General features: G+C 71.8%; 50 protein-coding genes and 1 pseudogene (1 of these 51 running past the window's edge). 40 read left to right on the top strand and 11 right to left on the bottom strand.

The features are described from left to right. From ACFVHO_RS35125 to ACFVHO_RS35065, 13 genes and pseudogenes are all read left to right on the top strand, one after another. Positions 1-80: the end of a type II secretion system F family protein gene (locus tag ACFVHO_RS35125; protein WP_385723876.1), read on the top strand. It extends 937 nt beyond the left edge of the window; only the last 80 of its 1,017 coding nucleotides appear in the window; the start codon falls outside the window, past its left edge; its stop codon occupies positions 78-80. Beyond that, positions 77-1,006: a type II secretion system F family protein gene (locus tag ACFVHO_RS35120; protein ID WP_385723873.1), complete on the top strand. Its 930-nt coding sequence runs from the start codon at positions 77-79 to the stop codon at positions 1,004-1,006. Before ACFVHO_RS35125 ends, ACFVHO_RS35120 begins: the two co-directional genes overlap by 4 nt. An 86-nt stretch (positions 1,007-1,092) precedes the next feature. Beyond that, the gene (locus ACFVHO_RS35115; RefSeq protein ID WP_030363318.1) at positions 1,093-1,344 is read left to right on the top strand and encodes a hypothetical protein; all 252 of its coding nucleotides are present in this window, start codon (positions 1,093-1,095) and stop codon (positions 1,342-1,344) included. Between the two features lie 67 nt (positions 1,345-1,411). After that, positions 1,412-1,846, top strand: coding sequence for a TadE family protein (locus tag ACFVHO_RS35110; RefSeq protein ID WP_385723894.1), 435 nt, complete (start codon positions 1,412-1,414; stop codon positions 1,844-1,846). Next, entirely contained in the window at positions 1,846-2,358 is a 513-nt protein-coding gene (locus ACFVHO_RS35105) for a TadE/TadG family type IV pilus assembly protein (protein WP_385723870.1), read from the top strand. The genes ACFVHO_RS35110 and ACFVHO_RS35105 overlap by 1 nt, the downstream gene beginning before the upstream one ends. Beyond that, complete coding sequence (locus ACFVHO_RS35100; protein ID WP_385723868.1) at positions 2,355-2,822, top strand: TadE/TadG family type IV pilus assembly protein; 468 nt, start codon at positions 2,355-2,357, stop codon at positions 2,820-2,822. Before ACFVHO_RS35105 ends, ACFVHO_RS35100 begins: the two co-directional genes overlap by 4 nt. Positions 2,823-2,985: 163 nt before the next feature. Beyond that, positions 2,986-6,000 carry a BTAD domain-containing putative transcriptional regulator gene (locus ACFVHO_RS35095; RefSeq protein ID WP_385723865.1) on the top strand — a complete coding sequence of 1,005 codons (3,015 nt, stop codon included), beginning with the start codon at positions 2,986-2,988 and terminating at the stop codon, positions 5,998-6,000. Positions 6,001-6,707: 707 nt separating this feature from the next. Continuing rightward, the gene (locus tag ACFVHO_RS35090; protein ID WP_385723862.1) at positions 6,708-7,439 is read left to right on the top strand and encodes a prepilin peptidase; all 732 of its coding nucleotides are present in this window, start codon (positions 6,708-6,710) and stop codon (positions 7,437-7,439) included. A 155-nt stretch (positions 7,440-7,594) separates the two neighbouring features. Next, complete coding sequence (mqnC, locus tag ACFVHO_RS35085) at positions 7,595-8,794, top strand: cyclic dehypoxanthinyl futalosine synthase (protein WP_385723860.1); 1,200 nt, start codon at positions 7,595-7,597, stop codon at positions 8,792-8,794. 7 nt (positions 8,795-8,801) lie between these two features. Continuing rightward, positions 8,802-9,344, top strand: coding sequence for a hypothetical protein (locus ACFVHO_RS35080; protein WP_385723857.1), 543 nt, complete (start codon positions 8,802-8,804; stop codon positions 9,342-9,344). A gap of 43 nt (positions 9,345-9,387) precedes the next feature. Continuing rightward, the gene (locus ACFVHO_RS35075) at positions 9,388-10,083 is read left to right on the top strand and encodes a demethylmenaquinone methyltransferase (protein WP_385723855.1); all 696 of its coding nucleotides are present in this window, start codon (positions 9,388-9,390) and stop codon (positions 10,081-10,083) included. Positions 10,084-10,229: 146 nt separating this feature from the next. Then, positions 10,230-10,298: pseudogene (locus ACFVHO_RS35070) on the top strand (zinc-ribbon domain-containing protein); the annotation flags it as partial. Between the two features lie 408 nt (positions 10,299-10,706). Next, positions 10,707-13,151, top strand: a complete 2,445-nt coding sequence (locus ACFVHO_RS35065; RefSeq protein WP_385723897.1) for a hypothetical protein — start codon at positions 10,707-10,709, stop codon at positions 13,149-13,151. 154 nt (positions 13,152-13,305) lie between these two features. Here the strand turns inward: ACFVHO_RS35065 and ACFVHO_RS35060 are convergent, their stop codons facing one another. Then, positions 13,306-13,686: a PASTA domain-containing protein gene (locus tag ACFVHO_RS35060; RefSeq protein WP_385723852.1), complete on the bottom strand. Its 381-nt coding sequence runs from the start codon at positions 13,684-13,686 to the stop codon at positions 13,306-13,308. 157 nt (positions 13,687-13,843) lie between these two features. Beyond that, the gene (locus tag ACFVHO_RS35055; protein ID WP_385723849.1) at positions 13,844-14,386 is read right to left on the bottom strand and encodes a GNAT family N-acetyltransferase; all 543 of its coding nucleotides are present in this window, start codon (positions 14,384-14,386) and stop codon (positions 13,844-13,846) included. Between the two features lie 115 nt (positions 14,387-14,501). Here ACFVHO_RS35055 and ACFVHO_RS35050 point away from each other — a divergent pair, with 115 nt between their 5' ends. Beyond that, positions 14,502-15,785 carry a geranylgeranyl reductase family protein gene (locus ACFVHO_RS35050; protein ID WP_385723847.1) on the top strand — a complete coding sequence of 428 codons (1,284 nt, stop codon included), beginning with the start codon at positions 14,502-14,504 and terminating at the stop codon, positions 15,783-15,785. Positions 15,786-15,923: 138 nt separating this feature from the next. On the opposite strand, the gene ACFVHO_RS35045 is transcribed toward ACFVHO_RS35050, so the two are convergent. Continuing rightward, positions 15,924-16,763: a C40 family peptidase gene (locus ACFVHO_RS35045; RefSeq protein WP_385723844.1), complete on the bottom strand. Its 840-nt coding sequence runs from the start codon at positions 16,761-16,763 to the stop codon at positions 15,924-15,926. A gap of 904 nt (positions 16,764-17,667) precedes the next feature. On the opposite strand from ACFVHO_RS35045, the gene ACFVHO_RS35040 reads away from it, so the two are divergent. The 15 genes from ACFVHO_RS35040 (at position 17,668) to recQ (ending at position 36,077) form a co-directional block, all read left to right on the top strand. Continuing rightward, a complete protein-coding gene (locus ACFVHO_RS35040; RefSeq protein ID WP_003992243.1) occupies positions 17,668-18,027 on the top strand; it encodes an NADH-quinone oxidoreductase subunit A in 360 nt (119 codons plus the stop codon). Between the two features lie 13 nt (positions 18,028-18,040). Beyond that, on the top strand, positions 18,041-18,595 hold the full coding sequence (locus tag ACFVHO_RS35035) for an NADH-quinone oxidoreductase subunit B family protein (RefSeq protein WP_016640165.1): 555 nt from the start codon (positions 18,041-18,043) through the stop codon (positions 18,593-18,595). Continuing rightward, positions 18,592-19,323 (top strand): NADH-quinone oxidoreductase subunit C, encoded by a 732-nt coding sequence (locus ACFVHO_RS35030; protein WP_385723841.1) that lies wholly within the window; start codon positions 18,592-18,594, stop codon positions 19,321-19,323. Before ACFVHO_RS35035 ends, ACFVHO_RS35030 begins: the two co-directional genes overlap by 4 nt. Then, positions 19,320-20,654: an NADH-quinone oxidoreductase subunit D gene (locus ACFVHO_RS35025; RefSeq protein WP_385723839.1), complete on the top strand. Its 1,335-nt coding sequence runs from the start codon at positions 19,320-19,322 to the stop codon at positions 20,652-20,654. Before ACFVHO_RS35030 ends, ACFVHO_RS35025 begins: the two co-directional genes overlap by 4 nt. Next, positions 20,651-21,508 (top strand): NADH-quinone oxidoreductase subunit NuoE, encoded by an 858-nt coding sequence (gene nuoE, locus ACFVHO_RS35020; protein WP_385723836.1) that lies wholly within the window; start codon positions 20,651-20,653, stop codon positions 21,506-21,508. Before ACFVHO_RS35025 ends, nuoE begins: the two co-directional genes overlap by 4 nt. Next, entirely contained in the window at positions 21,508-22,878 is a 1,371-nt protein-coding gene (gene nuoF / locus ACFVHO_RS35015; RefSeq protein WP_385723834.1) for an NADH-quinone oxidoreductase subunit NuoF, read from the top strand. Before nuoE ends, nuoF begins: the two co-directional genes overlap by 1 nt. Further along, positions 22,875-25,388: an NADH-quinone oxidoreductase subunit G gene (locus tag ACFVHO_RS35010; RefSeq protein ID WP_385723831.1), complete on the top strand. Its 2,514-nt coding sequence runs from the start codon at positions 22,875-22,877 to the stop codon at positions 25,386-25,388. Before nuoF ends, ACFVHO_RS35010 begins: the two co-directional genes overlap by 4 nt. After that, on the top strand, positions 25,388-26,776 hold the full coding sequence (nuoH, locus tag ACFVHO_RS35005; protein ID WP_385723891.1) for an NADH-quinone oxidoreductase subunit NuoH: 1,389 nt from the start codon (positions 25,388-25,390) through the stop codon (positions 26,774-26,776). The genes ACFVHO_RS35010 and nuoH overlap by 1 nt, the downstream gene beginning before the upstream one ends. Beyond that, entirely contained in the window at positions 26,769-27,494 is a 726-nt protein-coding gene (gene nuoI / locus ACFVHO_RS35000; RefSeq protein ID WP_385723828.1) for an NADH-quinone oxidoreductase subunit NuoI, read from the top strand. The genes nuoH and nuoI overlap by 8 nt, the downstream gene beginning before the upstream one ends. Then, a complete protein-coding gene (locus ACFVHO_RS34995; protein WP_385723826.1) occupies positions 27,491-28,378 on the top strand; it encodes an NADH-quinone oxidoreductase subunit J in 888 nt (295 codons plus the stop codon). The genes nuoI and ACFVHO_RS34995 overlap by 4 nt, the downstream gene beginning before the upstream one ends. Beyond that, positions 28,375-28,674 carry an NADH-quinone oxidoreductase subunit NuoK gene (gene nuoK / locus ACFVHO_RS34990; RefSeq protein ID WP_030359114.1) on the top strand — a complete coding sequence of 100 codons (300 nt, stop codon included), beginning with the start codon at positions 28,375-28,377 and terminating at the stop codon, positions 28,672-28,674. Before ACFVHO_RS34995 ends, nuoK begins: the two co-directional genes overlap by 4 nt. 15 nt (positions 28,675-28,689) lie before the next feature. Beyond that, positions 28,690-30,591 carry an NADH-quinone oxidoreductase subunit L gene (gene nuoL, locus ACFVHO_RS34985; RefSeq protein ID WP_385723823.1) on the top strand — a complete coding sequence of 634 codons (1,902 nt, stop codon included), beginning with the start codon at positions 28,690-28,692 and terminating at the stop codon, positions 30,589-30,591. A gap of 5 nt (positions 30,592-30,596) precedes the next feature. Then, positions 30,597-32,168 carry an NADH-quinone oxidoreductase subunit M gene (locus tag ACFVHO_RS34980; RefSeq protein WP_385723821.1) on the top strand — a complete coding sequence of 524 codons (1,572 nt, stop codon included), beginning with the start codon at positions 30,597-30,599 and terminating at the stop codon, positions 32,166-32,168. After that, a complete protein-coding gene (gene nuoN / locus ACFVHO_RS34975; RefSeq protein WP_385723819.1) occupies positions 32,165-33,814 on the top strand; it encodes an NADH-quinone oxidoreductase subunit NuoN in 1,650 nt (549 codons plus the stop codon). The genes ACFVHO_RS34980 and nuoN overlap by 4 nt, the downstream gene beginning before the upstream one ends. Positions 33,815-34,061: 247 nt before the next feature. Then, entirely contained in the window at positions 34,062-36,077 is a 2,016-nt protein-coding gene (gene recQ, locus ACFVHO_RS34970; protein WP_385723816.1) for a DNA helicase RecQ, read from the top strand. 235 nt (positions 36,078-36,312) lie between these two features. Here recQ and fahA read toward each other — a convergent pair whose 3' ends face one another. Beyond that, a complete protein-coding gene (gene fahA, locus ACFVHO_RS34965; RefSeq protein WP_385723814.1) occupies positions 36,313-37,620 on the bottom strand; it encodes a fumarylacetoacetase in 1,308 nt (435 codons plus the stop codon). A 212-nt stretch (positions 37,621-37,832) separates the two neighbouring features. On the opposite strand from fahA, the gene ACFVHO_RS34960 reads away from it, so the two are divergent. Then, entirely contained in the window at positions 37,833-39,086 is a 1,254-nt protein-coding gene (locus ACFVHO_RS34960; RefSeq protein WP_385723888.1) for an ATP-grasp domain-containing protein, read from the top strand. Positions 39,087-39,137: 51 nt separating this feature from the next. After that, a complete protein-coding gene (locus ACFVHO_RS34955; protein ID WP_385723812.1) occupies positions 39,138-40,355 on the top strand; it encodes an FAD-dependent oxidoreductase in 1,218 nt (405 codons plus the stop codon). Between the two features lie 194 nt (positions 40,356-40,549). On the opposite strand, the gene ACFVHO_RS34950 is transcribed toward ACFVHO_RS34955, so the two are convergent. Both ACFVHO_RS34950 and ACFVHO_RS34945 read right to left on the bottom strand, forming a co-directional pair. Next, a complete protein-coding gene (locus ACFVHO_RS34950; protein WP_385723809.1) occupies positions 40,550-40,879 on the bottom strand; it encodes a hypothetical protein in 330 nt (109 codons plus the stop codon). Between the two features lie 100 nt (positions 40,880-40,979). Beyond that, entirely contained in the window at positions 40,980-41,402 is a 423-nt protein-coding gene (locus ACFVHO_RS34945) for a MarR family winged helix-turn-helix transcriptional regulator (protein WP_385723806.1), read from the bottom strand. Positions 41,403-41,673: 271 nt separating this feature from the next. On the opposite strand from ACFVHO_RS34945, the gene ACFVHO_RS34940 reads away from it, so the two are divergent. The 7 genes from ACFVHO_RS34940 (at position 41,674) to ACFVHO_RS34910 (ending at position 50,825) form a co-directional block, all read left to right on the top strand. After that, positions 41,674-42,819: a hypothetical protein gene (locus ACFVHO_RS34940; RefSeq protein WP_385723804.1), complete on the top strand. Its 1,146-nt coding sequence runs from the start codon at positions 41,674-41,676 to the stop codon at positions 42,817-42,819. A gap of 644 nt (positions 42,820-43,463) precedes the next feature. Then, positions 43,464-44,270 carry an HAD family hydrolase gene (locus ACFVHO_RS34935; RefSeq protein ID WP_385723801.1) on the top strand — a complete coding sequence of 269 codons (807 nt, stop codon included), beginning with the start codon at positions 43,464-43,466 and terminating at the stop codon, positions 44,268-44,270. Positions 44,271-44,828: 558 nt separating this feature from the next. Further along, a complete protein-coding gene (locus ACFVHO_RS34930; RefSeq protein WP_289947119.1) occupies positions 44,829-45,839 on the top strand; it encodes a polyprenyl synthetase family protein in 1,011 nt (336 codons plus the stop codon). Positions 45,840-46,049: 210 nt separating this feature from the next. Beyond that, positions 46,050-47,114 (top strand): CHRD domain-containing protein, encoded by a 1,065-nt coding sequence (locus ACFVHO_RS34925; RefSeq protein ID WP_385723798.1) that lies wholly within the window; start codon positions 46,050-46,052, stop codon positions 47,112-47,114. 408 nt (positions 47,115-47,522) lie between these two features. Next, on the top strand, positions 47,523-48,788 hold the full coding sequence (locus ACFVHO_RS34920) for an outer membrane lipoprotein carrier protein LolA (RefSeq protein ID WP_385723796.1): 1,266 nt from the start codon (positions 47,523-47,525) through the stop codon (positions 48,786-48,788). A gap of 86 nt (positions 48,789-48,874) precedes the next feature. Then, positions 48,875-49,828, top strand: coding sequence for an ABC transporter ATP-binding protein (locus ACFVHO_RS34915; protein WP_385723793.1), 954 nt, complete (start codon positions 48,875-48,877; stop codon positions 49,826-49,828). Beyond that, a complete protein-coding gene (locus tag ACFVHO_RS34910) occupies positions 49,815-50,825 on the top strand; it encodes an ABC transporter permease (protein WP_385723790.1) in 1,011 nt (336 codons plus the stop codon). Before ACFVHO_RS34915 ends, ACFVHO_RS34910 begins: the two co-directional genes overlap by 14 nt. 44 nt (positions 50,826-50,869) lie before the next feature. On the opposite strand, the gene ACFVHO_RS34905 is transcribed toward ACFVHO_RS34910, so the two are convergent. From ACFVHO_RS34905 to ACFVHO_RS34895, 3 genes are all read right to left on the bottom strand, one after another. Beyond that, positions 50,870-51,484 (bottom strand): flavodoxin family protein, encoded by a 615-nt coding sequence (locus ACFVHO_RS34905; protein WP_385723787.1) that lies wholly within the window; start codon positions 51,482-51,484, stop codon positions 50,870-50,872. Positions 51,485-51,603: 119 nt separating this feature from the next. Further along, the gene (locus ACFVHO_RS34900) at positions 51,604-52,566 is read right to left on the bottom strand and encodes a M28 family metallopeptidase (RefSeq protein WP_385723784.1); all 963 of its coding nucleotides are present in this window, start codon (positions 52,564-52,566) and stop codon (positions 51,604-51,606) included. A gap of 168 nt (positions 52,567-52,734) precedes the next feature. Next, positions 52,735-54,207, bottom strand: coding sequence for a hypothetical protein (locus tag ACFVHO_RS34895; protein ID WP_385723781.1), 1,473 nt, complete (start codon positions 54,205-54,207; stop codon positions 52,735-52,737). 174 nt (positions 54,208-54,381) lie between these two features. On the opposite strand from ACFVHO_RS34895, the gene ACFVHO_RS34890 reads away from it, so the two are divergent. Continuing rightward, complete coding sequence (locus ACFVHO_RS34890; RefSeq protein ID WP_385723779.1) at positions 54,382-55,269, top strand: TIGR03619 family F420-dependent LLM class oxidoreductase; 888 nt, start codon at positions 54,382-54,384, stop codon at positions 55,267-55,269. Positions 55,270-55,331: 62 nt separating this feature from the next. Here the strand turns inward: ACFVHO_RS34890 and ACFVHO_RS34885 are convergent, their stop codons facing one another. After that, a complete protein-coding gene (locus ACFVHO_RS34885) occupies positions 55,332-55,964 on the bottom strand; it encodes a GNAT family N-acetyltransferase (protein ID WP_385723776.1) in 633 nt (210 codons plus the stop codon). 57 nt (positions 55,965-56,021) lie between these two features. Beyond that, entirely contained in the window at positions 56,022-57,104 is a 1,083-nt protein-coding gene (locus ACFVHO_RS34880; RefSeq protein WP_385723773.1) for a helix-turn-helix domain-containing protein, read from the bottom strand. Between the two features lie 51 nt (positions 57,105-57,155). Between ACFVHO_RS34880 and ACFVHO_RS34875 the strand changes: the two genes are divergently transcribed. After that, positions 57,156-57,569: a cupin domain-containing protein gene (locus ACFVHO_RS34875; protein WP_385723770.1), complete on the top strand. Its 414-nt coding sequence runs from the start codon at positions 57,156-57,158 to the stop codon at positions 57,567-57,569. Positions 57,570-57,671: the final 102 nt, after the last annotated feature.

Genomic DNA, 57,671 nt, shown 5'->3' with positions numbered 1-57,671 from the left:
GCGCCGTGGGCCCCGAGGGCGCGCCGGGCCAGCAGCCGCTGCCGCCGCACGCCAACTCCACCGAGGGGGTACGCCGGTGAACCTGACCATGCCGATCGTCATCGGCGCGACGCTGGGCCTCGGCATCTTCGCCCTGGTCCGCGCGCTGATGCCGACCAAGCGCAGCGCGGTCGCCACGGTCGCCCGGATCGACGCGATGCGGGCACGCGGCGCGGCGTACGAGTCCTCGCACCGCACCGCGGACGCCGAGGACACCGGGCGGCTCGGCACGCTGCGGGCCCGGGTGGGCGCGCGGGCCGCCGAGTTCTACGTCCAGCAGGGCTGGGAGCTCAGGTCGCTGCGAGCCGACCTGGCGGTGCTCGACCGGAGCTGGGAGAAGTTCCTGGCGACGAAGGTGCTGCTCGCGGCCACGGGCGTCTTCTTCGGTCCGTTCCTGTTCGCGATCATCTGGACCCTCGGCTTCGGCCGCAGCCCCATCATCCCGGTGTGGCTGGCGCTGATGTTCGGGGTGCTCTTCTTCTTCCTGCCGGACCTCGAAGTCCGGCGGGACGCCCAGGAGAAGCGGCGTGACCTGCGGCGCGTCATCGGCGCCTATCTGGACCTGGTCTCCATGAGCCTCGCGGGCGGCCGCGGTCTGCCCGAGGCGCTGATGGCGGCCGCCGAGGTGTCCGACGGCTGGGCGACACAACGCATCCGCAACGCCCTGTCGGACGCCCGGATCACCGGCATCAGCCAGTGGCAGGCGCTCGGCTCGCTCGGCGAACAGCTGGGCGTCGAAGAGCTCAAGGACCTCTCCGCGTCGCTCGCCCTGGTCGCGGACGACGGCGCGAAGGTACGCGAATCGCTCGCCTCCCGCGCCGAGACGATGCGCCACCGCGAGCTCGCCGAGATCGAGGGCAGCGCGGGCGAGAAGTCACAGTCGATGCTGGTGGCACAGCTGTTGCTGTGTGCGGGATTCCTGGTCTTCCTCATCTTTCCGGCGGCGATGCGCGTGTTCCAGGCCTGAACCCCTGAGCCCCCGCGACGGGGGAACGTCCATCCACAGACCCGTACATCCCCCCACACACTCTGCTTTCGAGAGGACAACTCACCATGAACGGACGGAACTTCAGCACCGGCATCCCGGCGGTCGACTTCCTCGTGACCTTCCTCCAGGGCCGCGTGCAGCGCGCCCGCTCCGGCGAGCTCGACCGGGGCGCGTCCGCGGTCGAGTGGGTGATCATCTCGGCGGTCGTCGTGGCGATCGTCGGCGTGGTCGCCGCGATCATCAACAACGCGCTCAAGGGCGGCGCCGACAAGGTCAGCGACTGCATCGAGGGCGCCGACGCCAGCAAGACCTGCTGAGCGGACGGCTGCAGCGGACATGAAGGACGACGGGGGCGGGAGCGGGCGAGGGGTGAACCGCGACCGGATGCCGGGATTCGTGCGCCGAAGAGTGGAGGCCGCCTCCACCCGCGGCGAATCCGGCATGACCGCGATCGAGTTCGTGCTGCTCACCCCGGTCCTCTTCTTCCTGATCTTCGCGACGGTGCAGTTCGCGCTGTACTTCTTCGCGGACCACGTGGCCCAGGCCGCGGCCCAGGCGGGCGCGCGCAAGGCCCGCGCCACGGCCGACGAGAACCCGGGCGGCTGGCGGGGCGAGGCGACCGACGTCGTCGACGCCTACATCCGCCAGCTCGGCCCGAAGCTCGTCCTCGGACCCGACGTGAAGACGCTCCAGCCGGAGCAGAACACGGTCGGCGTGGAGATCACGGCCGATGTGCCGTCGGTGTTCCCCGGGCTCGACCTGAAGGTGCACGCGCGGTCTTCGGGGCCGGTGGAACGGTTCGTCGAGGAGGAGGGGTGATGCGGGGGGTGCGGGTGCGACGCGTGGGGCTCGGGAGACGGGGCCCGGCCGCGGGCCGGGGACTCCCGGGTGACCGGGGGCTGTCGACCGACCGAGGGCTTTCGGCCGACCGAGAGCTGTCGAGCGACCGGGGGCTTTCGACCGTCGAAGTCGTCATCCTGGCGCCGGTGATGATCCTCTTCATCCTGGTCCTGGTGGCCTTCGGACAGCTCGTCGACGGCCGGGGGGCCATCGACGGGGCGGCCCGCGACGCCGCCCGCGCGGGCTCCATCCAGAAGGACCAGGGCACGGCGATGGCCGAGGCGCGCAAGGCGGCCAAGGCGGACCTGGAGGACGTCTGCTCGGGGCCCGTCCACGTCGTCCAGAAGAGCGCGGGCTTCAAGCCGGACACGCTCTTCACGGTCGAGGTGAGCTGCGAGGTGCGGGGCCTCGAGATGCTCGGCCTCGACATCCCGACGACGCTGGAGGCGAGCTTCAGCTCTCCGCTGGATCCGTACCGGAGGTCGGCGTGAACGCGGCATGCGCGCGGGTACACCGCTGGCTCGACGCCCGCCGGGCCCGCCTGGACGACCGGGGCTCGGGAGCGGGCGCCGTCATCGTCTTCGCGCTCGTCTTCCTCACCCTGTCCGCGTTCGTGATCGACGGCGGCCTGTCCATCTCCAAGCGCGAACGCGCCGCCGACATCGCCGAACAGGCCGCCCGGTACGCCGCGCAGGACCTCGACACCGAGGGCCTGTACGAGGGCGCGAAGGGCGCCCCCATCAACTACGAGAACTGCGACGCCCGGGTCAAGAAGTTCGCCCGGGAAATGGGCCTCACCGGCCCCGACGTGGCCGCCACCCACTGCGTCACCGCCACCGCCGAACAGGTCGAGGTCGAGGTCGAGATGACCTACAGCCCGGTCTTCACCGGGATGTTCTTCGGCGGCGACGTGACGGTGCACGGACGGGCGGCGGCGGAGAACGAGATCGGATAGACGGGCGCCGCCGCCCGGGCGGGACTGTCCGGGCGGGACGGCCCGGAGTTATCCACAGCCCCTGCCGGGGCACCGGCACCTTCCGTAACATCGCCGAGTACGAACCCATACAGCCCATCCAGCCCACCCGGCCGACACAAGGATCAGGACCAGGACACCCGCCATGGCGCGACGAACCACCCCAAGCTCGACGGGTCCGCGGAACCGGACGCCTCAGCCCCTGCCGGGGCGTCGGCGTTCGGCAGGGGACTTCGTCAAGGCGTTCCTCGCCTTCGTGGCCCTCGCCGCGCTGGTCGTCGGCGTGCCCGGTGCGCTCGCCTACTTCGTGGGGTGGCCGCTGCCCGGTGGGACGCCGTCCATGGACTGGCTCCAGCAGGAGATCACGGTCACCACGTTCATCAACGTGCTGACCGTGGTGGTCTGGCTGGCCTGGGCCCAGTTCACGGCGTGCGTCCTGGTGGAGGTGAAGGCGGCGCTGTCCGGCGTGGGGATGCCGGGGCGGGTGCCGGGGGCCGGGGCGAGCCAGGTGCTCGCGCGCCAACTCGTCGCGGCGCTGCTGCTCGTGGGCGCCACGGCGGCGAGCTTCGCGCCGGGGCTCTCGCAGTTCGGGCAGTCCCTCGAAGGCAACCAGAAGCCGGCCGCGGCCACCGCGCAGCAGACGCCGGGCGTCCTCGGGCAGGACCAGCAGGCCGCCGCGGCGGGCGCCGCGGGCGCCCTCGCCGAACAGGCGGGCCAGGCCGCGGCCCAGGCGGGCACGGGCCAGGACGGGGACACGAAGTTCTACCGGATCCAGCCGCCCGAGGGACGCCACCACGACTCGCTCTGGGAGATAGCCGAGCGCCACCTCGGAGACGGGCGGCGGTACAAGGAGATCTACCAGCTCAACAAGGACCGCGAGCAGCCCGACGGTTCGCGGCTCTCCGAGGCCAGCCTGATCCGGCCCGGCTGGATCATGGAAATGCCCGCCGACGCGCACGGCGGCGAACTGGTGCAGATGCCCGACGAGGCCCCCAAGGTGTCCGAGGAGGTCCGCGAGCAGATCTCGGACTACGCGAAGACGGGGGACCAGCGCCAGGGCGGCGGCGCGCAGGAGAGCGGCGGTGACCGGCAGGGCGGCGGTGGCTCCGTCGACCAGGACACGGCGCACATCACGATCCCCGAGCAGCGGCCGGACGGCGGCGCGCGCGAGGACGGACGGGACGGGCAGGGCGGCCAGGGCGGCGACAAGGAGACCGGCCGGGAGAGCGGTACGTCCGCCGCGGCCGACGACTCCGGCTTCGGGCTGCCCGAAGCACTCATCGGGGCACCGCTGCTCGCCGCCGGACTGCTCGGCGCCCTCGGCCGCCGCCGTCGGCACGCGCTGTGGCAGTCCGCGATGGGCGCCGTCGGCCTGCGCCGCGGAATGGAGCCGCCGACGCCCACCGGCAGCGCCGCCGACGCCCAGGACGCGCTGCTCGTCGGCGCCGACCCCGAGGGCGTACGCCTGCTCGACCGCTCGCTGCGCGGGCTCGCCGCCGCGCTCACGGAGGAGTCCCGCCCGCTGCCGACGGTGTACGCGGCCTGGCTCAGCAACGGCGACCTGCACCTCCAGCTCGCCCAGGCCTCCGGACGGCCGCCCGCGCCCTGGCAGCCCGGCCAGGACGAGACGTTCTGGACACTCGCCCGCACCGACGCCGAGCGGTACGGGGACGTGGACGCCGCCGCGCCCTACCCGGGCCTGGTCTGCCTCGGCACCATGGACGACTCGCGCCTGCTGCTCAACCTGGAGGCCGTGCCCGGCATCGTGTCCCTCGGCGGCACCCCGGCCGACCGGGCCGCCGTGTTCGCGTCCGTCGCCGCCGAACTGGCCACCAACGGCTGGTCGGACCGCATGACCATCACCCTCGTCGGCTTCGGCGAGGACCTCACCGCGCTCGCGCCGAACCGGCTGCGGCACCTCGAGGACGTCGAGGCGCTCATCGAGACGATGGACGCCGAGACCCGGCAGCGGCGCGGCGCGCTCGGCGCCGCCGGGCACGACTCCGTCCTCACCGGCCGTACGGGGCCCGCCCAGCACACCCGCTGGGCCCCGCACCTGGTGCTGCTCGCGGACGGGCCGAGCCCCGAGGACGCCGTCAAGCTCGCCGAGCTGGCCGCCGACGCCAGCCGTCTCGGCATCGGCTACCTGGTCGGCTCCGACACCGGTGAACTGCCCGGCGCCGCCTGGGAGATGAAGGTCACCGGCGAGGGCAAGCTCCTCGCCCCGCTGCTCGGCCTCGAACTCGACGCCCAGCTGCTTCCGGACGCGCTGCGGCGCGCCGTCGTCGAGCTGTTCGTCGCGGCCGACCCGCGGCCCGAGGGCGGCGGCGACGGCTCCGACGGCGGGGCCGCGGCCGCGCCGCCGTTCCTCGTCGACGTCAGCGAGCAGGGGCGGCCCGCGGTGTACGCGCGGCTTGTCGGCAGCTACGAGATCATCGGCCTGGAGACGCCCGACGGCGAGCGCAGCCCGCTCCTGCACGAGGCGCTCGCGCTCCTGCTGCTCCACCGGGAAGGGGTGCACCCGCGTGTGCTCGCCTCCGCGTTGTGGCCGCGCGGCGTCACCGACGACGTGCGGGACGCCCTCGTCGACCGGCTGCGGGACTGGCTCGGCAGCGAGCCTGACGGTTCGCCGCGGCTGCGCGTCGACGCGACCGGGCGTCTCACCCTCGCCAAGTCGGTCGTGTCCGACCTGGACGTCCTGCGGTCGCTCTACCACGAGGCGACGCAGGGCCGGGGGTCCGGCAACCGTGCCGTGCGCGGGCGGATGCTGACCGACGCGCTCGTCCTCGTCCGGGGGCCGTTGCTCGCCGACCGGGCCGAGGGGCGGTACGGGTGGCTCACCCACGAGATCATCGACGCCCAGCTGCCGTTGCTCGTCGCGGACATCGGGCTCGCCCTGTCCGAGTTCCACCTGGAGAAGGACCGGGCCGAGAAGGCCATCGAGGCGCTGAACGCGGCGCTCGGCTCCGCGCCGGGCGACGAGCGGCTCTGGAACGAGCTGCTGCGCGCCACCCATGCCGTGGGTGAGCCCGCGCGGCTCCAGGCGCTCGCCGTGGACCTGGTCGCCCGGAGCGGGGCCCGCGGGGTTCCTCCCCGGACGGAGGCGCTCCTCGACGAACTGCTTCCGGGGTGGCGGGCGGGGCTCGCCTCGGCCGGATGAGGCTGCTCGCGGGGGCGCGTCAACCGTCGGCCCCCGCCCCGGTGGCCCCCGGCAACCCCAGCCACCGCTACCGCGGCGGCCCTCCCACCCGCCCGCCCGTTTCTGTGGGGCCCGGGTTCGCCGCCGGCGGCCGTGCTGCGTTGGCGTCGCCCGGCGGTCCCCGTCGCCCGGCGTCCCGGCAACCGATGCCGCCGCTCCGCGGCGGCTCTCCCGCCCACCCGCCCGTTTCTGTGGGGCCCGGGTTCACCGCCGGGGGCCGTGCTGCGCTGGCCTCGCCCGGCGGTCCCCGGTCGCCTGGCGTCCCGGCCACCCCTGCCGCCGCTACCGCGTCGGCTCTCCCACCCGCCCGCCCGTTTCTGTGGGGCCCGGGTTCGCCGCCGGGGGCCGTGCTGCGCTGGCCTCGCCCGCCAGTCCCCCTCGCCCGGCCCCCGGCAACCCCAGCCACCCGCCCGAAGCTGTGGGACCCAGCTTCCCTCAGCCATCCGTCCCTCCCCCCCCCAACCCCCGGGGGCACCCCGCCCCCAACCCCACCCCAGGCGCCCCGCCCACCCCAGCGAAACTGTCACCCGGGTCCGACCCCGGCTGCCCCCGGTTCACCTGACGGACCAGGGTGAACGGGTGGGCGGGTGGGAGGATCCGCCGCGGTAGCGGTGGTGCCGCCCACCGGCCCGCACAGATCACGTCCCCGACCCGAAGCGGAGCGCACCGTGCAGCAGACCCTGATCGTCGTGGGGGCCGTCCTCTGGGGCGCCGCCACGGGCCTGCTGCTGCCGCGCGCCGCGTACCGGTTCTCCGTCCCGCCGGGCGAGCCGTGGCAGACCCGCTGCCCGAGCGCCGAGCACGAGGTCAAGGGCTGGCTCGGCCCCTGGCCGGACGGCTGCGGGAACGAGGGTCACCGCCGCGCCCGCGCCCTGCTGCTCACCCTCGTCACCGCAGCGGCCTGCGCGGCCCTCGCCACGGCCACGGGCCCTCGGCCGGAACTGGCGGTGTGGCTGCTCCTCACCCCGCCCGCCGTCGTCCTCGCGGCGGTCGACTTCGCCGTGATGCGCCTGCCGGACGTCCTGACCCTGCCGATGGGCGCGGCCTCCCTCGCCCTGCTCGGCGTCGCCGCCGCCCTGCCGAACCAGGGGGGCTCCTGGACGACGGCGGCGCTCGGCGCGCTCGTCCTGAGCGGCGGTTACTTCGTGCTGTTCCTGATCAATCCGAACGGCATGGCGTTCGGCGACGTGAAGCTCGCGGTGGCGCTGGGCGCCGTACTCGGCTGGTACGGCTGGGGCGTCCTGCTGCTGGGTACGTTCGCGGGCTTCGTCTTCGCGGGCGGGTACGGCGGCTGGCTCGTCGCGGTGCGGAAGGCGGGCCGCAGGACGGCGATCGCGTTCGGCCCGTTCCTGCTCGGCGGCACCTTCGCCGGGCTGCTGCTCGGGGCGTACACGGCGTAGCCGCGGCACCGCACCCCACGCGGCGCCCGACGCGGGCCGTCCACCCGCACCCCGCCCGGGGGCGCCCCGCTCCCCACCGCAAGGGCCCCAGGGGCCTGGCGTACGCTGAAGAGGATCTGTCCGCCCCATTTGGACCTTACGAAAGGGACGCCCCGGTGACCGAGAAGGCCGACCTTCAGTCCGTTCTCGACCGCGCCGCCGCCGGCGGACGGATCAGCGCCGAAGAGGCGCTCGACCTGTACCGCGACGCCCCGCTGCACGCGCTCGGCGCCGCCGCCGACGCCGTACGCCGCCGTCGCTACGCGGGCACCGAGCACATCGCGACGTACATCATCGAGCGGAACATCAACTACACGAACGTCTGTGTGACGGCGTGCAAGTTCTGCGCCTTCTACGCCGCCCCGAAGGACACCAAGAAGGGCTGGACCCGCGACCTCGACGACATCCTGCGCCGCTGCGCGGAGACCGTCGAGCTGGGTGGCACGCAGATCATGTTCCAGGGCGGCCACCACCCGGACTTCGGCGTCGAGTACTACGAGCACCACTTCAGCGCCATCAAGAAGGACTTCCCGCAGCTGGTCATCCACTCCCTCGGCGCGTCCGAGGTCGAGCACATGGCCCGCATCTCCAAGGTCTCCGTCGAGGAGGCGATCCAGCGGATCAACGCCGCCGGGCTTGACTCCTTCGCGGGCGCCGGCGCCGAACTGCTGCCCGAGCGCCCCCGCAAGGCCATCGCCCCGCTCAAGGAGTCCGGCGAGCGCTGGCTGGAGATCATGGAGACGGCGCACGGCCTCGGCGTCGAGTCGACGTCCACGATGCTCATGGGCACCGGCGAGACCAACGCCGAGCGCATCGAGCACCTGCGCATGATCCGCGACGTACAGGACCGGACCGGCGGCTTCCGCGCCTTCATCCCGTACACGTACCAGCCCGAGAACAACCACCTCAAGGGCCGCACGCAGGCCTCGATCTTCGAGTACCTGCGCATGATCGCCATCGCCCGGATCTTCCTCGACAACATCGCGCACATCCAGGGCTCCTGGCTCACCACCGGCAAGGAGGCCGGCCAGCTGACCCTGCACTACGGGGCGGACGACCTCGGCTCGGTCATGCTGGAGGAGAACGTGGTCTCCTCGGCCGGTGCCAAGCACCGCTCCAACCTGCGCGAGATGATCGACATGATCCGGACGGCGGACCGCGTCCCCGCCCAGCGCGCCACGACGTACGAGCACCTCGTCGTCCACGACGACCCGGCGGACGACCCCGTCGACGACCGCGTCGCCTCGCACATCTCCTCCACGGCCATCGAGGGCGGCACGGCCCACCCGGAGCTCAAGCTCCTGGCCGCGAACTGACGCCGTCTTGCTGACGGTTCACCGGGTACGCGGGGTCGCGGCGGCCGCGGGCGACATCGTCCTCGGCCACGCCGTCGCCGTCGACGGCGCCCGCTTCGCCGCCGTCGGGCCGTACGAGGACTTGTTCGCCTCGTACGGCGAGCGGGCCCGCGTCCGTGACTGGGGCGACGCCCTCCTGACCCCGGGCCGCTTCGAGCCCGACGCCGGCGCCCTCCTGGAGTCCGCCTACTGGCCCGACCCCCGCGAGGCCGACGACCTCGGCACCGACCCCCTGACCGGCCCCGCCCTCGCCGCCTTGGAGCTGACGGACAGCCGCTGGGGCGCGAGCGCGAGACGGGGCGTACAGCGCCTGTTGGCGACGGGCACGACCGCACTGGCGGGTCCGTTCACCCGCCCCCCGGTCCGCACAGCCGTCGCGCGCTCGGGGCTCCGCGACCGTCCGGTAGTCGCGCCCGAGACCGGGGGAGACGCGGACTTCGCCGTGCTGACCCCGGACGGCACCTGCCTGGCCACGGCCATCGGCGGCCGCCTGGTCTACCGGCGCCGCTGAGGCACCGTCCTGGACCAGGGCAAGCCCTGACACAATGGTCCCCGTGACCCGAGCCTCCTTGGACAAGCAGCCGCACGAAGTCGCCTCGATGTTCGACGACGTGGCGGAACGGTACGACCTGACCAACGACGTGATCTCGCTCGGCCAGGCCCGGCTCTGGCGCAAGGCGGTCGCGCAGGCGGTCGACGCGCGGCCCGCGCAGAAGATCCTCGACCTCGCCGCGGGCACCGCCACCTCCTCGCAGCCCTTCGCGCAGGCGGGCGCGTACGTCGTGCCCTGCGACTTCTCGCTCGGCATGCTGAGCGTCGGCAAGCAGCGCCACCCGTGGATGCCGTTCACCGCGGGCGACGCGATGAAGCTGCCCTTCAAGGACGACACCTTCGACGCCGTCACGATCTCCTTCGGCCTGCGCAACGTCCAGGACACCGGCGCCGCGCTGCGCGAGATGTACCGCGTGACCCGACCCGGCGGACGCGTCGTCATCTGCGAGTTCTCCGAGCCCACGTGGGGCCCGTTCCGCACGGTCTACATCGAGTACTTGATGCGCGCGCTGCCGCCCGTCGCACGCACGGTCTGCACCAACCCGGACGCGTACGTCTACCTCGCCGAGTCCATCCGCTCCTGGCCCAACCAGCCCGAACTCGCCGCCCTGTTGCAGGACGCGGGCTGGTCGAAGGTGGCCTACCGCAACCTCACGGGCGGAGTGGTCGCGCTGCACCGGGGGTTCAAGCCCAACTAGCTTCCTCGCCGGAGAGTTGACGGGAACCGTTCGCCGGAGAAGATGTGTCAGTTGATATGTCCCGGCCACTTGCCGTGGCCGGGATGTCACGGTCGGCACACGCCGATCACGTCCCCTGATGCATCTCCCCATAACGGAGCATTCCGATGGCGTCGAACTGCCCCGACTGCGGGGCTCCAGCTCCCGACGAGGCCCGCTTCTGCATGAGATGCGGGCGCGAACGCACACCCGTTCCCCCGGAGCCGGAGGACGCGGTGCCGTCCGAGACTCCTCCCTCCGGCGAAGCCGTCAGCACCGACAAGGCCGACAAGGCCGTCAGCACCGACAAGGCCGACAAGGCGCCCCCGGCTGACGAACCCGAGGACGCATCCGAAGTCCCAACTCACCCCGCGACCCTGGTGGTTCCCCCAGACCCCGAGTCGTCCGAGTCGCCCGAGCCGCCCGAGCCGTCCGAATCGCCCGCGGCCCCCGCTCCCGCCGCCCCGGCACCCCCGGCCGCACCTCCGCCCCCGGCCGCCACCCCCGCTCCCGCGGCCCCGCCGTCCGCTCCGCCCCCGTCCAACCCGCCTCCGGCCGCACCCCCGCTGGCCCCGCCTCCGCTCGCCCCACCGGCAGGTCCCCCCGTGCCCTCGCCCGTGGGTGCCTTCATCGGGCGGGCCGCGCGCGGCGACTGGGCCGGGGCCGCGCAGGCCGCGCTGTGGCCGCTCGCGCTGTTGCTGATCACCGCCGCGGGGCTCGCCATCCCCACGTACGGCCAGGACAGCGACGACATCGTCGTCGGCTTCGGCGACCGGATGCGCCTCTCGCTCGCGGCGGCGCTCCAGGCCGTGGGCGGCGACGTGACCCTGAGCGGCCGCGAGGAGCGGAGCTTCGACGGCTCGTCCTCGTACCAGTCGTCGGAGTCGGCGATCGACGGCACCATGTCGATGCATCTGGTCCCGCTGACGGTCACCGCGCTGTTCGTCGTCGCGCTGCTCATCGGCGTACGCATCCTCCACAACCGGCTGCGGCAGCGCGCCGCCGCGTACGGCACGGGCGGTCCCGGTACGACGGCCGGGCTCGAAGCGGCCGTCCGCGTGGGCGTGTTGACGGCTCTGGGCGTCCTGGTGCTCGGTCTCTTCGCGCAGCCGGAGATCCAGGACGTGGAGGTGTCGGCGGCCCCGTTCCTGGCCATGCTCGGCGCGCTCGGGCTCGCCCTCGTCGTGTCCGCCGCGGTCCTGCACCGCGACGACCTCACGCACTGGCTGGCCGTGCGCCCCGGCGCGCAGTCGTTCGTACGCGCCGCCGGTGTGGCGCTGCGCGCGCTCGCCGTCGTGCTCGTGCTCGCCTCCGCTGCCGGCTACTTCGCCTTCACCCAGATCCCCGATCTGACCGACGCGTCCGACGCGCGCGACTCCGGCGTCTCGCCGTACCTCGTCGCGCTGCTCGTGCTGCCGAACCTCGGCATCGCGGCCCTCGGCGTCGGCTGGGGGGCGCCGCTCGAGGCGGAGGCCGACGGGCGGCGCTCGACGTACGGAGACAAGTCCGAGAGCCATTCGTTCGCGCTCTCCGAGCTCGGTGACCTGTTCAACTCCGGCGCGGTCGTGGGCGCGTTGGCCCTCGGTCTGGCGTGCGCGCTGACGATCGGCGTGCTGGCCGCCCGCCGGTGCGCGGGCCGGGGCGAGCAGATCCTGGCCGGAGGGCTCTTCTTCGGCCTGTACCTGCTGCTCGCCGCGATCGGCGGCTTCGGTGTGGAGACGTCCGCGAAGGAGGTCGGGTACGGCGGCGACTCCGCCACGGCCGGTCTCGAAGGCGGCGTGAGCTTGCCGGACGTGCTCCTCTTCGGGCTGTTGTGGGTGGCCGGCGGGCTGGTCGTCGGGCCGCTGCTCGTGCGGATGGCCGGGCAGGGGGGTGGGGTGGGCGGGCCGCCCGCTCCGCCCGGACCGCCTGGTTCCGGTGGGCAGTTCGGCTCCGGCGGGCAGGCCGGGGCCGGGGGACAAGTCGAGGGCGGTGGACAGGTCGGCTCCGGCGGGTACGTCGGCGCCGGTGGTCCTGCCGGTGGTCCTGCCGGTGGTCCCGCCGGTGGTCCCGCCGGTGGTTCTGCCGCTGGTCCCGCCGGTGGTCCGGGGCCGGTTCCCGACCCGCACGCCGCGCCGACCCAGAGCGGCATCCCGGCCCCGGCGCCCCCGGCCCCCGCGCCCCCGGCCCCGGGCACCCCGCCCCACGGCACCCCGCCCCACGGCGCCGCCCCCCTCGCGTACGACCCGCACGCCTTCCAGATCGGTCACCCGGGGGCACCCCGGCCCGGTTCCGGCAGGCCGCGCGGGCGGACCGGGGTCTGGGTGGCCACGCTCGTCGGCGCCCTCGTCATCGGCGGCGGCACCGCGGCCGGGCTGCTCATCTGGCAGGACGACGACGGCGGCAAGGACGACGCCAAGGGCAAGAACGACAGCCCGGCCGTCAGCCGCACCGACGAGTCCGTGACGCCGCCCGGCTCGGAGGAGCCCACCGGCGACCCCGTCGGGCCCTCGACGCCCGATCCGACGACGGACACCGACACCGGCGGCACGACGGGGACCACGGAGGGGAACACGGACGGCGGGTCGGACGACAGCGCCGACGACGCCCCCGTGCCCGCCGGTTCGGCGCGGGTGACCGACACGAAGGGCTTCTCGTTCGCCGTCCCCGACGGCTGGAGCCGCGAGCGCGGCGACAACCCGACCCAGGTCACGTACGCAGGCCTGACCGGCCCGGAGAACTTCCAGATCGGTGTCATCGAGGACGCCGGCTACACCTCGTACGGGAACATGAAGAACATGGAGGTCCACGCCAAGAAGGACCCGGACAAGTCGGACTACCGGCGCCTCCGCCTGGCCCACACCACCTTCCAGGGGCACACGGCCGCGGTCTGGGAGTACACGTACACGGACCGGGCGGACCGCACGATCCACGCGATCAACCACAGCTACATCGCGGACAACGGCACCGAGTACGCCCTCCAGCTCTCCTGGCGCGAGGACTTCTGGCCCGCCGGGCACGGCGCGAAGACGCACCAGACGGCGCTGGACACCTGGCACCTCACCGGATAGGGCTCCGGTGCACGGAGCCACCGGATAGGGCTCCGGTGCACGGAGCGGATGTGGCTCCGGCATACGGAGCGGATGCGGCTCCGGCGTACGGAGATTGAGGCGGCGCACGCCCCCGGGCGCGCGCCGCCTCAGTCGCTTCCCTGCCTCTGACGCGTCAGGGGCTCCCCACGCTGCCGACCCCCACCTCCGGCTGCCCCGGCACCTCCGGCCGGCCCGGCTCGTCCAGCTCCCGTCGCAGTCCGCCGCCCGGCGGTCCGGGGCGCCGCGGCTCGCGCACGCCCGCGCCGCCCCCGCCTTCGTGCGGCCCGAGGTCGAACCACACCGTCACGACGGCTCCGCGCGGCACTTCGGCGTCGGGCGGCGGGTACTGGCGTACGACGTAGTCGAGGACCAGGTCGTGGAAGCCGGGCCGGTCAGGGGCCGCGAGCAGCACACCGTGCTCGGCGGCCCTCGCCCGCGCGTCCATCGCCATCAGCCCCACGAGGCGCGGTACGCGCACTTCCGGCGGCCCGGCGGACCCGGGTGTATTCGGCACAGGCGTCACCCCCAGCGGTATGGGCAGGGTAGCTCCGGCACGCGCGAGGGCAACCCCGGCCGGAGCGCCTCCGGCTGGGGTTGCCTCTGCCGGAGCGCCTCCGGCCGGGGTGCCTCTGCTGGGGTGCCTCCGGCTGGGGCGCCTCCGGCCTGGCGCCCTACAGCGAGAGCCGGTAGCAGTACGCGGTCACGCCCGTGCTGGGCGACGTGAACGTCTCCGCCCGCTCCATGCCGAGGCGGTGCGCGACCGCCATGGACCGCTCGTTGCGTATGTCGATCATCGCGACCACCGACCGCACGCCCGCCGCCCGCACCCGCTCCAGGGTCGCGCGGGCCGCCGCGGTCGCGTAGCCGTGCCCCCACGCCGCGCGCGCGAGCCGCCAGCCGATCTCGATCTCGCCCGTCGGCCCCCACTCCCTGGGCCACGGCATGGCACCGGCGAAGCCCACCGGGTCGCCCTCGGGGTCGAGCAACGTCCACAGGCAGAAGCCGAGTTCCGCGTCGTGTCTGCGCTGGCGCGCGGTCAGCTCCTCGTACGTGGACCGCTCCGAGCTCCAGCCGCCGACGAACTCCATGACCTCGGGGTCGTCGAAGAGGCGGTGCCAGACGAAGGCGTCCTCGTCGGTCGGGACGCGCAGCCGGACCGCCGGCGGCGCGACGTCCACGGTGCCCGTGTCGCTCACGGGGCTTACGTCGCTCACGTCGCTCACATCGCTCACAAGTGGCCCTTCGCCTGGTTGATCGGTACCGCCTCATAGACTGCCCATATCCCGTGCCGGTCGGCACACAGATTTCGAGCCTTGGGGAGAACCCGCCGTGACCGAGCCCCTCTCCGAACACACCGCTGACGTCATCGTCGTCGGGGCCGGGCCAGCCGGTTCGACCACGGCGTACTACCTGGCGAAGGCCGGCCTCGACGTACTCCTCCTCGAAAAGACCGCGTTCCCGCGGGAGAAGGTCTGCGGTGACGGGCTCACGCCCCGCGCCACCAAGCAGCTCGTGTCGATGGGCATCGACATCTCCGAAGAGGCGGGCTGGCTGCGGAACAAAGGGCTCCGCATCATCGGGGGCGGCGTACGGCTGCAACTGGATTGGCCGGATCTCGCCTCTTACCCGGACTACGGCCTGGTCCGTAAACGCGACGACTTCGACGAGCAGCTCGCCCGGCAGGCGCAGAAGGCGGGCGCGCGGCTGCACGAGCGCTGCAACGTGGGCGCCCCGATCATCGACGACCGCACCGGCCGCATCACCGGCGTGCACGCCAAGCTCGGCGAGGACAAGACGCCGGTGACCTTCCACGCGCCGCTGGTCGTGGCCGCGGACGGCAACTCCACGCGGCTCTCCCTCGCGATGGGCCTGCACCGCCGCGAGGACCGCCCGATGGGTGTCGCCGTGCGGACGTACTTCACCTCGCCGCGCCACGACGACGACTACCTGGAGTCCTGGCTGGAGCTGTGGGACCGCCGCGGCGCCCAGGACCGGCTCCTGCCCGGCTACGGCTGGATCTTCGGCATGGGCGACGGTACGTCGAATGTCGGCCTCGGCGTCCTGAACACCTCGGCCGCCTTCAAGGAGCTCGACTGGCGCGAGATCCTCAAGGCCTGGTGCGCCTCGATGCCCGAGGACTGGGGCTACACCCCCGAGAACATGACGATGCCCATCCGTGGCGCCGCCCTGCCGATGGCGTTCAACCGCCAGCCGCACTACACCAAGGGCCTGCTCCTCGTCGGCGACGCGGGCGGCCTCGTCAACCCGTTCAACGGCGAGGGCATCGCGTACGCCATGGAGTCCGGCCAGATCGCGGCCGACGTCATCGTGCAGGCCCAGGCCCGCGCCACGCCCGCCCAGCGCGAACTGGCCCTCCAGGACTACCCGAAGACGCTCAAGGAGGTCTACGGCGGCTACTACACGCTCGGCCGCGCCTTCGTGAAGCTCATCGGCAACCCGAAGGTCATGAAGATCGCCACCCAGCGGGGCCTCACCCACCCGATGCTGATGAAGTTCACCCTGAAGATGCTGGCGAACCTCACGGACCCGCGGGGCGGCGACGCGATGGACCGCATCATCAACGGCCTCAGCAAGGTGGCTCCCAAGGCCTGACCTGGCCCCTGGGCCTCGCGTGGACGCACGTGGGGCCCGGGGAGGCCCGCGACCCTCTCGGGGCCGCACGTCGAAGGGCCGGAACCCCGCTGGGGGTTCCGGCCCTTCGTGCGTGCGCCGTGGACGTACGCGAAAGCGTCAGAGGACGCGCACCGCTCCGGAGGCCGGGTAGCCCGACAGGTCCTGGATGACGACGCCCTTGCCGGGGTTCGCGGCGTCCAGGTACTGGCCGTCACCGATGTAGACACCGACGTGGTACGCCGAGCCCGCGCTGCCCCAGTAAAGGATGTCGCCCACCTGGAGGTTGGAGAGCGAGACGGGGGTGCCGGACGTCGACTGCGCCTGGGAGACGCGCGGCAGGTCGACACCGACCTGCTTGAAGGCGGCCTGGACGAGGCTGGAGCAGTCCCACGCGTTGGGGCCGGAGGCACCCATGACGTACGCGTCGCCGAGCTGCGCCTTCAGGAAGCTGATGACCGTCCCGACGCTGCCGCTGGGGGCGGAGTTGTTGGAGGACGGGGTGGAGGCGGAGGAGCCGCCACCGGAGGGCGCGGAGGACGTGCTGAGCTGGGTGCGCTCGGAGTCCCGCGCGGCGCGCTCCTGCGCGGCCTTGCGCTCGGCCTTGGCCTTGGCCTCGGCCTTCTTCCTGGCCTCCGCCTTCTTCTCGGCCTCCGCCTGGTCCTTGGCGGCCTGCTTGGCGGCCTTCACGGCGGCGGCGTCCTGCTGCGCGCGGGCCTCGTAGCTGTCGGCGGTCTGGGCCGTCGCGTCAGCCGACTGGGCGATCTGTGCGGACAGATCGGCGGTCAGGGTGGGCAGCTCGATGGTCTCGGTCACCGGCTCGGCGGCGTTCGCCGTACCAGCGGCGGCGGCCACTGCCAGGGTGCTGAGGACGCCACCGGCAACTCCGGCGCGCAGAGCCATCTTCGACGCGCTGCGGCGGGGCTTCCGGTGGCTGGGTATGTGAGCGGTGTGGGACATGAGAACAACCGCTATCAGGGACACCCGGTTCCCTTCAAGAAACGTGTGCTGCGCCACAGTTGCCCGGCGCGCGGCTGAATCCCGGGCGTGTCGCATCTTATTGACGCCGTAACGGGCAATGCGGACAGTCGTGATCACGCCTGTGATCATGGGTTTTCCGCGTTACGTCCGAATTGCCCGTGGACTACCACCCCCTATGCCGGTTGGCCAAGCCCGGTTGTTTGGCCGGTAGTTCGCGTGTGGCGCAGGTCACGTCGGGTGGCGCGATGGACCTCCCCGAGACCTCGCCGAGACCGGGCCGAGATCTTCCGCTCGCGCGCGTGGGGGACGTGTCGCCCTCGCGCGCGCGTACGTGCACGCGTATGCGCGGAGTGGCGGAGTGAACGTGCAAGCGCACGCGCGTGGTGAAGCTGAGGTCGGCGTGGAGCGCGGGGACGCCCTCACGCGCGTGGGTGACGCGGTGCCCGACTCGTGGGACGCGGCTCTCGACTCGTGAATCGATGCACACGTCCACACCCGTCCACATCTCTGCCGCCAAAGTGTGAACGCGCTCCTCTATCAAGCGTTCGCGTCCAGCACCAATTTGCCTGTAGCGGCCATCTCTTGATAGTGCAACCCCGTCTCGACCAGGCCTTACGCGTCAGGATGTCACCTCTGGTGATCACTCAGGCGCTTCGCGTACGAAGATCACCGCTCATCCGACTTCATGATCCTTCGTCAGGTGGTGGAGATCACAAAGCCGTTGTCGTACCCCGTGTCGCAGATCACAGACCGGCAGGCATAGGATGCGGGGCAGTTGGGCTTGTGACCTGCTTCACATGTAAGCGATCTTCGCGTGCGAGTGATCTTCGCGAGTCCGATGCAACCGCCAGCAGTCAGTGCCGACTGAGAGGAGCGAGGAGCGGTGAACGCCTATGCGCCCATCCTCGTACTGGGAGCCCTCGGGGCAGGCTTTGCGATCTTCTCCGTGGTCATGGCCACGCTTATCGGTCCAAAGCGGTACAACCGCGCGAAGCTCGAGGCCTACGAATGCGGGATCGAGCCGACCCCCACGCCGGCCGGCGGCGGGCGCTTCCCCATCAAGTACTACCTGACGGCGATGCTCTTCATCGTCTTCGACATCGAGATCGTCTTTCTCTACCCCTGGGCGGTCACCTTCGACGCCCTGGGGATCTTCGGGCTCGTGGAGATGCTGCTCTTCGTGCTCACCGTCTTCGTCGCCTACGCGTACGTCTGGCGGCGCGGCGGCCTGGAATGGGACTGAGGAGCCACTGAGCATGGGACTCGAAGAGAAACTCCCGAGCGGATTCCTGCTGACCACCGTCGAGCAGGCCGCCGGGTGGGTGCGCAAGTCATCCGTCTTCCCCGCCACGTTCGGCCTCGCGTGCTGCGCCATCGAGATGATGACGACCGGCGCCGGGCGCTACGACCTGGCGCGCTTCGGCATGGAGGTCTTCCGCGGCTCGCCGCGGCAGGCGGATCTGATGATCGTGGCCGGGCGCGTGAGCCAGAAGATGGCGCCCGTCCTGCGCCAGGTCTACGACCAGATGCCGAACCCCAAGTGGGTCATCTCCATGGGGGTCTGCGCCTCGTCGGGCGGGATGTTCAACAACTACGCGATCGTGCAGGGCGTGGACCACGTCGTCCCGGTCGACATCTATCTGCCCGGCTGTCCGCCCCGGCCCGAGATGCTGATGGACGCGATCCTCAAGCTGCACCAGAAGATCCAGACCTCCAAGCTCGGCGTGAACGCCGAGGAAGCGGCCCGCGAGGCGGAGGAGGCGGCTCTCAAGGCCCTCCCCACCATTGAGATGAAGGGTCTGCTGCGGTGAGCGACGCGCACGTGAACGGCACCGGCGAGCAGCCCGAGGGCGCGGTGCCGGCCCCCCGTGACACCTCCGGCGACGTCATCGGCGTCCGCAGGGGCATGTTCGGCGCCGACAACGGCGGCGACACCTCCGGGTACGGCGGCCTGGTCCGCACCATCACGCTGCCCGGCGCCTCCTCGCGCCCCTACGGCGGCTGGTTCGACGAGGTCGCCGACGAACTCGAAGGGGCCCTGGAGGAACAGGGGCTCGTCCCCGAGAACGCCATCGAGAAGACGGTCGTCGACCGCGGCGAGCTGACCTTCCACATCGCGCGCGAGCACCTCGTGCGGGTCGCCCGCACCCTGCGCGACGACCCGGCGCTGCGCTTCGAGCTGTGCACCGGCGTCAGCGGCGTGCACTTCCTCGAGGACAAGGGCCGCGAGCTGCACGCCGTCTACCACCTGCGCTCGATCACCCACAACCGCCTGATCCGCATCGAGGTCAGCGCCCCGGACGCCGATCCGCACGTCCCCTCGCTCGTCGCCGTCTACCCGACGAACGACTGGCACGAGCGCGAGACGTACGACTTCTTCGGGCTGATCTTCGACGGCCACCCGGCCCTCACGCGGATCATGATGCCGGACGACTGGCAGGGCTTCCCGCAGCGCAAGGACTACCCGCTCGGCGGCATCCCCGTCGAATACAAGGGCGCCCAGATCCCGGCTCCGGACCAGCGGAGGTCGTACTCGTGACTTCTCCTCACACCGCTCCCCACGCAACCCCCCGCGCCACGACGGAAGGCACCGTCTACACCGTCACCGGCGGCGACTGGGACGAGGTCGTCCAGTCCGCCGTGAGGGCCGACGACGAGCGCATCGTCGTCAACATGGGTCCGCAGCACCCCTCCACGCACGGCGTGCTCCGGCTCATCCTGGAGATCGAGGGCGAGACGGTCTCCGAGGCCCGCTGCGGCATCGGCTATCTGCACACGGGCATCGAGAAGAACCTCGAGTACCGCACCTGGACGCAGGGCACCACGTTCGTCACGCGCATGGACTATCTGACGCCGTTCTTCAACGAGACGGCGTACTGCCTGGGCGTGGAGAAGCTCCTCGGCATCGAGGACCAGATCCCCGACCGCGCCACGATCCTCCGGGTGCTCCTGATGGAGCTGAACCGGATGTCCTCGCACCTGGTCTGCATCGCCACCGGCGGCATGGAACTCGGCGCCACGACGATCATGATCTACGGCTTCCGTGATCGTGAACTCATTCTCGACATCTACGAGCTGATCACCGGCCTGCGCATGAACCACGCGTACATCCGGCCCGGCGGACTCGCCCAGGACCTGCCGCCCGGCGCGGTGGACCAGATCCGCGAGTTCGTGAAGAAGATGCACAAGAACCTTCCGGAGTACGACAAGCTCGCCACCGGAAACCCCATCTTCAAGGCCCGCATGCAGGACGTCGGCTACCTCGACCTGTCCGGCTGCATGGCCCTCGGCGCCACCGGCCCGGTCCTGCGCTCGGCCGGCCTCCCGCACGACCTGCGCAAGGCCGAGCCCTACTGCGGCTACGAGACGTACGACTTCGACGTCCCCACCGCCGACACCTGCGACTCCTACGGGCGCTTCCTGATCCGCCTGGAGGAGATGCGCCAGTCGCTGCGCATCATCGAGCAGTGCCTGGACCGCCTGGAGCCGGGCCCGGTCATGGTCGCCGACAAGAAGATCGCCTGGCCCGCCCAACTGGCCCTCGGCCCCGACGGCCTCGGCAACTCGCTCGACCACATCAAGAAGATCATGGGCACCTCCATGGAGGCCCTGATCCACCACTTCAAGCTGGTGACGGAGGGCTTCCGGGTACCCCCCGGCCAGGCCTACGCCGCCGTGGAATCGCCCAAGGGCGAACTGGGCGTGCACGTCGTCTCCGACGGCGGCACCCGCCCCTACCGGGTCCACTTCCGTGACCCGTCCTTCACCAATCTGCAGGCCATGGCGGCGATGTGCGAGGGCGGCCAGGTCGCCGACGTCATCGTCGCCGTCGCGTCCATCGACCCCGTGATGGGAGGCGTCGACCGGTGACCACCAGTTCCCCCGAGGGCGTCAGCCTGGGCATGCCCCAACTGCCCCCGCCGGACTACCCGGACGATGTCCGCGCCCGCCTCGAAGCGGACGCGCGCGAGGTCATCGGCCGCTACCCGGACTCCCGCTCGGCGCTCCTTCCACTGCTGCACCTGGTGCAGGCGGAGGAAGGCCATGTGACCCGCACCGGCATGCAGTTCTGCGCGGACATGCTGGACCTGACCACCGCGGAGGTGACGGCGGTCGCGACCTTCTACACCATGTACCGCCGCAAGCCCTCCGGCGACTACCAGGTCGGCGTCTGCACCAACACGCTGTGCGCGGTCATGGGCGGCGACGCCATCTTCGAGGCCCTCCAGGAGCACCTGGGCGTCGGCAACGGCGAGACCACCGACGACGGCAAGGTGACGCTGGAGCACATCGAGTGCAACGCCGCCTGCGACTTCGCCCCCGTGGTGATGGTCAACTGGGAGTTCTTCGACAACCAGACTCCGGGCAGCGCCAAGCGCCTCGTCGACGACCTGCGCTCCGGCGCCCGGGTCGAGCCGACCCGCGGCGCCCCCCTGTGCACCTTCAAGGAGACGGCCCGGATCCTCGCGGGCTTCCCGGACGAGCGCCCCGGCGCCGTCGAGGCGACCGGCGGCGCGGGCCCCGCCTCGCTGATCGGACTGCGCCTGGCCAAGGGCGAGGCGTCCCCCACGCGCGTGGTCCACCCGCGTGCGGGCGGACCGGAGGACACCCAGCCACACGACCCGTCGCCCAGCGAGCACCTCAGCTCGCACGACGCGCCGCAGCAGACCTCGGCCTCCGACCCGGCCCACCCGGCCGGTCCGTCAGCCGAGGAGGGGGAGTGATGACGTTGGCCGCCGAGATCGACAACGAGACCAGCCCGGAGAAGCTGCTCGCGCCGGTGCTCTCCGCCTTCTGGGACGAGGACAAGTCCTGGACGCTGGACACCTACCGCCGCCACGACGGCTACGAGGGGCTGCGCAAGGCCCTCGCCATGGCGCCGGACGACCTGATCGCCTATGTGAAGGACTCGGGCCTGCGCGGCCGAGGCGGCGCGGGCTTCCCCACGGGGATGAAGTGGCAGTTCATTCCGCAGGGCGACGGCAAACCGCACTATCTAGTTGTCAACGCCGACGAGTCGGAGCCAGGGACCTGCAAGGACATCCCGCTCCTCTTCGCGAACCCGCACAGCCTCATTGAGGGCATCGTGATCGCCTGCTACGCGATCCGTTCTTCGCATGCGTTCATCTATCTGCGGGGTGAAGTCGTCCCCGTGCTGCGGCGGCTGCACGAGGCCGTCCGTGAGGCCTACGCGGCGGGCTATCTCGGCAAGAACGTCCTCGGCAGCGGACTCGACCTCGAACTCACCGTGCACGCGGGCGCGGGCGCGTACATCTGTGGTGAGGAGACCGCGCTGCTCGACTCGCTGGAAGGCCGCCGTGGCCAGCCGCGACTCCGTCCCCCTTTCCCTGCGGTCGCGGGCCTCTACGCATGCCCCACTGTTGTCAACAACGTCGAGTCCATCGCGTCGGTTCCCGCGATCCTGAATCGCGGGAAAGACTGGTTCAAGTCGATGGGAAGCGAGAAGTCGCCCGGCTTCACGCTCTATTCGCTCAGCGGCCACGTCACCTCGCCCGGCCAGTACGAGGCGCCGCTCGGCATCACGCTGCGCCAGCTCCTCGACATGAGCGGCGGCATGCGCGCCGGCCACCGCCTCAAGTTCTGGACGCCGGGCGGCTCCTCGACGCCGATGTTCACCGACGAGCACCTCGACGTGCCGCTCGACTACGAGGGCGTGGGCGCCGCCGGATCCATGCTCGGCACCAAGGCCCTGCAGTGCTTCGACGAGACGACCTGCGTGGTGCGGGCCGTGACGCGCTGGACCGAGTTCTACGCCCACGAGTCCTGCGGCAAGTGCACGCCCTGCCGCGAAGGGACGTACTGGCTCGTGCAGTTGCTGCGCGACATCGAGGCCGGCAAGGGCGTCATGTCCGACCTCGACAAGCTGAACGACATCGCCGACAACATCAACGGCAAGTCCTTCTGCGCCCTCGGTGACGGCGCCGCCTCGCCGATCTTCTCCTCGCTGCAGTACTTCCGCGAGGAGTACGAGCAGCACATCACGGGCCGGGGCTGCCCCTTCGACCCCGCCAAGTCCACGCTCTGGGCCGACCGGAGCGGCCGGTCCGACACCCACACGGAGGTGAACGCATGACAGTGACCACCAATAGCGCTCCCTCCGGGGGCGGGGAAGCGGCCGTTCCGCCGGAGGACCTGGTCTCGCTGACGATCGACGGCATCGAGATCAGCGTCCCCAAGGGCACCCTGGTGATCCGTGCCGCCGAACTCCTCGGCATCGAGATCCCGCGCTTCTGCGACCATCCGCTGCTCGACCCCGCCGGTGCCTGCCGCCAGTGCATCGTCGAGGTCGAGGGCCAGCGCAAGCCGATGGCGTCCTGCACCATCACCTGCACCGACGGCATGGTGGTGAAGTCGCAGCTGACGTCGCCGGTCGCCGAGAAGGCGCAGCGCGGCGTGATGGAGCTGCTGCTCATCAACCACCCGCTGGACTGCCCGGTATGCGACAAGGGCGGCGAGTGCCCGCTGCAGAACCAGGCCATGCAGGTCGGCGACCCGGACTCCCGGTTCGAGGGCAAGAAGCGCACGTACGAGAAGCCCGTGCCGATCTCCACGCAGGTGCTGCTCGACCGTGAGCGGTGCGTGCTGTGCGCGCGCTGCACCCGCTTCTCCAACCAGATCGCGGGCGACCCGATGATCGAGCTGATCGAGCGCGGCGCGCTCCAGCAGGTCGGCACGGGCGACGGTGACCCCTTCGAGTCGTACTTCTCCGGGAACACCATCCAGATCTGTCCGGTGGGCGCGCTCACCTCGCACGCGTACCGCTTCCGGTCGCGCCCCTTCGACCTGGTGTCGTCGCCGTCGGTGTGCGAGCACTGCGCGGGCGGTTGCGCGACGCGTACGGACCACCGGCGCGGCAAGGTGATGCGGCGGCTCGCGCAGGACGACCCCGAGGTCAACGAGGAGTGGATCTGCGACAAGGGGCGCTTCGGCTTCCGGTACGCGCAGAAGCCGGACCGGCTGACCACGCCGCTGGTGCGGGACGCCGACTCCGGGCAGCTGGTGCCGGCTTCGTGGCCCGAGGCGCTGGAGACGGCGGCCAAGGGGCTCGCCGCCGCCCGCGGGCGGGCCGGAGTGCTGACCGGCGGACGGCTCACCGTGGAGGACGCCTACGCGTACAGCAAGTACGCGCGCGTGGCGCTCGGTACGAACGACATCGACTTCCGCGCGCGGGTGCACAGCAGCGAGGAGGCCGACTTCCTCGCGGCGCGCGTCGCCGGGCGCGGCCGGGACCTCGACGGCACCGGCGTCACGTACGGCGCGCTGGAGAAGGCCCCGGCCGTGCTGCTCGTCGGGATGGAGTCCGAGGAGGAGGCGCCCGGCGTCTTCCTGCGGCTGCGCAAGGCCTGGCGCAAGCACGGCCAGCGCACGTTCTCGCTCGCCACCCACGCCACCCGCGGCCTGGAGAAGGCCGGTGGCACGCTCCTCCCGGCCGCGCCCGGCACCGAGACCGAGTGGCTGGACGCGCTCGCCGCGGGCGTGGGCCTGGCGGACGACGGCGCGAAGGCCGCCGAGGCACTGCGCTCCGAAGGCTCCGTGATCGTGGTCGGGGAGCGGCTCGCGGCGGTACGGGGCGGGCTCACCGCCGCCGTGCGGGCCGCGTCCGCGACCGGTGCCCAGCTGGTGTGGATTCCGCGCCGCGCGGGCGAGCGCGGGGCGATCGAGGTGGGCGCCGTGCCGTCGCTGCTCCCGGGCGGCCGCCCGGCCACCGACCCGCGCGCGCGGGACGAGGTCGCCGGCGCCTGGGGCGTCGCCGAACTCCCGCACCGCTACGGCCGGGACACCGGCCAGATCATCGAGGCCGCCGCGACCGGCGAGCTGGGCGCGCTGCTCGTCGCGGGCGTGGACGTCGCCGACCTGCCCGACCCGGCGCGCGCGCGTGCGGCGCTCGACGAGGTCGGCTTCCTGGTCTCCCTGGAGCTGCGGCCGAGCGAGGTGACGGAACGTGCCGACGTGGTGCTTCCGGTGGCCGCCGTCGCCGAGAAGCCGGGCACGTTCCTCAACTGGGAGGGCAGGGCCCGGCTTTTCGAGGCCGCGCTGAAGCCGGACCAGATGACCCGCAAGTCGTCCCCGACCGACGCCCGTGTCCTGCACATGCTGGCCGACGCGGGCGACATCCACCTGGGCCTGCCCGACCTGCTGACCGTCCGGCGCGAGCTGGACCGGCTCGGCGGCTGGGACGGGCCGCACGCCACCGAGCCGTTGGAGACCGGTGCCCAGCCGCCCCGGCCCGCCGCCGGTGAGGCCGTCCTCGCCGGCCACCGGCTGCTGCTCGACCAGGGCCGCCTCCAGGAGGGCGACGACGCGCTCGCCGGGACGCGGCACGCGGCGGTGGCCCGGCTCTCGGCGGCCACCGCGGCCGAGATCGGCGTCAAGGGCGGCGACACGCTCACCGTCACCGGACCGGCGGGCGCGACCACGCTTCCGCTCCTTGTCACCCAGATGCCCGACCGGGTGGTCTGGCTCCCGCTGAACTCGACCGGGGGAGGCGTCACTTCGGACACCGGCGCCCGCCCGGGCGATCTGGTCCGGGTCGGCCCGGCCGGCCCGGTGGCCCCCGCCGGGGCCACGGAGGTGACGTCGTGATGCTTCAGGCAGTGCACACCGCGCAGGCATCGGTGCCGCTCGCGGCCGAGGACCTGTCGATGTTCGGCCGGGACCCCTGGTGGCTGATCGGCCTCAAGGCCGTCTTCTGCTTCGCGTTCCTGATGGTGATGGTGCTGTTCTCCATCGTGTGGGAGCGCAAGGTCGTCGCCTGGATGCAGCTGCGCATCGGCCCGAACCGGCACGGCCCCTGGGGCATGCTGCAGTCCCTCGCGGACGGCATCAAGCTGATGCTCAAGGAAGACGTCGTCGTCAAGCGCGCGGACAAGGTGGTCTACATCCTCGCGCCGATCGTCGCCGCCATCCCGGCGTTCATGGCGATCGCGGTGATCCCCTTCGGCCCCGCGGGCAACGAAGTGTCGATCTTCGGGCACCGCACCACGATGCAGCTCACCGACCTGCCGATCGCGATGCTCTACATCCTCGCGGTCGCCTCGGTCGGCATCTACGGCATCGTGCTCGCGGGCTGGAGCTCCGGTTCGACGTACCCGCTGCTCGGCGGTCTCCGCTCGTGCGCGCAGATGATCTCCTACGAGATCGCGATGGGCGCCGCGTTCGCCTCCGTCTTCCTGTACTCCGGGTCGATGTCGACGTCGCGGATCGTCGAGGCGCAGGAGGGCCGCTGGTACGTCCTGCTGCTTCCGGTCTCGTTCCTGATCTACATCGTGACGATGGTCGGTGAGACCAACCGCGCTCCGTTCGACATGCCGGAGTCCGAGGGCGACCTCGTCGGCGGCTTCAACACCGAGTACTCGTCGATCAAGTTCGCGATCTTCATGCTCGCCGAGTACATCAACATGATCACCGTCTCGGCCGTGTCCGTGACGCTCTTCCTGGGCGGCTGGCGGGCTCCATGGCCCATCAGCACCTTCTGGGAGGGCGCGAACCACGGCTGGTGGCCGATGGCCTGGTTCGTGCTCAAGGTCCAGTTGCTGCTGTTCTTCTTCATCTGGCTGCGCGGCACGCTGCCCCGTGTCCGCTACGACCAGCTGATGAAGCTCGGCTGGAAGGTCCTCATCCCGGTGTCGGTGGTGTGGCTGATGCTCGTCGCCACGGTGCGGGCGCTGCGCAACGAGGACTACGACTTCAGCGAGATCGCGCTCTACGTAGGCGGCGGAGTGCTCGCCCTGTTGTTGCTCTCCGTACTCGTGGACATGTTCCGCGACAAGCGGGAGAAGCAGGAGATCGCGGCTTCCCCGCCCGAGGAATCCGCTGCCTTCGACCCGATGGCCGGGGGATTCCCGGTGCCGCCGCTGCCCGGACAGACCCTGCCGCCGGTGCCGCGCCGACGCCCGCGCCACGAGCGGGAGTTGATTGTCAGTGGTGGGCCCGATACTCAAAGTGACGGAAAGGAGGCGTCCGATGGCTGAGCAGTCGAACATGCCGGACCGGCCGAAGCGCTCGCAGCTGCCCGAGCAGCAGCAGGCGGCCGACCCGCAGCAGTCGAACCAGTCCAACCAGGGGTTCCAGAACCCCGTCGCGGGCTTCGGCGTGACCTTCAAGGCCATGTTCAAGAAGCGGCTGACCGAGCAGTATCCGGAGCAGCAGAAGACCACCGCACCCCGGTTCCACGGCCGGCACCAGCTCAACCGCCATCCGGACGGCCTGGAGAAATGCGTCGGCTGCGAGCTGTGCGCCTGGGCCTGTCCCGCGGACGCCATCTATGTGGAGGGCGCGGACAACACCGAAGAGGAGCGCTACTCCCCGGGCGAGCGGTACGGCCGCGTCTACCAGATCAACTACGCCCGCTGCATCCTCTGCGGCCTGTGCATCGAGGCGTGCCCCACGCGCGCGCTGACGATGACGAACGAGTTCGAGCTCGCCGACAGCAGCCGCGAGAACCTGATCTACACCAAGGAGCAGCTGCTCGCCGGCCTCGAAGAGGACATGGTCGACTCGCCGCACGCGATCTACCCCGGCATGGACGAGGGCGACTACTACCGTGGTCTGGTCACCCAGGCCGCGCCGGGCACGGTGCCCCAAGTGGCCGTCTCCAAGGGCGAGAAGCCCGACCCCGGGGACGAGGCCGAGGGATCCGGCTCCGGTGAAGGGGCCGGGGCCTCGCGCGAGCAGGGGGTGGACGCATGACCGCCCTCGCGGCCTACACCACCTCCACCGGCGAGGCCGTCCAGTTCTGGGTGCTCGCCACGGTCGCCGTGATCGGCGCACTGTGCACGATCCTGATGCGCAAGGCGGTGCACAGCGCACTCTGCCTCGCCGGGACCATGATCATCCTTGCGGTGTTCTACCTGGCCAACGGCGCGTACTTCCTGGGCATCGTGCAGATCGTGGTCTACACGGGCGCGATCATGATGCTGTTCCTCTTCGTGGTCATGCTCGTCGGCGTCACCGCCGCCGACTCCCTGAAGGAGACCATCAAGGGCCAGCGCTGGCTCGCGGCCCTGTGCGGACTCGGTTTCGCCATCCTGCTGTTCGCGGGCATCGGCAACGCCTCCCTGAAGGACTTCAACGGCCTGGCCAAGGCCAACGAGGGCGGCAACGTGGAGGGACTCGCGTCCCTCATCTTCACGAAGTACGTCTTCGCCTTCGAGATCACCGGCGCCCTGCTGATCACGGCGACGGTCGGCGCGATGGTCCTCACCCACCGCGAGCGCACGGAGCGCGCCAAGACGCAGCGCGAGCGCGCCGAGGAGCGCGTGCGCGAGGGCAAGCACCTGCCGCCGCTGCCGGCCCCGGGTGTGTACGCCCGGCACAACGCGGTGGACATCGCGGGCCTGCTCCCGGACGGCACTCCTTCGGAGCTCACGGTCAACCAGACGCTGCGTGAGCGCGGCCAGATCCGCGACGTCTCCAGCGAGGCGCTGAACGACCTGCGGGCCTTGGAGCAGCGTGCCTCGGACCGCCTGGAGCGGCCGGGACCGGTTCGCGCGGACAGCGGCCGGGGCGGCGATGACGGGTCCGATCCCGTCGCCGCCGCGGCGGGCGAGCAGACCGAGGAGGCGTCGAAGTGAATCCGGTCAACTACCTGTATCTGGCGGCCCTGCTGTTCGCCATCGGCGCCACCGGCGTGCTGATCCGGCGGAACGTGATCGTCGTCTTCATGTGCGTCGAGCTGATGCTGAACGCCTGCAACCTCGCGTTCGTCGCCTTCGCCCGGCTGCACGGCAACCTGGACGGCCAGATCATCGCCTTCTTCACGATGGTCGTCGCGGCGGCGGAAGTCGTGGTCGGGCTCGCGATCATCGTGTCGCTGTTCCGCTCCCGTCACTCGGCCTCGGTCGACGACGCCAGCCTGATGAAGCTGTAAGGGGTCGCTAGAACCGTGAACACAGAGAACTTGATTGCGCTGCTGGTGGCGGCGCCTCTGCTCGGAGCGGCCGTACTGCTGTGCGGCGGGCGCCGGTTGGACCGTGTGGGTCACTGGATCGGCACGGCGCTCGCGGCCGTCTCCTTCGTGATCGGGCTCGTGCTCTTCACCGACATGCTGGGCAAGGGGGCCGAGGACCGGTCCCTGCATCAGCACCTGTTCAGCTGGATCCCCGTCGAGGGCTTCAAGGCGGACGTCGCCTTCCAGCTGGACCAGCTGTCGGTGACATTCGTCCTGCTGATCTCCGGCGTGGGCACGCTGATCCACCTGTACTCGATCGGGTACATGGAGCACGACGAGCGGCGCCGCCGCTTCTTCGGCTACCTGAACCTGTTCCTCGCGGCGATGCTCCTGCTGGTCCTCGCCGACAACTACCTGCTCCTGTACGTCGGCTGGGAGGGCGTGGGCCTCGCCTCGTACCTCCTGATCGGCTTCTGGCAGCACAAGCCCAGCGCGGCCACGGCGGCCAAGAAGGCCTTCCTGGTCAACCGGGTCGGCGACATGGGCCTGTCGATCGCCATCATGCTGATGTTCACCACCTTCGGGACGTTCGCCTTCGAGCCCGTCCTGGGGGCCGCCGAAGAGACGAGCGAGGGCAAGCTGACGGCGATCGGCCTGATGCTCCTGCTCGCGGCGTGCGGCAAGTCCGCGCAGGTGCCGCTGCAGTCCTGGCTCGGGGACGCGATGGAGGGCCCGACCCCGGTCTCGGCCCTGATCCACGCGGCGACGATGGTGACCGCAGGCGTGTATCTGATCGTGCGCTCCGGGGAGATCTTCAACGGCGCCCCGGACGCGCAGTTGGCGGTCACCGTCGTGGGCGCCGTGACGCTCCTCTTCGGTGCGATCGTCGGTTGCGCGAAGGACGACATCAAGAAGGCCCTCGCCGGTTCGACGATGTCCCAGATCGGCTACATGATCCTGGCCGCGGGCCTCGGCCCCATCGGCTACGTCTTCGCGATCATGCACCTGGTGACGCACGGCTTCTTCAAGGCCGGGCTCTTCCTCGGCGCCGGTTCGGTCATGCACGGCATGAACGACGAGGTGGACATGCGGAAGTACGGGGGCCTGCGGAAGTACATGCCGGTGACCTTCGTGACCTTCGGTCTCGGCTATCTCGCCATCATCGGCTTCCCCGGTCTGTCCGGCTTCTTCTCCAAGGACAAGATCATCGAGGCGGCGTTCGCCAAGGGCGGCACGGAGGGCTGGATCCTCGGCTCCGTGGCGCTGCTCGGCGCGGCCATCACGGCGTACTACATGACCCGTGTGATGCTCCTGACCTTCTTCGGAGAGAAGCGCTGGCAGCCGGATGCCGACGGCAACGAACCGCACCCGCACGAGTCTCCGAAGTCCATGACGATCCCGATGATCCTGCTCGCCGTCGGGTCGGTGTTCGCCGGTGGCTTCTTCAGCATCGGCGACCGCTTCATGCACTGGCTGGAGCCGGTCACCCACCACGACCACGGCGACTCCCCGCTGAGCGCCGCCACGGTCACGGGCGCCACCATGGTGGTCCTGGTCATCGGCGTGAGCCTGGCCTGGGTCCAGTACGGCCGCAGGCCGGTCCCGGTCGTCGCCCCGCGCGGCTCGCTGCTCACCCGCGCGGCCCGCCGCGACCTGCTCCAGGACGACTTCAACCACGTGGTCCTGGTGCGCGGCGGCGAGCACCTCACGCGCTCCCTGGTGTACGTCGACCACACCTTGGTGGACGGCGTGGTCAATGGCACGGCGGCCTCGGTCGGCGGGCTCTCCGGACGGCTGCGCAAGCTGCAGAACGGCTACGCCCGCAGCTACGCGGTCTCGATGTTCGGCGGCGTGGCGGTCCTCATCGCCGCGACCCTGCTGATGAGGGCGGTCTGATACCGATGTCGTTTCCTCTGCTGACAGCGACGGCCGCGCTTCCCGCGGTCGGCGCGATCGCCACGGCGGCCGTCCCGGCCGCACGGCGGACCGCCGCCAAGTGGCTCGCGCTGTTCTTCTCCCTGGCCACGCTCGTGCTGGCCGTCGTGGTGGCCGTCCGGTTCGACCCGGACGGCGACCGCTATCAACTGACCGAATCGCGCGCCTGGATCAGTGACTTCGGGGTGCGGTACGAGCTGGGCGTCGACGGCATCGGCGTCGCCCTGATCGCGCTCACCGCCCTGTTGATCCCCTTCATCATCCTGGCGGGCTGGCACGACGCCGACCCCCTGGAGACGAAGTCGTCGCGCTGGCGGCCCACCCAGGGCTTCTTCGCCCTGATCCTGGCCGTCGAGGCGATGGTGATCATCTCCTTCGAGGCCACCGACGTCTTCCTCTTCTACATCTTCTTCGAAGCCATGCTCATCCCGATGTACTTCCTCATCGGCGGCTTCGGAGACCGCGCCCACACGGGCAGCGACGAGAACGCCTCGGCGCAGCGCTCGTACGCGGCCGTGAAGTTCCTGCTCTACAACCTGGTCGGCGGCCTCATCATGCTGGCCGCCGTGATCGGGCTCTACGTGGTCGCCGGGAACTTCTCGCTCCAGGAGATCGCCGAGGCGCGGGCCAACGGCTCGCTGGACATGGCGACCAACACCGAGCGGCTGCTGTTCCTCGGCTTCTTCTTCGCCTTCGCGGTGAAGGCCCCGCTGTGGCCGCTGCACACCTGGCTGCCGAACGCGATGGGCGAGGCCACGGCCCCGGTCGCCGTGCTGATCACGGCGGTGGTCGACAAGGTCGGCACGTTCGCGATGCTGCGCTTCTGCCTCCAGCTGTTCCCGGAGGCGAGCAAGTGGGCGACACCGGCGATCCTGGTGCTCGCGCTGATCAGCATCATCTACGGCGCGCTGCTCGCCGTCGGCCAGCGCGACATCAAGCGCCTGGTGGCGTACGCGTCGATCTCGCACTTCGGGTTCATCATCCTCGGCATCTTCGCGATGACGTCCCAGGGGCAGTCCGGCGCGACGCTCTACATGGTCAACCACGGCCTCTCCACGGCCGCCCTGATGCTGGTCGCCGGCTTCCTGATCTCGCGCCGCGGCTCGCGTCTGATCGCGGACTACGGAGGAGTGCAGAAGGTCGCGCCGGTGCTCGCGGGCACCTTCCTGATCGGCGGTCTGGCCACGCTGTCGCTGCCGGGGCTCGCGCCGTTCGTGAGTGAGTTCCTGGTCCTGGTCGGCACGTTCGCGCGCTATCCGGCGGTCGGGATCATCGCGACCTTCGGCATCGTGCTCGCCGCGCTCTACACCCTCGTGCTCTACCAGCGGACGATGACGGGCCCGGTGAAGCCGGAGGTCGCGTCGATGCCCGACCTGAAGGTGCGCGAACTGGCCGTGGTGGCCCCGCTGATCGCCCTCCTGATCGTCCTCGGCGTCTACCCGAAGCCGGTCACCGAGCTGGTGAACCCGGCGGTCAAGCACACCATGTCCGATGTCCAGAAGAAGGACCCCAAGCCCGAAGTGGAGGCCGCCAAGTGAGTGCGACAGCCGTCCACAGCCTGTGGACAACGGCGGCCGAGCCGATCGACAAGATCGACGCGCCGAACATCGAGTACGGCCAGCTGGCACCGACCCTGATCGTCATCGGTGCCGCCGTCATCGGAGTGCTCATCGAAGCCTTCGTGCCGCGCAAGTCCCGTTACTACGCCCAGCTGTTCGTCTCCGTCGTCGCCCTCGCCGCCGCCTTCGCCGCGGTCGTCGCCCTCGCGGCCGGGGGCTACGGCACCACGAAGGCCCGCATCGCGGCGATGGGCGCCATCGCCGTCGACGGTCCCGCGCTCTTCCTGCAGGGCACCATTCTCCTCGCCGGTCTGGTCGCGATCTTCACCTTCGCGGAGCGCAGGCTCGACCCGGTGGCGCACGGCAACCGCGTCGACTCCTTCGTGGCGCAGGCCGGAGCGGTGCCCGGCAGTGAGGGCGAACAGGCCGCCACCAAGGCCGGGTTCGCCACCACCGAGGTGTTCCCGCTGGCACTGTTCGCCATCGGCGGCATGCTGGTCTTCCCGTCGGCGAACGACCTGCTGACGTTCTTCATCGCCCTGGAAGTCTTCTCGCTGCCGCTGTACCTGCTGTGCGCCCTGGCGCGCCGCAAGCGGCTCATGTCGCAGGAAGCGGCCGTGAAGTACTTCCTCCTCGGCGCCTTCGCCTCCGCGTTCACGCTGTTCGGCATCGCGCTGATCTACGGCTACGCGGGCTCGGTGTCGTACGGCACGGTCGCCAAGGTCGTCGACGGCACGATCACCACGGTCGACCCCGCTCTCGCGGGCACCATGGGCAACGACGCGCTGCTCCTCATCGGCTCCGCGATGATCGTGATGGGTCTGCTCTTCAAGGTCGGCGCGGTGCCGTTCCACATGTGGACGCCCGACGTCTACCAGGGCGCGCCCACGCCGGTGACGGGCTTCATGGCGGCGGCGACGAAGGTGGCCGCGTTCGGCGCGCTCCTGCGGCTGCTGTACGTCGTGCTCCCTGGGCTGCGCTGGGACTGGCGGCCGGTGATGTACGGCGTCGCCGTGATCACGATGCTGGGCGGCGCGATCGTCGCGATCACCCAGACCGACATCAAGCGGCTCCTCGCGTACTCGTCGATCGCGCACGCGGGCTTCATCCTCGCGGGTGTCATCGCGACCACGAAGGACGGCGTCTCGTCGGTGCTTTTCTACCTTGGCGCGTACTCCTTCGTGACGATCGGCGCGTTCGCGGTGGTCACGCTGGTGCGGGACGCGGGCGGCGAGGCGACGCACCTGTCGAAGTGGGCGGGGCTCGGCCGCCGCTCACCGCTGGTCGCCGCGGTCTTCGCCGTCTTCCTCCTCGCCTTCGCGGGCATCCCGCTGACCTCCGGGTTCTCGGGCAAGTTCGCGGTGTTCAAGGCGGCCGCCGAGGGCGGCGCGGGCGCGCTGGTCGTGGTCGGTGTGATCTCGTCCGCCATCGCGGCGTTCTTCTACATCCGCGTGATCGTCCTGATGTTCTTCAGCGAGCCGAAGGCGGACGGCCCGACGGTCGCCGTGCCGTCGCCGCTGACGATGACGGCGATCGGGTTCGGCGTCGCGGTGACGCTGGTGCTCGGTGTGGCGCCGCAGTACTTCCTCGATCTGGCCAACCAGGCGGGAGTCTTCGTCCGGTAGGCGGGGGCTTCGGCTCCGCCTGCCTCGTACGGTGCCGCCCGGCGTCCCGCAGCTCGCGGGAGGCCGGGCGGTGGCGTGTGCGGGGCCCGGCGGTGCCAGGGGCGGCGCATTCTTCACACCGCGGGGGCCGGCCTGTGGATAACTTCGTGGGCTGTCGGCGCGGACCCCTATCGTGGACGCAGTGGTGGAAGCACGCGGTGGTCGAGGCGTGACGTACGGGGGCTGGGCGATGTATGGGATCGGTGGCATGACTGAGATGGACGAGGGCGCGAGTCGGTTCGCGGACCCGGACCCGTTCGACGACCCCTTCGGGGACCCGGAGGAGGACCCGTTCGGCGACCCCGGCGAGGATCCGTTCGCGGACGCGCACCCGGGCGCCGGACCGGGCGCGGGCCCCGGCGCGGGCTCCGGCCCGGTCGCCACGGGCAACGCGCTGGAGACACTGCACCGCGTCTTCGGGTACGACTCCTTCCGCGGCGAGCAGGAAGCGATCATCGACCATGTGGTCGCGGGCGGCGACGCCGTCGTCCTCATGCCGACCGGCGGCGGCAAGTCCCTGTGCTACCAGATCCCGGCCCTGGTCCGCCCCGGCACCGGCGTCGTGGTCTCCCCGCTCATCGCCCTGATGCAGGACCAGGTGGACGCGCTCAGGGCGCTCGGCGTGCGGGCCGGGTTCATGAACTCGACGCAGGACTTCGACGAGCGCCGGGTGGTGGAGGCCGAGCTGCTCGCGGGCGAGCTCGACGTGCTCTACCTGGCGCCGGAGCGGCTGCGCCTGGACGCCACGCTCGGCCTGCTCTCCCGGGCCCGGATCTCCGTCTTCGCCATCGACGAGGCGCACTGCGTCGCCCAGTGGGGCCACGACTTCCGCCCCGACTACCTGTCCCTGTCCGTCCTCGGCGAGCGCTGGCCGGACGTGCCCCGCATCGCCCTGACGGCGACCGCCACGGACGCCACGCACCGGGAGATCACCCAGCGCCTGGCCATGCCCGACGCCAAGCACTTCGTGGCGAGCTTCGACCGGCCGAACATCCAGTACCGGATCGTGCCCAAGGCGGACCCCAAGAAGCAGCTCCTCACCTTCCTGAAGGAGGAGCACGAGGGCGACGCGGGCATCGTCTATTGCCTCTCGCGCAACGGCGTGGAGCGCACCGCCGACTTCCTCCGCGCCCACGGCGTGGAAGCGGTGCCGTACCACGCGGGACTCGACGGCGGCACGCGCGCGCTGCACCAGTCGCGGTTCCTGCGCGAGGACGGCCTGGTGGTGGTCGCCACGATCGCCTTCGGCATGGGCATCGACAAGCCCGACGTCCGCTTCGTCGCCCACCTCGACCTGCCCAAGTCGGTCGAGGGGTACTACCAGGAGACGGGCCGCGCGGGCCGCGACGGCATGCCCTCCACGGCCTGGATGGCGTACGGCCTGCAGGACGTCGTCCAGCAGCGCAAGCTCATCCAGGGCAGCGAGGGCGACGAGGCGTTCCGGCGCCGGGCCGCCGCGCATCTGGACGCCATGCTGGCGCTGTGCGAGACGGCCCAGTGCCGCCGCGCCCAGCTCCTGACCTACTTCGGTCAGGACCCCACCGCCGAGTCCTGCGGGAACTGCGACACCTGCCTCACCCCGCCGGAGACCTGGGACGGGACGGTGGCCGCGCAGAAGCTCCTGTCGACCGTCGTGCGGCTGCAGCGCGAGCGCGGCCAGAAGTTCGGCGCCGGCCAGATCATCGACATCCTCCTGGGCCGCCGGACCGCCAAGATCATCCAGTTCGACCACGACCAGCTGTCCGTCTTCGGCATCGGCGAGGACCTCGCCGAGGGCGAATGGCGTGGTGTGGTCCGGCAGTTGCTCGCCCAGGGGCTGCTCGCGGTCGAGGGGGAGTACGGCACGCTCGTGCTGACCGAGACCAGTGGCTCCGTGCTCGGTCGGCAGCGGGAGGTGCTTCTGCGCAAGGAGCCCAAGAAGCCCGCCGGTGCGGCGCGTTCGGGAGGCAGGGGCGAGCGCAAGGCGCGGGCCGCCGCCGCGGTGGCCGAGCTCGCGCCCGAGGCCGTGCCCGTCTTCGAGGCGCTGCGGGCCTGGCGGGCCGCGCAGGCTCGGGAGCTGGGGGTGCCTGCCTATGTGATCTTCCATGACGCGACGTTGCGGGAGATCGCCACGGTGCGGCCGACGTCCGTCGGGGAGCTGGGGGGTATCGGCGGGGTCGGTGAGAAGAAGTTGGCGACGTATGGGGAGGGTGTGCTGGAGGTGGTGGCGGGGGTGGGGGCGTAGGGCCTCGCGGCGCGCCCCAGTCCCGCCCCTTTCCCGAACCCGGGGGCTCCGCCCCAGACCCCGCTCCTCAATCGCCGGAGGGGCTAAGACTCAGCCGCACATTTTCTAGCCCGTCCGGCGATTGAGGACGAGGCGCGGAGCGCCGATACGGGGTCCGGGGCGGAGCCCCGGGTTCGGGAAGGGGCGGGATTGGGGAGCCCCCGGCAAGGCCCCCGCCCCCACCCCCGCTGCCTCCTCAGCCCCGCGTAGCCGCGATTCGGCCAGTGACCTCGCCCAGGCCCACCCGGGTCCCGCCGGGTCCGGGGGCCCACGCGGTCATCGTGACGACGTCGCCGTCCTCGAGGAACGTCCGCTTGCCGTCGGGGAGTTCGAGGGGATCGCGCCCGTTCCAGGTCAGCTCGATGAGGGAGCCGAACTGCTCGGGGGAGGGCCCGCTGACGGTGCCGGAGCCGTAGAGGTCACCGGTGCGCAGGGAAGCGCCGTTGACGGTCATGTGGGTGAGCTGCTGGGCGGCGGTCCAGTAGACGGTGGAGAAGGGGGGTTCGGAGATGACGTGGCCGTTGAGGGAGACGGTGATGCGGAGGTCGTAGCCGCCGGGCTCGTCCGCGACGGACTCGGCGGAGTCGTCGAGGTAGGGGAGCAGGGGCTCGGTGCGCGCGGGCGGGGCGACGCGGGCGGCGTCCAGGGCCTCCAGGGGCGTGATCCATGCCGAGACGGAGGTGGCGAAGGACTTGCCGAGGAAGGGCCCGAGGGGGACGTACTCCCAGGCCTGGAGGTCGCGGGCGGACCAGTCGTTGAGGAGGCAGAGGCCGAAGACGTGCTCGCGGAAGTCCGTGAGGGGCACGGGGGTCCCGAGCGTGGACGGCGCGCCGACGACGAAGCCGACCTCGGCCTCGATGTCGAGCTTGGTGGACGGGCCGAAGACGGGCGCGGTGTCGGCGGGCGTCTTGCGCTGACCGGTGGGGCGCACCACGTCCGTGCCGGAGACCACGACGGTGCCGGACCGGCCGTGGTAACCGATAGGCAGGTGCTTCCAGTTGGGGGTGAGCGGCGTGGGCGCGTCCGGGCGGAACATCCGGCCCAGGTTCGAGGCGTGGTGCTCGGAGGCGTAGAAGTCGACGTAGTCCGCGACCTCGAAGGGCAGGTGCAGGGTGACGTCGGAGAGAGGGTGGAGCAGCGGGCGGACGGCGTCGCGGTGGGCGGGGACCGTCACCCAGGCGGTGAGGGCGCGGCGGACGTCGCTCCACGTCCGGCGTCCGGCGGCGAGCAGCGGGCCCAGGGTGGGCTGGGCGAGCAGCGAGACATAGGGCGAGCCGAGGGCGGCGGCGGCCGCGCCCGCGTCCAGGACGTACGAGCCGATGCGGACGCCGACCCGACGGCCGTCCGAGGCGGCGGAACCGGACGCCGATCCGGCCGCTGATCCGGGCGTGGGCCCGGATGCGGAGTCCGTGGCGGACCCGGCCGGGGAGAAGACTCCGTACGGAAGATTGTGCGGGCCGAAGGGGTCACCCTCGGGGAGGTCGAGCGGGTTCTGCTCGGACATGCGTGCCTGCCTCGCTTTCCAATCTGAGTGCTCCACACGTTACGTCGGAAGCCTCGCCGGGGGCAGTGTCTAAAGAGTTCGCAATGTCCGGATAAACCAGGAGTGGAATGGTCAGTTCCTGCATAGCTTCCTTGGGGGGACACGGACAGGGCTGGGTCCGGTTCGGCGCAGACGGACACGTGGGGGGACCCGTGACCATTTCAAGCGGCGGCATGGGGTTAAGGCCGGACCGCGAAGTGCCCGGACTGATAGTCAAGTTCGGCGACTACCCGTTGCACCACGGCGGTGTGGGGGCGATCCGCAGCCTGGGCCGGCTCGGCATCCCCATGTACGCGATCACCGAGGACCGGTACACGCCCGCGGCGGCGTCCCGCTACCTCACACGTGCGTTCCCATGGCCGACCACCGGCGTCGAGGACCCCGCGTACCTGGTGGAGGGCCTGCTGCGGATCGGGCGGCGGATCGGCAGGCCGACGGTGCTGATCCCGACGGACGAGGAAGCGGCCGTCCTGATCGCCGAGCACCAGCGGGAGTTGCGGGACGCGGACTTCGGGGGGTTCCTGTTCCCGCCGGTGGCACCCGCGCTGCCGCGGCGCCTCGCCAGCAAGCAGGGGCTGCACGAGCTCTGCGTGGAGCACGGCCTGTCCTCGCCCGCCTCGCTGTGCCCGCAGAGTCAGGACGACATCGAGAAGTTCGCCGCGACGGCCCGTTTCCCGGTCGTGGCCAAGAACAAGGAGGCGTTCCAGCGCCGCGAACAGCCGGCCGTGAACGGCACCACCCGCATCAACACGCCCGAGGGCCTGCTGAAGCTGGCCTGCGGCTGGGGCGAGCGGCCCGGAGTGATCCTCCAGGAGTATCTGCCGCGCGAGCAGGCCGAGGACTGGGTCGTGCACGCCTACTTCGACGCGGACTCCGCCCCGCTCGCCCTGTTCACCGGCGTGAAGGTCCGTTCCTGGCCGCCGCACGCGGGGATGACGGCGATGGCGTACGTCGTCGACAACCCGGAACTCGCGGATCTCGCCGCGCGTTTCATCAAAGAGATCGGCTTCACCGGCGTCATCGATCTCGACCTCCGCTTCGACCGCCGCGACGGTCGGTACAAACTGCTCGACTTCAACCCACGCATGGGCGCCCAGTTCCGCCTCTTCGAGAGCGAGTCGGGGATCGACGTCGTCCGGGCGATGCATCTGCATCTGACCGGCCGACCGGTCCCCGAGGGGGAGCAGCGCGCGGGACACCGCTATGTCGTGGAGAACATCGACCTGCCCGCCTATCTCGCCTACCGCCGCAGCGGCTATGTGACACCGCACGCGCCGTCCCGTGCCAGCGGCACGGAGCTGGCGTGGGTCGCGGCGGACGACATGTTGCCGGTCTTCACCATGCTCGCGCGCTTCGTACGGCCAGGAGCGAAGCATTTGTTCCAGCTGTGGCGCACCAACCGCCGCGGCGGCACGACCACGAAGTGACGGTGCGCCGTGCGACGGCACGGCGTACAGGACGTCCTGGGGAGGGACTTCGTGAATCAATCAACGCAACCGGTCGCCGTCATCGGAGCGGGCCCCTACGGCCTGTCCACAGCGGCGCATCTGAGGGCCCGGGGCATCCCGGTGCGTGTGTTCGGCGAGCCGATGGTGAGCTGGCAGTCGCACATGCCCGCGGGGATGCTCCTCAAGTCCACACCCGTGGCGTCGAACATCGACGCCCCGCAGCCCGGCCACACCCTCGTCGACTACTGCGACGCGGCGGGCCTGCCCCGGCTGGTCACGGACGAGGACATCATCCCCGTCGAGACGTTCGTCGGGTACGGCCAGTGGTTCCAGCAGAAGATCGTGCCCGACCTGGAGCGGGTGCGGGTGGTCTCCGTCGACCCCCGCCCGGCCGGGGGCTTCGAGCTGAAGCTGGACTCCGGGGAGCAGTTCACCGCCCGCGCGGTCGTCGTCGCCACCGGCCTGTCCGGCCTGTCGCGGCTGCCGTCCGAGCTGGCCGCGGCCGTGCCGGGCGGCCCCTCGCCCGCGGGCCCCGTCTCGCACAGCGCACAGCACCACGACCTCACGCGGTACGCGGAGCAGGACCTCCTTGTCGTCGGCGCCGGGCAGTCCGCCCTGGAGACGGCGGTGCTCGCGGCCGAGGCGGGCGCGCGGGTGCGGGTGTTGGCGCGCGGGCGGCGCTCGGTCGCTTTCGGCCAGCCACCGTGGGACCAGCCGAAGCTGCGCCCGGAGTCCCCGTTCGGCCGCGCCTGGTCGCTGTACGCGCTGAGCTACCACGCCGGGGGGTACCGCCACCTCCCCGCCGCCGCAAGGCACTACCTCACCCGCCGCGTCCTCGGCCCGCTCGGCGCCTGGTGGCTGCGGGAGCGGTTCGAGCGGAAGGTCGAGGCGCGCGAGGTGCGGCGCATCGTGACCACGGGCACCCGCGACGGCCGCCCCGTCCTCAGCGTCGAGACCCTCGGCGGCCGCGCCCGGGAGCTCGCGGCCGACCACGTCATCGCCGCGACGGGCTATCGCGTGGACCTCGCCGCCCTCAGCTTCCTCGGCCACGGCCTGCGCGCCCGCCTCGCCACCAGCCGCGGCACGCCCAAGCTGGGCGAGGGCTATGTCTCGTCGGTCCCCGGCCTGTACTTCACGGGCATGCTCGCCGGGTCGTCGTACGGACCGGTGATGCGGTTCGTGTGCGGCACGGAATTCGCCTCGCCGCGGCTCGCGCGGCATCTGGCGGCGGCCCACCGGGAGGTGTGAGGGCGGGCCCGGTCCGCCGGGCCCAGCGTTCGACTGTCAGCGTCCGGGCCCAGCGCTCGATTGTCACTGTCCGGGCTCAGCGCTCGACCGTCAGCGTCCGGGCTCAGCGCTCGACCGTCAGCGTCCGGGCCCAGCCCACGATCGTCACCGGCCGGGCTCAGCGTCGGACGACCGTCGTCCGGGCCGCCCCGTCCTCAGCGCTCGATCACCGGCATCGGCGCGGGCCGGGCCTCGCGCATGCGCTCCGGAGTCCAGTACTCCGCCTTGGCGGTCCCGTCGTGCCCGACCTCGCTGCTCGTCGTGTCCGCCCCCTTGCCGGGCGTGGCGTCCGACCCCTTGCCGGGCGTCGCGCGGGACCCCTCGCCGGTCTTCGTGTCCGACGCGGCGGCCCCCGCGCCCGGCCGTGACTCCCCGCTGCCGCCGTCCGAGTCCGCGGCCGACGCCTGCCAGGTGAGCAGCGCCGTGAGCAGCGCGGCGGAGGCGGCGGTGGTGAGGGCGAGCTTGCGGGCCGGACGGAAAGTCATGTCGTTCCTTCGTGCCAGGTGACGTACGGAGGCCTTCCCGCGTACGGGAGACCGGCTTGCCCCTGTGCGACGTGCGCGCCGCGCGAACGGTTCCCCGCCCCTACTGCTGCACCTCCCGCACCCAGGCCCGCAGCCCGGCCATGAACCCCTCCCGCTGCTCGACCGGGAGCCCCGCGAGGGCGCGGAGCAGCGGCTCGCCCCGGCGGGCGACGAACGACTCGAGGAGCGGGCGGTACTCCTCGGCGAGGGACACGAGGACCCGGCGGCGGTTCGTCTCGTCCGGGGCGCGCGTGACGATGCCCGCCCGCGCGAGGCCCCCGACCAGTTCGCTCGCCGTAGGCAGGGACACCTGGAGCCGGTCGGCGATGCCGCTGACGGTCAACGGCCCGTCGGCGGCGAGGAGCTGGGGCAGCACCGCGCCGTGACGCGGGGTCAGGCCGTGGCTGTCCATGGCCTCGCGCAGCGGCTCCGGCATCAGGGCGCTCACCGCGGCCCCCCGGAAGTACGGCTCTAGCAGGGGCACGAGCCCCACGATCCGGATCTCGACGGGGGTGAGGGGGTGGGCGGATGCGGCCCCGGGCTTCTCCGGCTCCGGCCTCCCGGGTTCTGGCTTCGCCGGTTCCCGCTTCGCCGGTTCCCGCTTCGCCGGTTCCCGCTTCGCCGGTTCTCGCCCCGCCGGTTCTTGCGCGCTCTGCATTCCGTGAGTGTAGTTTGTTTGGATCCCCAAACTGTTTGGGTATCCAAAGTGTTACGAGCCCAGTGCGAACCACGAGCTTTCTGAAGGTGAGTGAGGCATGCCGACGATCAGTTACTACGAAGCGGTCAACGACGCGTTGGAAAGGCTGGAGGACCTCGGGTACGAGCGCGGCGTCGGCGTCGACCTCGCCAATCACGGGCCCATGGGCGCAGAGGCCGTCGCGGTGCTCGGGCACGGCGACGAGGTGGCCCGCTGGATCGGGCGCTATCGCCGCGCCCTCGAGCACCACGAGCCCCCCGCCGCGCGCTTCGCCCTCGACCCCGCCGACGAGGCGTCGTGGCGGCCGGCGCTGGGTGATTTCGGCCGTGCGGGGGACTGGGAGCGGCTGTTCGCGCGCGAACTCGCCACCGCGCCCTGGCGCGACGCCCTCGCCCGCTGGTGGCCCCGCCTGCTCCCCGGCCTCTTCGCCGGTCTGACGCACGGCCTCATCCGGACGGCGCACGCGGTGCGCGGTCTCTCCGTCGCCGGGGAGACACCGACGCGGCTCCAGCTCGACGAGCTGGCCAGAGGCCTGGCGTACTGGGCCGCCCGTTATCGGGCCCTGCCCGGCAGCCCCGCCCTGCGCGGCCCCCGCGCCGTCCCGGAGGCCGTCGCCGCGCTGCCCCGCGTGCCGCTCGACGGCCCGCGCGGACCGTCCGTCGCCCTCGGCCGCATCGACGCCCTCGACCGACTCCCCGGGTACGCCGAGTCGTTGGAGTGGCTGGCACCGCACCCGGCGTCCCGCCTGCTCAGTGACATGACGCTGCAGTTCGCGGACGTGTATCTGGGCCACCCCGAGGTCTTCCCGGTGCCCCTCGTCCACGGCCTCACCGCGCCCGCGGCCGCCCGCCTCGTCCTGCCGCACCTGCCACAGGAGTTGTACGAGCCGACGCTCGCGCGGCTGTGGCAGGTCCAGTCGACCTTCCTGCTGGCCTTCACCACCGACCGGCGGGACGAGGAGTCGGGGGCCTGGCGGGCCGAGGCGGACGACCTGCCCCCGCTCGACGAACTCGGCGCCCGCGCCGTCGAGCACGGCGACGAGCACGTCATCAAGTTCACGGAAGGCTGCCTGCGGGAGTACGCACTGCGGCCCGACCCCCGCTATCCGGCGGCGGCGTACGCGGCCCAGCGCCGCATACCGCGCCTGGACGCGGGCGGCGGCGTGGCGGGGGTGTCTGCGGGGGCGGCAGGGGCGGCGGACTAGGGCCTGCTGATGGGCCGGCGCGGTGTCGCGGCATGGGACGGGTCCCGGTCGACGGGGCGATGGGCCAAAGCCGGAGGGGGTGATGGACAGAGCTGGCTGGGTCGATAGGCCGAGTAGAGGGGAGATGGACGGAGTCGGCCTGGGTGATGGGCCGAGTGGAGGGGAGGTGGACGGAGCTGGCCGGGGCGATAGGCCAAAGCTGGAGGGGGTGACGGGCCGAGCCGGCCGGGGCGATGGGCCGAGTCGACGGGAGGTGGACGGAATCGGCGGGGTGGTGGACGGAGTCGCCGGGGTGGTGGACCGACGGGCGGCGGCCCCAGGTGTGGACTGCCCGCCCGCGTGGGGGAGTTCGGGCCCGGCGTGAAGGCGTGCGCACGACCGTGGGGCAGTTCGGCGCGACTCTGGTGACGCGGGGGCGATCCGGACGGGGTCGGTCCGGGCGGGAGCGATCCGGGGCCGCCTCGTTCCGGTGAACCGGGAGTGGGCTGGCAGGGGCAGCGCGCAGGTGTGCCCCGGGCGCGTGTCACCGGGTGTATCCGGGCCCACACCCCGGTGTCTGCCGGGAGTGCGCCGGGCGCACCCGATCCGTCACAGCTCCTGCCACACGGCTTACCGACCGGCGTCAGATCCGTATTCTTCGGATCATGGCCGTTCCCCTCGCATATGCCCTCATCGCCACTGACCTCGACGGAACCTTGCTGCGCTGCGACGACACGGTCTCCGACCGGTCGCGCAGGGCCCTGGCCGCCGCGAGCGAGGGCGGCGCACGGCACCTCGTCGTCACCGGACGCCCCGCGCCCCGCGTGCGCCCGCTCCTGGAGGAGCTCGGCTGCGACGGGCTCGCGGTGTGCGGGCAGGGCGCCCAGTTGTACGACGCCGGGAGCGGCCGGATGGTGTGGTCGGTGACGCTGGACCGGGAGCTGGCCGAGGCCGCGCTCGGGAAGATCGAGGCCGAGGTCGGGCAGGTCTTCGCGGCGGTCGACCAGGACGGCGTCGACGGCCTGACGCTGATCGAGCCCGGGTACGAGATGCCGCACCCGACCCTGCCCGCCGTGCGGGTGCCCCGGCGTGACGTGCTGTGGGAGGAGCCGATCAGCAAGGTGCTGCTGCGGCACCCGGCGCTCGCGGACGACGAGTTGGCGGCGGTGGCCCGCGACGCGGTGGGTTCCCTCGCGACCGTGACGATGTCGGGGCCCGGCACCGTGGAGCTCCAGCCGTGCGGAGTGACCAAGGCGACGGGGCTTGCCCTCGCGGCGGAGCGGCTGGGGCTGAGCGCCGCCGACACGATCGCCTTCGGGGACATGCCGAACGACATCCCCATGTTCGTGTGGGCCGCGCACGGGGTGGCCATGGCCAACGCCCACCATGAACTCAAGGCGGTGGCGGACGAGTTGACCGCGTCCAACGAGGAGGACGGGATCGCGGTGGTGCTGGAGCGACTGCTGGGGTGAGGTGTGCGCGTGGGCCCTGGCTGCCCCGCCGCCCTGGCCGCTGGCTGCCCTGGACCCGGGGCCCTGGCTGCCCTGGTCCATGGCCGTCCCGGCCTCTGGTCCCAGGACGTGGCCCCTGAAGCGTGGCTCCTGGACCATGGCCGGAAACGTACACACGCCGGATCTCTGGCCGGATGACGTCAGCGCCCTCTGGTGGGGCCCGGGGTCCGGTGGGTGGGGCGCGTCGGGGTCGGCCCGGCGGTCCGGGCCGGTTCGGGTCGCGTGCCGACGGTGTGCCGGGAGTGGGGCGAGGGGGAGGACAGGTGGTGGCCGGGCGTCCGATGGAGGGAGGCATCACTCCCTTCATGTGGGGCACATCGTTCTCTGTGGAGTATTTCGGTCATTCCATGTCTATCGGGCACGCTGGTCTCCTCTGCTCGGGCAGGCGCTCGCTGTGATCGAAAGGCGACCGGATACGCTGACTTGAGTGATGGCAGCGACACATCGACAAACCGTGTCATCGACGAATGATCGACCGAGTGATCGACTTGTGATCGTCAGCAGACAGGAGAACCCCTCGTGACCGTCGTCGGGCCCTTCGGGCTGAGCGTGCGGGACCAGGCTCTCGAAGCCGATGTCCAGGCCGGGTTGGCGGCTGTCGAGGAAGGCCTGCTCGAGGCCACCAAGAGCGAGGTCCCCTTCATCACCGAGGCCGCGCAGCACCTCGTGCGCGCGGGCGGCAAACGTTTTCGGCCACTCCTGGTGATGCTCACGGCCCAGTTCGGCGACCCCTACGCCCCCGGTGTGGTGCCGTCCGCCGTGGTCGTGGAGCTGACGCACCTCGCGACGCTGTACCACGACGACGTGATGGACGAGGCCGATGTGCGCCGGGGTGTGGCCAGCGCCAACCAGCGCTGGGGCAACTCCGTCGCGGTCCTCACCGGCGACTTCCTGTTCGCGCGCGCGTCCCACACGCTGGCCGACCTCGGCCCCGAGGCCGTCAGGGTCCAGGCCGAGGCGTTCGAGCGGCTCGTCACCGGGCAGATCCTGGAGACGGCGGGACCGTCCGACGGGCGTGACCCCGTCGACCACTACCTCGAGGTGCTCGCGGGCAAGACCGGTTCGCTGGTCGCGGTCGCCTGCCGGTTCGGCGCGATGATGTCGGGGGCCGACGAGACGGTCGTGGACGTGCTCACGCAGTACGGGGAGCGGCTCGGGGTCGCCTTCCAGCTCGCCGACGACGTCCTCGACATCGCGTCCGAGTCCACCGAGTCCGGGAAGACGCCCGGCACCGACCTGCGGGAGGGCATTCCCACCCTGCCGGTGCTGCGGCTGCGGGAGCGGGTCGAGCGGCTCGGGCTCGCGGAGGACGTCGCGCTGTGCGAGCTGCTCGACTCCGACCTCACGGACGACGCGCGGCATGCCGAGGCGCTGGCCCGGCTGCGGGTGCATCCGGCTCTTGAGCTGGCTCGGCGGGACACGGTGCGGTACGCCGAGGAGGCCCGGGCCGCGTTGGCCCCGCTGCCCGAGTGCGACGCCAAGGCGTCGCTGGTCGAGCTCTGTGACCTGGTGGTCCACCGAGCGGGGTGAGCCTCGGGGCTTCGGCCCCCGCCCCGCTCCACCCCCGCCCCGCTCCACCCTTCCTCGCCCCGCCCCGCCCTCCGCCCCGGCGTTCGGTGTGTGACGCACGTCACTTGAAAATGCCCAGCCTGGATTGAGTCCAGGCTCAGATCCGTTCCGTACTCATGCCCAGAAGCTGACGCAGGGGGCGTCGGCCAAGGTACGGGGAGATTTCACATCATGGGCGCTATCAGCACTTCCGCGAAGAACCGTACGGTCACGAAGAACCGTCGCCGCACGCTGCTCGTCACCGGTGTCGCGGTCGCCGCGGCCGCCGGGGTGGCCGCCGCCGTCCTGCCCGCGACGGCGGACAGCGGGAGCGGGTCGCGGGCAAGCTCCACGAACGCCGCGCACGGCAGCGCGCACGGCGGCGGTGCGCACGGTGGGGACGCGGTCGAGGTGCAGAGCGGCACCGCGGCCCGCGGCGGCTCCCTCTTCGTGGCCAGCATGAACGGGGCCAACGAGGTACCCGTGCAGGGCGGCCCCGCCGTCGGGGACAAGGACGGCGCGGCCCTGCAGTTCGTGAAGGTCAAGGGCGACAAGGTCAGCGTCACCGTCAAGTGGCGCGGCACCGCCAAGCCGACCGCGCTCCACATCCACCAGGGCGTCAAGGGCACCAACGGCGGCATCAAGATCGACTTCACCAAGCTGCTCGCCAAGGCCAAGGACCAGCGCGTGACCGGCACGGTCAAGGTCACGGACGCGGCCCTGCTCAAGCAGCTCAAGGCGAACCCGAACGGCTTCTACGCCAACCTGCACACCGCCGAGTTCCCCGGCGGAGCCGTCCGCGGCCAGCTCCACAAGGTCACCGCGAACGTCTCCCTCGACGCGGCGGCCCGCAGCTTCCAGGCGTCCGTGCTCAAGGGCAAGCAGATCTACCAGTGCAAGAAGGCCGAGGACGGCTCGGGCGGCTTCACCTTCCAGCAGCGCGACGTCCGCGCGACCCTCGGCGGCCGCATCGCCCACGACTTCGTCGCGCCGAACTCCGGCACCCCGCGCTGGGTCGCGCCCGACCGCAGCGGCGTCACCGGCAAGCTCATCTCCAAGACGCCCAACGGCGCGAAGAACATCGCCGAACTCGACCTGAAGGCCAAGCAGGTCGGCAAGAAGCGCGGGCTGCTCGCCGGCACGACCGAGATCCTGCGCCTGAACACGGTGGGCGGCGTCCAGCCGTCCGGCAGCTGCGCCAAGGGCAAGGTCGTGGCGGTGCCGTACGGCGCCGACTACGTCTTCGTACAGCGCTAAGCGCTTCGCTGGCTGTGCGGTGCGAAGTCTGCGGGCCGTCAGTGGCTGGTCGCGCAGTTCCCCGCGCCCCTTCAGGGCGCTCTGCGCACCGCAGCGCCAGAACTCAACGCTCAGACCACGTGACGTACGTGCGGAACTCCCCCGTGACGCGACGTCGTCACCATCCCGGGCGGCACCTCCCCTTACGGGACGGGGGAGGTGCCGCCCCTTTTTGTCATCCCAGAGCAGTACGCGGAGTTGCTCCCGGGGTCTGACGCTTCCGCGTGGCCGATTTGGTCGGATGGAGACAGACGAAGACAGGTACCGACAACCACATCCTGACCAATTCGGGTGAGAATGGCGGCGCGGGGTGGACGAGTGCACGCGAGGAACGAATCGCCGCCGCCGACGACGGAGGTAAGGCACACAATGGCACCGTACGAACCGGAGCAGGACACCACCGAGGCAGACGAGCTCAGCGCGGGCCGCCGCAAGGCCGTGCGCTATGTCGTCCCGCTCGCGGTGGCGGGGGTGGCCGCGGCGACCATCGGGCTCGTCCCGGCACTCGCCACCTCGGGCGACCCGGATCTGCCGGACATCACCGCACAGGAACTCATCGAGAAGATCGCCGCGTCGGACACCGAGCAGCTCTCCGGCACGGTGAAGATCAGCACCGACCTGGGCCTGCCGTCGTTCGGCTCCGGCATGACCGGCGGTTTCGCGCCGGGCGCCGGGGGCGGCGGCGGGGACGACGAGGGCGGCAAGAGCGCGGCCGACCCGAGCGCCAAGCTGATGGAGCTGGCCTCCGGCACGCACACCCTGCGGATCGCGGCCGACGGCCCCGACAAGCAGAAGCTGTCGGTGCTCGACGACGCCGCCGAGTACAGCCTGATCCACAACGGCGACGACGTCTGGGCGTACGACAGCGCGTCGAACGAGGCGTACCACTCCAAGGACGGCGGCGCCCACGCCGACAAGAACGGCAAGGGCGGCAAGGGCGACCGGAAGGACCTGCCGAAGGAACTTCCCGCCACGCCCAAGGAGTTCGCCGAGCAGGCCCTGAAGGCGGCCGAGAAGTCCTCGACGTCGGTGAAGGTCGACGGCAGCGCGCAGGTCGCGGGCCGGGACGCCTACCGCCTGGTGCTCAAGCCGAAGGACTCCGGTTCGACGGTCGGCCAGATCACCATCGCGGTGGACGAGAAGACGGGTACGCCGCTGAAGTTCACGCTGTCCCCGGCCGGTGGCGGTTCCGCCGTCGTCGACGCGGGCTTCACGAAGGTCGACTTCGGCAAGCCGTCCGCCGCCACCTTCGACTTCAAGCCGCCGAAGGGCACGAAGGTCACCGAGGAGGGCGACGCGGCCAAGAAGCCCGGGCACCCCGGCGGGGACCTCGGGGACTTCAAGGGCGAGGGGCCCGAGGGCCTCAACGTCATCGGCGACGGCTGGACGTCCATCGCCGAGCTCAAGATGCCGGGCGGCCAGGGCCTGCCGACGTCGGCCGCCGGTTCCGACGAGGTGCCGCAGGAGGCGGCGAAGTTCCTTGACTCCCTCGGCGACAAGGTGAACGGCGACTTCGGTTCGGGCACGGTCTTCAAGACCCGCCTGATCAACGCCCTGGTCACCGACGACGGCAAGGTGTACGTCGGCGCGGTCACGAAGGACGCGCTGGTCAAGGCGGCGAACGCGGCCCACTAGGGGCGACGCGGCGCAAGGGCGGCGGTTGGCGGGTACCGGTCCGGTGCCCGTCGGCCGCCGCCGCATCGTTCAACGGGAGGACACCGGTGCCGAGCACCAAGGGCGGGACCAGGGGCAGCGTGATCGAGACGTCCGGGCTGACCAAGCGGTACGGCAAGCACCTCGCCGTGGACGGCCTGGACCTCAGCGTCCCGGGCGGCAGCGTCTTCGGGTTCCTCGGCCCCAACGGCTCCGGCAAGACCACGACGATCCGCATGCTGATGGGCCTGATCGAGCCGACTTCCGGGCGCGCCAAGGTCCTCGGCCGCCCCATGCCGTTCGAGACCCGCAGGGTCCTCCCGCACGTGGGCGCGCTCATCGAGGGCCCCGCCCTCTACGGCTTCCTGTCGGGCCGCGACAACCTCCTTCGGTACGACTCCGCCGACCCGACCGCCGACCCCCGCACCCGCCGGGCGCGCGCCGACGCGGCCCTGGACCGGGTCGGCCTGACCGCCGCCGCGGGCAAGAAGGCCAAGGCGTACTCGCTCGGCATGAAGCAGCGCCTCGGTCTGGCCGCCGCCCTGCTGCAGCCGCGGGAGCTGCTCGTCCTGGACGAGCCGACGAACGGGCTCGACCCGCAGGGCATGCGGGAGATCCGCTCCCTGGTGCGGGAGCTGGCGTCCGACGGCACCACCGTCTTCCTCTCCTCGCACCTCCTGGACGAGATCGAGCAGGTCTGCACGCACGCGGCGGTGATGGCCCAGGGCCGTCTGATCACGCAGGGCCCGGTCGCCGAACTCGCGGCGGGCGCGCGCGGACGGCTCACGGTGACGACCCCGGACACCGGTGACGCGGCCCGCGTCCTGAAGGAACTCGGCGTGGCCGACCTGGTCGTCACCGAGGACCGCGTCACGGGCGAGCCGCCCGGCACGGACCTCGCCGACGTGAACGCCGCACTGGTCGAGGCGGGCGTCCGCGTCCGTGGATTCGGCGTCGAACGGGCCTCCTTGGAGGACGCGTTCGTCGCGCTGACGGGAGAGGGATTCGATGTCGCGGGCTGAAGTGACGGCCGGGGCGGACGGGGTGGACGGGGCGGACAAGGCGCACCCCACCAAGGCGCACCCCACCGGACAAGCCACCGAGGCGCACCCCACCGGACAAGCCACCGAGGCGCACCCCACCGGACAAGCCGCCGCCCCGCGCCCCGTGCGTCTCGCCTGGACCCTCGGCCTGTTCCGCAGCGAGCTGTCCATCACCTTCCGCCGCTGGCGCACCCTCGCGCTGCTCGCGGTGCTCGCCGCCGTGCCCGTGCTCGTCGGCATCGCGGTGAAGATCGAGACGAGCGACGGCGGCTTCGTCGGCGGCGGCGGGCCGGACGGGGGCGGCGGGCCCGCGTTCATCGCGCAGGTCACCAACAACGGTCTGTTCCTGGTGTTCACGGCGCTCGCCGCGACCTTGCCGTTCTTCCTGCCGATGGCGATCGGCGTCGTCGCGGGCGACGCCATCGCGGGCGAGGCGAGCGCCGGGACGCTGCGCTACCTCCTGGTGGCGCCCGCGGGCCGCACCCGGCTGCTGCTCGCCAAGTACGCCACCGCGCTGACGTTCTGCCTGGTCGCGACGTTGGTGGTGGCGGCGTCCGCGCTGGCGGTGGGGGCGTTGCTGTTCCCGCTCGGGGAGGTCACGACGATCTCCGGGACGCGGATCAGCTTCTCGGACGGGCTGCTGCGGGCCCTGCTGATCGCGCTGGTCGTGGCCGCCTCACTGATCGGGGTCTCGGCGCTCGGCCTGTTCGTGTCGACGATGACGAGCAGCGGCATCGCCGCCATGGCGACGACCGTGGGTCTGCTCATCACCGTGCAGATCGTCGACCAGATCCCGCAGCTGCACGCGATCCACCCGTATCTGTTCTCGCACTACTGGCTGTCCTTCGCGGACCTGATGCGCGACCCGGTCTACTGGGACGACCTGGTGAAGAACCTGGGCCTCCAGGCGCTGTACGCCGGGGTGTTCGGGTCGGCGGCGTGGGCGCGGTTCGGGACGAAGGACATCGCTTCGTAGGCCGGGGCCCACTGGCCGTCCGAGGCCCACCCTCCGGCCAAGTCCTACTCGCTGTAGTCCGAGGAGCTGAACGGGAACTGCGCCACCGGGATGTCCTCCTGGGCGAAGAACGTCTTGGCGCGCGCCAGGGCCTCGGTGTCGTTCAGGACGTGCCCGGGGCGGGTGCCGTTGCCGAGCAGGACGCCGCCGAAGCGCATCGGGAAGAACGCGGCCGTGCTGAGCAGCGTGCCGACCAGCGGGTCCGCCGCGGCCTCGTTGCGGTCGGCGAGGGCGGTCACGCCCCACAGGGTGCGGCCCGCCAGGGTGTCCTTGAAGTCCAGCTCGGGGACCTCGAGCCAGGCGTCCCAGTAGTCCAGGTAGCGCTTGACGGTGGCGGACAGCGAGTACCAGTACAGCGGCGACGCGATGACGATGTCCGTGGCGTCGAGGGTGGCGTCCAGGAGCAGCGCCTCGTTGTCGCCCTCCGGGCGGGGGCGGGCGCGCGGGGTCGTGTCGTCGTGGCGCAGGTCCTGGAAGTCGGGGAGCGGGTGGTCGGCGAGGTCGATCCAGCGCTGTTCGACGTCCGCGGGCAGCTGCTCGGCGGCCTTGCGGGCCAGCATGGCGGTGTTGCCGTCGGGGCGCGCGCTGCCGTGGACGAAGAGGAACCTGCGGGTGGCCATGGGTCTCCCTGGGATGACGTGCGCCCTGCTTGCGCACAGCGAATGCCTGCGCATGCACTATATGCACGCGCAAGCATTCGCGTCCAGGGCTCTACTTCCAGGGCCCTACGTCCGGGGACCTAGGAGGACAGACCCCACACGGCGTACGCGACCGCGTCGCTGTTGCGGTCGATCGCGGTGTTGTTGATGTTCGACGTGGTGTCGCACGACGAGTGGTAGCAGCGGTCGAACGCCTGGCCCGCCGTGCCGCCCCACTTCTGGGCCTGGGCCGAGGACTTGGCGGTGCTCGCGCCGGAGAAGATGCCGCCGACCGGGACGCCCGCGTTCTTGAACGGCGCGTGGTCGGAGCGGCCGTCGCCCTCGCGGTCCGGCTCGGTGCTGACGTTCAGACCCGAGTAGTACGCCTTGAAGGTCCGCTCGATGGTGGGGTCGTCGTCGTACACGAAGTAACCCGGGTTCGGCGAGCCGATCATGTCGAAGTTCAGATAGCTCTTGATCTTCGTGCGCTCGGCCGCGGGCAGGCCGCGGACGTAGTTCGAGGAGCCGATCAGGCCCAGCTCCTCGGCGCCCCACCAGGCGAACCGCAGGTGCTTGGTGGGCTTGTACTGCTCACGGGACACCGCGAGGGCGGTCTCGAGGACGGCGGCCGAGCCGGACGCGTTGTCGTTGATGCCGGCGCCGCGGCTGACGCTGTCGAGGTGCGAGCCGGCCATGACGATCTGGTTGGCGTCGCCGCCGGGCCAGTCGGCGATCAGGTTGTAGCCGACGCGGCCGCTGGTGGTGAACTGCTGCACGGTGGTGGTGAATCCGGCGGCGTCCAGCTTGCCCTTGATGTAGTCGATCGAGGCCTTGTAGCCCGCGCTGCCGTGCGATCGGTTGCCGCCGTTGGCGGAGGCGATCGACTGGAACTGCGAGAGGTGAGCCTTGACGTTGGCCACGGGGATGTCCGGGGCGGCCGCGCGCGGGGGCGCGGACGTGCCGGTGGAACCGGTGGCGGCGGTGGATATCGCGCTGGTCGTCAGAAGTGCGGCGGCGGCTATGACGGCCGCGGCCGCGCTGCGTCCGGTGACGGAGAGTCTCATGTGGGGGGCTCCGGCTTTCCGTGAGTTGAATTCCGAATGAGCCTGGAGTGCCCGATGGTGGAGTGGTGTTGAGTTCACGTCAAGAGCGGGATCCGGACGGAGTGTTCCGCATACCGGTTCGCCGAATCAGGGCGCCGGGCCCTCAACCTCCGCCCGTACGACGGAAATTCACAGGTCAGGCGGTACGAGAACACGCCATCCGCGCGCGTAGGTGTCCGGCACCGCGACCCGCACCCAGTCCCTGGCCCAGGTCGGCGCCGCATGCTCCCGCAGCACCAGCACGTCGGGCCGCCGCCGGTCCCCGGGCCGCCGTTCGTGCGGGCGCGGGGCGGGCTCGCAGCCGGCCACGTACGCCAGCGGAATCACCGACGTGTTGCCGCCGAGCAGGCAGGGCGGCCGCACCCCCCGCTCGTGCACGACCGCGGCCACCCGCGCCCAGTCCTCCCGCGCCTCGGACTGGATCCGGTAGTTGGAGCTGACGAGCGAGCCCTGCATGGCCAGATGCCCGGCGAGCAGCCCCGCGAGCACGCCCCCGGCCAGCGCGGGCCGCCGCACCGACCGGGCCCACCGCACCGCCGCGAGCACCCCGAGCCCCGCGGGCACCGCGAACAGCGCGTGGGTGGGCAGCAGGAACCGGGGCGCGGTGTACGGCACCACGAGGACGTAGGGCAGCGCGGCGCACAGCCCGACGGCCAGGGCCAGCCGCGCCGCCGTCGCCGTCTGCCGGAACCGCCGCGCCGACCACAGCCCGAGGGGCACGAACGCGGCGAGCAGCACCCACCAGGTGAGGGACGGCACCCGCACCCCGTCGCCCTCGCACGGACGGCACAGCAGCGGCCCGTCGATCGCCGTGAACTGGTGAAGGAGTGAGTCCGTGAACCGCAGCCCGCCTTGCACTTCACTCGCGTCACTGAGCCGTTCGCTTACGCCACCGAAGCGAACGTACGCCTCGACGGCCCACGGCAGCAGACCCGCCCCGAGGCCGCCGAGCACGGCGAGCGCCCGGCCCCGCGAGCGCCACAGCGGCACCAGGGCGGCGGCGAGCAGCGGCACGGCCACGGAGACGCCGTCGTTGGGTCGCATCAGGGCGGCGACGAAGACGCCTGCGGCGATGCCCGCGTACGTGCGCGGCCCGGGGCGGCGGCGCAGGAAGAAGCCGACGGCGGCCGCCGTGCCCATGGCCGTGTAGTGGTTCGGCATCGCGGCGTCGGCGTAGAACACGGCCGTCCACAGGCTGCCGTACAGCGCGGCCGCCACCCCCGCCACGTACGGAAGCCGGGGCACGGACCGCAGCCAGGGCCGGAAGCCCAGGTACAGGGCGGCGGTCGCGAGCGCGGTCAGCCACATCCGGAGCAGCACGACCGAGTCGCTCCAGGAGGCGACGGGCGCGAGCAGCACGGGCACGCCCCGGGTGCGGGGCGCGCTGAAGGGCACGCCGGGCGCGTGGTCGGGGGCGTAGGGGCCGAAGCGGCTGGCGTAGACGAGCTCGTCCCAGCCGAGCCGCAGGTCGAGGGGGACCAGGGTCAGCGAGGCGAGCGCGAAGAGGGCGCACACGGCGATGAGCAGCCGATGGGCCAACTGTTCGCGGTCGCGACGGACGGGGCGCTCGCGCTGCGGTTTCCACTGCTCGACGACGGACACAGGACCACGGTAGGAAACGGGGCGCGGTGGTGGCAGTACGCGTGCCGCCGGGCGTGGCGCGGGGCGGTGCCCGTGCGGCGCGAAGTCGCCGGTGCGGCGGGCGCGGGCGGGCGTGGCGCGGTTCACGGCGTGGGCTGTTCGGGCGAAGGGCCGCCGAGCCCTGAGGATGAGCCCATGCACATAGGTATCGCGCTGCCGCAGTACGGAACCCACGCCCGCGCCGAGGTCATCGCCTCCTTCGCGCGGGACGCGGAGGCCGCCGGGTTCGACTCGCTCTGGGTCGGCGACCGCTCGCTGACCCCGGTCGAGCCCAGCGACCTCTACCCCGGGCACACCCCGGAGCACCCGTATCCGGCCGAGTACAAGACCTTCCTCGACCCGCTTGTCGTGCTCACCGTCGCCGCCACCGCCACCACCCGGGTCCGCCTCGGCACGAGCACCCTCAACGCCCCCTGGTATCCGCCCCTGTTGCTGGCGCGCTCGCTCACGTCCCTGGACCGGGTCAGCGGCGGCCGTCTGGACGCCGGGCTCGGCATCGGCTGGCTGCGGGACGAGTACACGGCCGTGAACGCCGACTTCGGCAGGCGCGGGGCCCGGCTGGAGGAGATCCTCGACGTCCTGGAGGGGATCTGGGCGCGGGAGGTCTTCGGGCACAAGGGCGAGCACTGGGAGATCCCGCGCTCGTACGTCGGACTCCGCCCCGCCCAGCGCTCCGGGCCGCCGCTCTACCTGGGCGGGTTCAGCCCGGCCGCGATGGCCCGCGTCGGCCGCAGGGCCGCCGGGTGGGTCGGCGTCTCGCTGCCCGCCGAGGCGCAGGCGGGGCTGTGGGGGATCGCGCGGCGCGCCGCCGAGGAAGCGGGCCGGGACCCGGACGCGCTGCGCCGCCAGATCCGGCACAACCCGAGGCCCGGGGCGACGGAGGAGGAGATCGCCGCCGTGCTGCGCGGGGTGCGGGACACCGGGGCGGAGAGCTCCTTCGTGGACCTCCAGCAGTGCGTGCGGGAGCCGATGGAGGCGCTGGAGCTGGGGAGCGCGGTGCTGGAGCGGGTGCGGCGGGGTTAGGGGCTGTCCGGCGGGGTGGCCCCGTACCGGCCCGGTTGCTGTGGGCCGGTACGGGGGAAGCCTCAGACCGCCGCGGGGCGCCGCATCGCCCACAGGGTCGGCCCGCCGCCCGGCAGTTCGACCTCGCCGAGCACCGTGAACCCGAAGTGCTCGTAGACCGGGAGGTTGTCCGGCTTGGACGACTCCAGGTAGACCGGCAGGCCGTCCGCGTCGGCCTTGGCGAGGCCCGAGCGGAGCAGGGCGGAGCCGTGGCCCTGGCCCTGGGCGGCGGGGTCGGCGCCGACGACGGCCAGGTACCAGTGCGGCTCCTGGGGGCCGTGCTCGGCGGCGAGCTCGACGGCCTCGCGGAACAGCGGGGCGCGGTCGCCCAGTATCTCCGTCAGCTCCTGGACGGTCCCGGCGTCCGGAACGGCCTTGTCCTGCGCGCCCGGCGGCACCCAGAACGAGGCGGCCGACTCGGTGCGCTCGCAGACGCCGTGGCGGCCGTACTGCCGGGTGAAGATCGTGGCGAAGTAGCGGCCGAGGCCCGTCTCGCGCGTGGCCTCGTCCGGGAAGAACCAGCGCATCATCGGGTCGTCGTCGAAGGCGAGCGTCAGGGTGCGGCTGATCGCCGCGGCGTCGTCGAGCGTCGCGGGCCGCGGCGAGTTGGCCGCACTCGCCGCATTCGTTGTATTGGTCATCGACATGCGGCTCATTGTGCACTTGGTGATCTTCGGTGCCCGGGCCAGGGGGTATGCGCGCAGCGCGCGGGCTCAAGGGCTCTGCTGGCTCAGCGGGTTCAAGGGATCTGCGGGATCAGGGCCGAAGCGGCGGCGGTACGCCGAGGGGCTCAGGCCCGTCTCGCGGCGCAGCCGGGCCCGCAGGTTGGCCGCCGTGCCGAGGCCGCTGCGGTGGGCGACCACGTCGAGCCGCTCCTCGCCGCGCTCGATGAGGCGGCACGCGAACGCGGTGCGCTCGCCGTTCAGCCAGGCCAGCGGGGTGGTGCCGAGCTGCGCGCGGAAGCGCCGGTGCAGCGTCGCCGGGCTGACGGCGGCGCGCGCGGCGAGGTCGGGGACCGTGAGGGGTTCGCCGAGCCGCTCCTGGGCCCAGGCGAGCAGCGGCGCGAGCGACTCGTCGGGTACGTCGGGGACGGGGCGCTCCACGAACTGCCGTTGGCCGCCGTCCCGGTGGGCGGCGAAGACCAGGCGCCGCGACACGGAGTTGGCGACCTCCGCGCCGAAGTCGCGGCGCACGACGTGCAGTCCGAGGTCGAGCGCGGCGGCGCTGCCCGCGGCGGTGAGGATGTCGCCGTCGTCGACGAAGAGGACGTCCGGTTCGAGGTGGACGGCGGGGAAGCGGCGCCGGAAGTCGTCCGCCCACTGCCAGTGCGCGGTGGCCCTGCGCCCGTCGAGGACCCCGGCCTCGGCCAGGGTGAAGGCGCCGCTGCAGAAGCCGACGAGGCGGGCGCCGCGCGCGTGGGCCCGGCGGACGGCGGCCAGGACGGCGGGGCGGCGGGGGACCTCGGTGTCGGGGCGGTTCGGCACGATCAGGGTGTCCGCGGTGTCGGCGGCGTCGAGGGCGGCGACCCCGGTGAGGGTGAAGAAGCCGTCCCGCATCAGGGTGCGCGGCTCGGGCGAGCAGAGCGTGAACTCGTACAGCTCCCGGCCGAGTTCGGGCCTGCGCAGACCGAAGACCTCGGAGGCGCAGCCGAGCTCAAAGGGGTTGGAGTTCTCGTCGACGATGACGACGACGCGGTGGAGGCGGGTGTCGGACGGGGCGTCGCGGCGGGTGTCGGACGGGGCGTCGGGGCGGTGCCGGGCGCCCGATCCGAACGCGTGAGAGTTTTCTTGCGCCATATGCGATTTCTAGCACTCGTGGCGGCCCCGGCCAAGGCCGACGATGAGTCCATGACCAACGAAACCGCCGCCCACAGCGGCGATCCGATAGCCCTGTCCGACGCCCTGGCCTCCTTCGACGCGCTCTGGAGCCCCCGCATCGTCACCCGGGTCAACGACTACGACGTCCGCGTCGCCAAGGTCGAGGGCGAGTACCTCTGGCACGTCCACGAGGACACCGACGAGTTCTTCCTCGTCGTGGAGGGCGAGCTGGACATCGCCCTGCGCGACGCCGCGGGCGAGCGCACCGTCACGCTGCCCCGGGGCTCCGTCTTCACGGTCCCGCGCGGCACGGAGCACAAGCCGATCGCCCGGAGCCGCGCCTCGATCCTGCTGTTCGAGCCCACGGGCACGCTGACGGTGGGGGACCGGCACGAGGAGGTCCCGGACTACGTGGACGCGACGACGGGCCACGCGCTGGCCTGAGGCCGGGCTAGGGCCTGTCCGATGGGTCGGCGCGGCGTCGCGGCGTCTGGCACGCACGCTCGCCGCGTTGCCGAAAAGCCCTAGTAGCTCCTTCCCCAAGCT

Origin of the sequence: Streptomyces sp. NPDC127108 (genome assembly GCF_042677545.1) — a bacterium.
Taxonomy (GTDB): Bacteria; Actinomycetota; Actinomycetes; order Streptomycetales; family Streptomycetaceae; genus Streptomyces.
Note: the sequence above shows the minus strand (reverse complement) of the source record. Positions and strands in the feature narration are given on the sequence as shown.

Excerpts from the sequence above, each read along its gene's own strand:
- ACFVHO_RS35115 (WP_030363318.1), top strand. The coding sequence starts at position 1,093 with ATGAACGGACGGAACTTCAGCACCGGCATCCCGGCGGTCGACTTCCTC.
- ACFVHO_RS34925 (WP_385723798.1), top strand. The coding sequence starts at position 46,050 with ATGGGCGCTATCAGCACTTCCGCGAAGAACCGTACGGTCACGAAGAAC.
- ACFVHO_RS34905 (WP_385723787.1), bottom strand. The coding sequence starts at position 51,484 with ATGGCCACCCGCAGGTTCCTCTTCGTCCACGGCAGCGCGCGCCCCGAC.
- ACFVHO_RS34995 (WP_385723826.1), top strand. The coding sequence starts at position 27,491 with ATGACCGCCCTCGCGGCCTACACCACCTCCACCGGCGAGGCCGTCCAG.
- ACFVHO_RS34900 (WP_385723784.1), bottom strand. The coding sequence starts at position 52,566 with ATGAGACTCTCCGTCACCGGACGCAGCGCGGCCGCGGCCGTCATAGCC.
- fahA (WP_385723814.1), bottom strand. The coding sequence starts at position 37,620 with ATGTCCGAGCAGAACCCGCTCGACCTCCCCGAGGGTGACCCCTTCGGC.
- ACFVHO_RS34885 (WP_385723776.1), bottom strand. The coding sequence starts at position 55,964 with ATGAGCCGCATGTCGATGACCAATACAACGAATGCGGCGAGTGCGGCC.
- ACFVHO_RS35095 (WP_385723865.1), top strand. The coding sequence starts at position 2,986 with ATGGCGCGACGAACCACCCCAAGCTCGACGGGTCCGCGGAACCGGACG.
- ACFVHO_RS35105 (WP_385723870.1), top strand. The coding sequence starts at position 1,846 with ATGCGGGGGGTGCGGGTGCGACGCGTGGGGCTCGGGAGACGGGGCCCG.
- ACFVHO_RS34950 (WP_385723809.1), bottom strand. The coding sequence starts at position 40,879 with ATGACTTTCCGTCCGGCCCGCAAGCTCGCCCTCACCACCGCCGCCTCC.
- nuoH (WP_385723891.1), top strand. The coding sequence starts at position 25,388 with ATGCTTCAGGCAGTGCACACCGCGCAGGCATCGGTGCCGCTCGCGGCC.
- ACFVHO_RS35045 (WP_385723844.1), bottom strand. The coding sequence starts at position 16,763 with ATGTCCCACACCGCTCACATACCCAGCCACCGGAAGCCCCGCCGCAGC.
- ACFVHO_RS34880 (WP_385723773.1), bottom strand. The coding sequence starts at position 57,104 with ATGGCGCAAGAAAACTCTCACGCGTTCGGATCGGGCGCCCGGCACCGC.
- nuoF (WP_385723834.1), top strand. The coding sequence starts at position 21,508 with ATGACGTTGGCCGCCGAGATCGACAACGAGACCAGCCCGGAGAAGCTG.
- ACFVHO_RS34890 (WP_385723779.1), top strand. The coding sequence starts at position 54,382 with ATGCACATAGGTATCGCGCTGCCGCAGTACGGAACCCACGCCCGCGCC.
- ACFVHO_RS34910 (WP_385723790.1), top strand. The coding sequence starts at position 49,815 with ATGTCGCGGGCTGAAGTGACGGCCGGGGCGGACGGGGTGGACGGGGCG.
- ACFVHO_RS34960 (WP_385723888.1), top strand. The coding sequence starts at position 37,833 with ATGGGGTTAAGGCCGGACCGCGAAGTGCCCGGACTGATAGTCAAGTTC.
- ACFVHO_RS35010 (WP_385723831.1), top strand. The coding sequence starts at position 22,875 with ATGACAGTGACCACCAATAGCGCTCCCTCCGGGGGCGGGGAAGCGGCC.
- ACFVHO_RS34920 (WP_385723796.1), top strand. The coding sequence starts at position 47,523 with ATGGCACCGTACGAACCGGAGCAGGACACCACCGAGGCAGACGAGCTC.
- ACFVHO_RS34980 (WP_385723821.1), top strand. The coding sequence starts at position 30,597 with ATGTCGTTTCCTCTGCTGACAGCGACGGCCGCGCTTCCCGCGGTCGGC.
- ACFVHO_RS35110 (WP_385723894.1), top strand. The coding sequence starts at position 1,412 with ATGCCGGGATTCGTGCGCCGAAGAGTGGAGGCCGCCTCCACCCGCGGC.
- ACFVHO_RS34940 (WP_385723804.1), top strand. The coding sequence starts at position 41,674 with ATGCCGACGATCAGTTACTACGAAGCGGTCAACGACGCGTTGGAAAGG.
- recQ (WP_385723816.1), top strand. The coding sequence starts at position 34,062 with ATGACTGAGATGGACGAGGGCGCGAGTCGGTTCGCGGACCCGGACCCG.
- ACFVHO_RS34935 (WP_385723801.1), top strand. The coding sequence starts at position 43,464 with ATGGCCGTTCCCCTCGCATATGCCCTCATCGCCACTGACCTCGACGGA.
- nuoI (WP_385723828.1), top strand. The coding sequence starts at position 26,769 with ATGGCTGAGCAGTCGAACATGCCGGACCGGCCGAAGCGCTCGCAGCTG.
- ACFVHO_RS34875 (WP_385723770.1), top strand. The coding sequence starts at position 57,156 with ATGACCAACGAAACCGCCGCCCACAGCGGCGATCCGATAGCCCTGTCC.
- ACFVHO_RS35035 (WP_016640165.1), top strand. The coding sequence starts at position 18,041 with ATGGGACTCGAAGAGAAACTCCCGAGCGGATTCCTGCTGACCACCGTC.